The 55160-nt window shown below is 55.2% G+C and carries 61 protein-coding genes, 2 tRNA genes and 2 pseudogenes (2 of these 65 only partly in view); 38 read left to right on the forward strand and 27 right to left on the reverse strand.

Annotated features, from left to right (window positions below; all coding sequences use genetic code 11):
• Positions 1-378, forward strand: the end of a protein-coding gene (locus tag FXO12_RS13630) for a TatD family hydrolase (RefSeq protein ID WP_057976814.1). Its footprint begins 399 nt before the window's first position; the window shows 378 of its 777 coding nt (coding positions 400-777); its start codon lies beyond the left edge, outside the window; it ends in the stop codon at positions 376-378.
• On the opposite strand, the gene FXO12_RS13635 is transcribed toward FXO12_RS13630, so the two are convergent.
• The 6 genes and pseudogenes from FXO12_RS13635 to FXO12_RS13655 all read right to left on the reverse strand — a co-directional run bounded on the left by FXO12_RS13635 (position 325) and on the right by FXO12_RS13655 (position 6779).
• Complete coding sequence (locus tag FXO12_RS13635) at positions 325-753, reverse strand: hypothetical protein (protein ID WP_054896896.1); 429 nt, start codon at positions 751-753, stop codon at positions 325-327. The genes FXO12_RS13630 and FXO12_RS13635 overlap by 54 nt on opposite strands.
• A 125-nt stretch (positions 754-878) precedes the next feature.
• Positions 879-1451: pseudogene (locus FXO12_RS29400) on the reverse strand (methyl-accepting chemotaxis protein); the annotation flags it as partial.
• Positions 1452-1784: 333 nt separating this feature from the next.
• A pseudogene (locus FXO12_RS29405) lies at positions 1785-2876 on the reverse strand (methyl-accepting chemotaxis protein); the annotation flags it as partial.
• A 297-nt stretch (positions 2877-3173) separates the two neighbouring features.
• Positions 3174-4010 carry a regulatory signaling modulator protein AmpE gene (gene ampE, locus FXO12_RS13645; RefSeq protein WP_054919386.1) on the reverse strand — a complete coding sequence of 279 codons (837 nt, stop codon included), beginning with the start codon at positions 4008-4010 and terminating at the stop codon, positions 3174-3176.
• A complete protein-coding gene (ampD, locus tag FXO12_RS13650) occupies positions 4007-4570 on the reverse strand; it encodes a 1,6-anhydro-N-acetylmuramyl-L-alanine amidase AmpD (RefSeq protein ID WP_057976810.1) in 564 nt (187 codons plus the stop codon). The genes ampE and ampD overlap by 4 nt, the downstream gene beginning before the upstream one ends.
• 61 nt (positions 4571-4631) lie before the next feature.
• A complete protein-coding gene (locus FXO12_RS13655; RefSeq protein ID WP_057976807.1) occupies positions 4632-6779 on the reverse strand; it encodes a DUF1631 domain-containing protein in 2148 nt (715 codons plus the stop codon).
• 245 nt (positions 6780-7024) lie between these two features.
• Here FXO12_RS13655 and nadC point away from each other — a divergent pair, with 245 nt between their 5' ends.
• Positions 7025-7873, forward strand: a complete 849-nt coding sequence (gene nadC, locus FXO12_RS13660) for a carboxylating nicotinate-nucleotide diphosphorylase (RefSeq protein ID WP_034126256.1) — start codon at positions 7025-7027, stop codon at positions 7871-7873.
• Between the two features lie 170 nt (positions 7874-8043).
• On the opposite strand, the gene FXO12_RS13665 is transcribed toward nadC, so the two are convergent.
• Positions 8044-8349: a DUF6388 family protein gene (locus FXO12_RS13665; RefSeq protein ID WP_034126255.1), complete on the reverse strand. Its 306-nt coding sequence runs from the start codon at positions 8347-8349 to the stop codon at positions 8044-8046.
• 528 nt (positions 8350-8877) lie between these two features.
• Between FXO12_RS13665 and FXO12_RS13670 the strand changes: the two genes are divergently transcribed.
• The 3 genes from FXO12_RS13670 (at position 8878) to FXO12_RS13680 (ending at position 11306) form a co-directional block, all read left to right on the forward strand.
• A complete protein-coding gene (locus FXO12_RS13670) occupies positions 8878-9255 on the forward strand; it encodes a DUF2513 domain-containing protein (protein ID WP_160049687.1) in 378 nt (125 codons plus the stop codon).
• A 253-nt stretch (positions 9256-9508) separates the two neighbouring features.
• Positions 9509-10429, forward strand: coding sequence for a hypothetical protein (locus tag FXO12_RS13675; protein WP_160049688.1), 921 nt, complete (start codon positions 9509-9511; stop codon positions 10427-10429).
• Positions 10430-10442: 13 nt separating this feature from the next.
• Positions 10443-11306, forward strand: coding sequence for a hypothetical protein (locus tag FXO12_RS13680; RefSeq protein WP_160049689.1), 864 nt, complete (start codon positions 10443-10445; stop codon positions 11304-11306).
• A 270-nt stretch (positions 11307-11576) separates the two neighbouring features.
• On the opposite strand, the gene FXO12_RS13685 is transcribed toward FXO12_RS13680, so the two are convergent.
• Positions 11577-12344, reverse strand: coding sequence for a hypothetical protein (locus tag FXO12_RS13685; protein ID WP_160049690.1), 768 nt, complete (start codon positions 12342-12344; stop codon positions 11577-11579).
• Positions 12328-13830, reverse strand: a complete 1503-nt coding sequence (locus tag FXO12_RS13690; RefSeq protein WP_160049691.1) for a deoxyguanosinetriphosphate triphosphohydrolase family protein — start codon at positions 13828-13830, stop codon at positions 12328-12330. The genes FXO12_RS13685 and FXO12_RS13690 overlap by 17 nt, the downstream gene beginning before the upstream one ends.
• A 326-nt stretch (positions 13831-14156) precedes the next feature.
• On the opposite strand from FXO12_RS13690, the gene FXO12_RS13695 reads away from it, so the two are divergent.
• Positions 14157-14723 carry a recombinase family protein gene (locus tag FXO12_RS13695; protein WP_160049692.1) on the forward strand — a complete coding sequence of 189 codons (567 nt, stop codon included), beginning with the start codon at positions 14157-14159 and terminating at the stop codon, positions 14721-14723.
• 72 nt (positions 14724-14795) lie between these two features.
• On the opposite strand, the gene FXO12_RS13700 is transcribed toward FXO12_RS13695, so the two are convergent.
• From FXO12_RS13700 to FXO12_RS13715, 4 genes are all read right to left on the reverse strand, one after another.
• A complete protein-coding gene (locus FXO12_RS13700; protein ID WP_256678960.1) occupies positions 14796-15314 on the reverse strand; it encodes a hypothetical protein in 519 nt (172 codons plus the stop codon).
• A gap of 37 nt (positions 15315-15351) precedes the next feature.
• Positions 15352-15573, reverse strand: coding sequence for a hypothetical protein (locus FXO12_RS13705; RefSeq protein ID WP_160049693.1), 222 nt, complete (start codon positions 15571-15573; stop codon positions 15352-15354).
• Positions 15570-15740 (reverse strand): hypothetical protein, encoded by a 171-nt coding sequence (locus FXO12_RS13710; RefSeq protein WP_160049694.1) that lies wholly within the window; start codon positions 15738-15740, stop codon positions 15570-15572. Before FXO12_RS13710 ends, FXO12_RS13705 begins: the two co-directional genes overlap by 4 nt.
• Before the next feature lie 487 nt (positions 15741-16227).
• Positions 16228-18084 (reverse strand): hypothetical protein, encoded by a 1857-nt coding sequence (locus FXO12_RS13715; RefSeq protein ID WP_160049695.1) that lies wholly within the window; start codon positions 18082-18084, stop codon positions 16228-16230.
• A 954-nt stretch (positions 18085-19038) separates the two neighbouring features.
• On the opposite strand from FXO12_RS13715, the gene FXO12_RS13720 reads away from it, so the two are divergent.
• The 3 genes from FXO12_RS13720 to FXO12_RS13730 are packed head-to-tail and all read left to right on the forward strand — an operon-like array spanning position 19039 to position 20673.
• The gene (locus FXO12_RS13720; RefSeq protein ID WP_160049696.1) at positions 19039-19281 is read left to right on the forward strand and encodes a hypothetical protein; all 243 of its coding nucleotides are present in this window, start codon (positions 19039-19041) and stop codon (positions 19279-19281) included.
• Positions 19274-20200: a site-specific integrase gene (locus tag FXO12_RS13725; RefSeq protein WP_178119862.1), complete on the forward strand. Its 927-nt coding sequence runs from the start codon at positions 19274-19276 to the stop codon at positions 20198-20200. Before FXO12_RS13720 ends, FXO12_RS13725 begins: the two co-directional genes overlap by 8 nt.
• A gap of 35 nt (positions 20201-20235) precedes the next feature.
• A complete protein-coding gene (locus tag FXO12_RS13730; RefSeq protein ID WP_160049697.1) occupies positions 20236-20673 on the forward strand; it encodes a hypothetical protein in 438 nt (145 codons plus the stop codon).
• A 14-nt stretch (positions 20674-20687) separates the two neighbouring features.
• Here the strand turns inward: FXO12_RS13730 and FXO12_RS13735 are convergent, their stop codons facing one another.
• The 7 genes from FXO12_RS13735 to FXO12_RS13765 all read right to left on the reverse strand — a co-directional run bounded on the left by FXO12_RS13735 (position 20688) and on the right by FXO12_RS13765 (position 25335).
• Positions 20688-21176, reverse strand: a complete 489-nt coding sequence (locus FXO12_RS13735) for a hypothetical protein (RefSeq protein ID WP_160049698.1) — start codon at positions 21174-21176, stop codon at positions 20688-20690.
• A gap of 261 nt (positions 21177-21437) precedes the next feature.
• Positions 21438-22370, reverse strand: coding sequence for a plasmid replication initiator TrfA (gene trfA / locus FXO12_RS13740; protein ID WP_244251342.1), 933 nt, complete (start codon positions 22368-22370; stop codon positions 21438-21440).
• Positions 22328-22537 carry an AlpA family transcriptional regulator gene (locus FXO12_RS13745; RefSeq protein ID WP_160049699.1) on the reverse strand — a complete coding sequence of 70 codons (210 nt, stop codon included), beginning with the start codon at positions 22535-22537 and terminating at the stop codon, positions 22328-22330. The genes trfA and FXO12_RS13745 overlap by 43 nt, the downstream gene beginning before the upstream one ends.
• Positions 22538-22652: 115 nt before the next feature.
• Positions 22653-23402: a hypothetical protein gene (locus FXO12_RS13750; protein ID WP_160049700.1), complete on the reverse strand. Its 750-nt coding sequence runs from the start codon at positions 23400-23402 to the stop codon at positions 22653-22655.
• Entirely contained in the window at positions 23399-24616 is a 1218-nt protein-coding gene (locus FXO12_RS13755; RefSeq protein WP_160049701.1) for a tyrosine-type recombinase/integrase, read from the reverse strand. The genes FXO12_RS13750 and FXO12_RS13755 overlap by 4 nt, the downstream gene beginning before the upstream one ends.
• A gap of 165 nt (positions 24617-24781) precedes the next feature.
• Positions 24782-24857: transfer RNA gene (locus tag FXO12_RS13760), tRNA-Thr, on the reverse strand.
• Positions 24858-24921: 64 nt separating this feature from the next.
• Complete coding sequence (locus tag FXO12_RS13765; protein ID WP_057976751.1) at positions 24922-25335, reverse strand: pilin; 414 nt, start codon at positions 25333-25335, stop codon at positions 24922-24924.
• A gap of 201 nt (positions 25336-25536) precedes the next feature.
• Between FXO12_RS13765 and FXO12_RS13770 the strand changes: the two genes are divergently transcribed.
• The 4 genes from FXO12_RS13770 to yacG are packed head-to-tail and all read left to right on the forward strand — an operon-like array spanning position 25537 to position 28425.
• Entirely contained in the window at positions 25537-26745 is a 1209-nt protein-coding gene (locus FXO12_RS13770; protein ID WP_057976748.1) for a type II secretion system F family protein, read from the forward strand.
• Positions 26742-27608 carry an A24 family peptidase gene (locus FXO12_RS13775; protein WP_057976746.1) on the forward strand — a complete coding sequence of 289 codons (867 nt, stop codon included), beginning with the start codon at positions 26742-26744 and terminating at the stop codon, positions 27606-27608. The genes FXO12_RS13770 and FXO12_RS13775 overlap by 4 nt, the downstream gene beginning before the upstream one ends.
• Positions 27605-28228, forward strand: a complete 624-nt coding sequence (coaE, locus tag FXO12_RS13780) for a dephospho-CoA kinase (protein ID WP_057976744.1) — start codon at positions 27605-27607, stop codon at positions 28226-28228. Before FXO12_RS13775 ends, coaE begins: the two co-directional genes overlap by 4 nt.
• The gene (yacG, locus tag FXO12_RS13785; protein WP_003188437.1) at positions 28225-28425 is read left to right on the forward strand and encodes a DNA gyrase inhibitor YacG; all 201 of its coding nucleotides are present in this window, start codon (positions 28225-28227) and stop codon (positions 28423-28425) included. Before coaE ends, yacG begins: the two co-directional genes overlap by 4 nt.
• On the opposite strand, the gene FXO12_RS13790 is transcribed toward yacG, so the two are convergent.
• Together FXO12_RS13790 and FXO12_RS13795 are read right to left on the reverse strand one after the other, a co-directional pair.
• The gene (locus tag FXO12_RS13790; protein WP_003171680.1) at positions 28422-28637 is read right to left on the reverse strand and encodes a hypothetical protein; all 216 of its coding nucleotides are present in this window, start codon (positions 28635-28637) and stop codon (positions 28422-28424) included. The two genes, yacG and FXO12_RS13790, sit on opposite strands and share 4 nt — an antisense overlap.
• A gap of 64 nt (positions 28638-28701) precedes the next feature.
• The gene (locus tag FXO12_RS13795; protein WP_054919398.1) at positions 28702-29391 is read right to left on the reverse strand and encodes an energy-coupling factor ABC transporter permease; all 690 of its coding nucleotides are present in this window, start codon (positions 29389-29391) and stop codon (positions 28702-28704) included.
• 128 nt (positions 29392-29519) lie between these two features.
• On the opposite strand from FXO12_RS13795, the gene FXO12_RS13800 reads away from it, so the two are divergent.
• From FXO12_RS13800 to FXO12_RS13810, 3 genes are read left to right on the forward strand one after another with little or no spacing between them, the layout of a single operon-like run.
• A complete protein-coding gene (locus tag FXO12_RS13800) occupies positions 29520-30149 on the forward strand; it encodes a DUF1780 domain-containing protein (protein WP_003188431.1) in 630 nt (209 codons plus the stop codon).
• A gap of 54 nt (positions 30150-30203) precedes the next feature.
• A complete protein-coding gene (locus tag FXO12_RS13805; RefSeq protein ID WP_034126248.1) occupies positions 30204-30377 on the forward strand; it encodes a DUF3094 family protein in 174 nt (57 codons plus the stop codon).
• A 60-nt stretch (positions 30378-30437) separates the two neighbouring features.
• Entirely contained in the window at positions 30438-31736 is a 1299-nt protein-coding gene (locus FXO12_RS13810; RefSeq protein WP_032903990.1) for an NAD(P)/FAD-dependent oxidoreductase, read from the forward strand.
• A gap of 128 nt (positions 31737-31864) precedes the next feature.
• Here the strand turns inward: FXO12_RS13810 and FXO12_RS13815 are convergent.
• A tRNA-Pro gene (locus FXO12_RS13815) sits at positions 31865-31941 on the reverse strand.
• A 242-nt stretch (positions 31942-32183) separates the two neighbouring features.
• Here FXO12_RS13815 and FXO12_RS13820 point away from each other — a divergent pair.
• The 22 genes from FXO12_RS13820 to FXO12_RS13925 all read left to right on the forward strand — a co-directional run bounded on the left by FXO12_RS13820 (position 32184) and on the right by FXO12_RS13925 (position 52232).
• Complete coding sequence (locus tag FXO12_RS13820) at positions 32184-33044, forward strand: ParA family protein (protein ID WP_008437313.1); 861 nt, start codon at positions 32184-32186, stop codon at positions 33042-33044.
• Position 33045: 1 nt separating this feature from the next.
• The gene (locus FXO12_RS13825) at positions 33046-33804 is read left to right on the forward strand and encodes a hypothetical protein (RefSeq protein WP_008437314.1); all 759 of its coding nucleotides are present in this window, start codon (positions 33046-33048) and stop codon (positions 33802-33804) included.
• Positions 33801-34502 (forward strand): DUF2786 domain-containing protein, encoded by a 702-nt coding sequence (locus FXO12_RS13830; protein WP_008437315.1) that lies wholly within the window; start codon positions 33801-33803, stop codon positions 34500-34502. Before FXO12_RS13825 ends, FXO12_RS13830 begins: the two co-directional genes overlap by 4 nt.
• On the forward strand, positions 34499-35218 hold the full coding sequence (locus tag FXO12_RS13835) for an HNH endonuclease signature motif containing protein (protein WP_020301295.1): 720 nt from the start codon (positions 34499-34501) through the stop codon (positions 35216-35218). The genes FXO12_RS13830 and FXO12_RS13835 overlap by 4 nt, the downstream gene beginning before the upstream one ends.
• Complete coding sequence (locus FXO12_RS13840) at positions 35202-35420, forward strand: hypothetical protein (protein WP_008437317.1); 219 nt, start codon at positions 35202-35204, stop codon at positions 35418-35420. Before FXO12_RS13835 ends, FXO12_RS13840 begins: the two co-directional genes overlap by 17 nt.
• Positions 35417-36766 carry a replicative DNA helicase gene (gene dnaB, locus FXO12_RS13845; protein WP_008437319.1) on the forward strand — a complete coding sequence of 450 codons (1350 nt, stop codon included), beginning with the start codon at positions 35417-35419 and terminating at the stop codon, positions 36764-36766. The genes FXO12_RS13840 and dnaB overlap by 4 nt, the downstream gene beginning before the upstream one ends.
• A 180-nt stretch (positions 36767-36946) precedes the next feature.
• Positions 36947-37468 (forward strand): hypothetical protein, encoded by a 522-nt coding sequence (locus tag FXO12_RS13850; protein WP_160049702.1) that lies wholly within the window; start codon positions 36947-36949, stop codon positions 37466-37468.
• Positions 37465-37704: a type II toxin-antitoxin system HicA family toxin gene (locus FXO12_RS29000; protein WP_008437325.1), complete on the forward strand. Its 240-nt coding sequence runs from the start codon at positions 37465-37467 to the stop codon at positions 37702-37704. Before FXO12_RS13850 ends, FXO12_RS29000 begins: the two co-directional genes overlap by 4 nt.
• Positions 37704-38705 (forward strand): nucleoid-associated protein YejK, encoded by a 1002-nt coding sequence (yejK, locus tag FXO12_RS13860; RefSeq protein WP_008437326.1) that lies wholly within the window; start codon positions 37704-37706, stop codon positions 38703-38705. The genes FXO12_RS29000 and yejK overlap by 1 nt, the downstream gene beginning before the upstream one ends.
• Positions 38706-38738: 33 nt before the next feature.
• The gene (locus tag FXO12_RS29305) at positions 38739-38975 is read left to right on the forward strand and encodes an Arc family DNA-binding protein (protein ID WP_008437327.1); all 237 of its coding nucleotides are present in this window, start codon (positions 38739-38741) and stop codon (positions 38973-38975) included.
• Positions 38972-40738 (forward strand): ParB family protein, encoded by a 1767-nt coding sequence (locus FXO12_RS13870; RefSeq protein ID WP_008437328.1) that lies wholly within the window; start codon positions 38972-38974, stop codon positions 40736-40738. Before FXO12_RS29305 ends, FXO12_RS13870 begins: the two co-directional genes overlap by 4 nt.
• A gap of 28 nt (positions 40739-40766) precedes the next feature.
• Positions 40767-41462, forward strand: a complete 696-nt coding sequence (locus FXO12_RS13875) for a DUF2857 domain-containing protein (RefSeq protein WP_008437329.1) — start codon at positions 40767-40769, stop codon at positions 41460-41462.
• Positions 41459-42760, forward strand: coding sequence for an STY4528 family pathogenicity island replication protein (locus tag FXO12_RS13880; protein ID WP_019816979.1), 1302 nt, complete (start codon positions 41459-41461; stop codon positions 42758-42760). Before FXO12_RS13875 ends, FXO12_RS13880 begins: the two co-directional genes overlap by 4 nt.
• Before the next feature lie 203 nt (positions 42761-42963).
• Positions 42964-43554, forward strand: coding sequence for a hypothetical protein (locus tag FXO12_RS13885; protein WP_160049703.1), 591 nt, complete (start codon positions 42964-42966; stop codon positions 43552-43554).
• Between the two features lie 68 nt (positions 43555-43622).
• Positions 43623-44348: a PFL_4669 family integrating conjugative element protein gene (locus FXO12_RS13890; RefSeq protein WP_008437331.1), complete on the forward strand. Its 726-nt coding sequence runs from the start codon at positions 43623-43625 to the stop codon at positions 44346-44348.
• A gap of 5 nt (positions 44349-44353) precedes the next feature.
• The gene (locus FXO12_RS13895) at positions 44354-44893 is read left to right on the forward strand and encodes a DUF3158 family protein (protein ID WP_008437334.1); all 540 of its coding nucleotides are present in this window, start codon (positions 44354-44356) and stop codon (positions 44891-44893) included.
• A 15-nt stretch (positions 44894-44908) separates the two neighbouring features.
• The gene (locus FXO12_RS13900) at positions 44909-45373 is read left to right on the forward strand and encodes a single-stranded DNA-binding protein (RefSeq protein WP_008437336.1); all 465 of its coding nucleotides are present in this window, start codon (positions 44909-44911) and stop codon (positions 45371-45373) included.
• A 110-nt stretch (positions 45374-45483) separates the two neighbouring features.
• Positions 45484-45909 (forward strand): hypothetical protein, encoded by a 426-nt coding sequence (locus tag FXO12_RS13905; protein ID WP_008437339.1) that lies wholly within the window; start codon positions 45484-45486, stop codon positions 45907-45909.
• Positions 45910-46087: 178 nt separating this feature from the next.
• Positions 46088-46285, forward strand: a complete 198-nt coding sequence (locus FXO12_RS13910) for a CrpP family ICE-associated protein (RefSeq protein ID WP_073845721.1) — start codon at positions 46088-46090, stop codon at positions 46283-46285.
• Positions 46286-46384: 99 nt separating this feature from the next.
• On the forward strand, positions 46385-48289 hold the full coding sequence (gene topA, locus FXO12_RS13915) for a type I DNA topoisomerase (RefSeq protein WP_008437341.1): 1905 nt from the start codon (positions 46385-46387) through the stop codon (positions 48287-48289).
• A 110-nt stretch (positions 48290-48399) separates the two neighbouring features.
• Positions 48400-50280, forward strand: coding sequence for a hypothetical protein (locus tag FXO12_RS13920; protein ID WP_008437343.1), 1881 nt, complete (start codon positions 48400-48402; stop codon positions 50278-50280).
• Complete coding sequence (locus tag FXO12_RS13925) at positions 50277-52232, forward strand: DEAD/DEAH box helicase (RefSeq protein ID WP_024073377.1); 1956 nt, start codon at positions 50277-50279, stop codon at positions 52230-52232. Before FXO12_RS13920 ends, FXO12_RS13925 begins: the two co-directional genes overlap by 4 nt.
• A gap of 255 nt (positions 52233-52487) precedes the next feature.
• Here the strand turns inward: FXO12_RS13925 and FXO12_RS13930 are convergent, their stop codons facing one another.
• The 4 genes in view from FXO12_RS13930 to FXO12_RS13945 are tightly spaced (at most 19 nt apart) and all read right to left on the reverse strand, a layout consistent with a single transcriptional unit that may run on beyond the window.
• Positions 52488-53036, reverse strand: coding sequence for an arsinothricin resistance N-acetyltransferase ArsN1 family B (locus FXO12_RS13930; protein WP_008437347.1), 549 nt, complete (start codon positions 53034-53036; stop codon positions 52488-52490).
• A 19-nt stretch (positions 53037-53055) separates the two neighbouring features.
• A complete protein-coding gene (gene arsH, locus FXO12_RS13935) occupies positions 53056-53790 on the reverse strand; it encodes an arsenical resistance protein ArsH (RefSeq protein ID WP_008437348.1) in 735 nt (244 codons plus the stop codon).
• A complete protein-coding gene (locus FXO12_RS13940; protein WP_008437349.1) occupies positions 53790-54260 on the reverse strand; it encodes an arsenate reductase ArsC in 471 nt (156 codons plus the stop codon). The genes arsH and FXO12_RS13940 overlap by 1 nt, the downstream gene beginning before the upstream one ends.
• Positions 54261-54269: 9 nt before the next feature.
• Positions 54270-55160 carry the 3' portion of an arsenic transporter gene (locus tag FXO12_RS13945; RefSeq protein WP_008437350.1) on the reverse strand. The gene runs 399 nt beyond the window's last position, so the window shows 891 of its 1290 coding nt (coding positions 400-1290); the start codon falls outside the window, past its right edge; its stop codon occupies positions 54270-54272.

Consider the following 55160-nt stretch of genomic DNA (forward strand, 5'->3'; position numbering starts at 1 on the left):
GTTCGCCGCAGCCACGCCGCGGTAATTGCCACCTTAAAGCGTATCCGCCTGCCCAGAGGCGGCATCATCCATGCGTTCGCCGGCAGCGTTGAAGAGGCACGCGAGTACATCAAGCTCGGGTTCAAACTGGGCCTGGGTGGCGCTGCCACCTGGCCCCAGGCCCTGCGCATGCACCGGGTACTGGCCCAATTGCCCCTCGACGCAGTGGTGCTGGAAACCGACTCGCCGGATATGGCCCCGGCCATGTACCCCAACCAGCGCAATAGCCCGCAGCACCTGCCAGACATCTGCACGGCCCTGGCCGAGCGCATGGGTATCAGCCCTCTATTGCTGGCTGAGGCGAGCACACGCAATGCGTGCGAGCTGTTCAACTGGTAGCGCACTGATGGCCTGCAAGTTCAAGGTCATTGTCTGGCGATGACGGGCGTAGCGCACCACCAGCAAATGGATCAACACCGCGACCAGTGAAATGTTGAACTGCGCGATGACACTGAGCAGCCCCAGCCACTCGGCGACCAAGGCCACCAGCAAGGTCGCGCACGTCAGCATGATCATGCTCGGCCGCACCAGCGCCCATTGGTCCAGGGCCCTGAATTGGCGCAACTGCTTGACGCAGCCCAACTGCAACCCGCAGTGGCAATACATACAGTCAAACGGCACATCGATGGCGATGGCGTTCAGTTGCCAAGGCTTGAGTTCAAACGTCATGTTGCACTGGGCGCAGTGCCCCCTGATACCGATTGCGGCGGCCATCGTTTTGTCCCCTCGTGACCGTGACGGATGAAATAAATTTTCACCTATTCACGCCCCGATAAAAGACGCATCGGTAAATCAAGACATGGGCCACAGGCCCCGTGGTTCAGCCCTTCAGAACCGCCCTACACCCGAAACGCACCAATCAATTGCTTCAACTCAACCACCTGGGTTGCCAGTTGTCGACTGGCCGCTTCCGTGTGCTGGGCGCCTTGCGCTGCATGCTCGCCAGCAAGGTTGATTTCGACAATGTTCTGGTCGATGTCGTGGGCGACCGCCGTTTGCTGCTCCACGGCGGCGGCGATTTGCTGGTTCTGATCGACGATCATCCCAACTGCCCCCAAGATATTTTCCAAGGCTTGCTGGACTTTTTCCGACTGCCCCACCGTGCCATTCGCCATTTCATGGCTGCTGCCCATGGCCTTCACCGCCGCGCCCACGCCGCTGTGCAAGCGGCTGATCATCTGCTCGATTTCCTCGGTGGAGTGCTGGGTGCGCCGAGCCAGGGTGCGCACCTCGTCGGCCACCACCGCAAAACCACGCCCTTGGTCACCGGCGCGCGCGGCTTCGATGGCCGCGTTGAGCGCCAGCAGGTTGGTCTGCTCGGCAATGCTCTTGATCACTTCCAGGACGCTGCTGATGGACTGGCTGTCGGCAGCCAGTTGGTTGATCACCCGCACCGATTCGTCAATCTCCGCCGCCAGGCGGGCGATGCCGCCTTGCTGGGATTGCACCAGCGCACGCCCGGTGACCGTTTCATCATTGACGCTCTGGGCACTACTGACCGCCGCCGCCGCGCTGCGCGCGACCTCTTGGGCAGTGGCGGACATCTGGTTCATCGCGGTCGCCACTTGTTCGATCTGGCTGCGCTGGCCGGACACCGCCTGGTTACTCTGTGCCGACACCGCCTGCACCTGGCCGGCCTGCAGCTCCACCTGGCTGACCGTATGCCCAACACGTTCGATCAGGTCATGAATCTTGGCCACGGTGCCATTGAACACCTGGCCCAAGTCGCCCAGCTCGTCGCGGCTTTGAGCAACGAAGGTGACCGTCATGTCACCAGCCGCCACTTTGTCCATCATCGCCCCCAGGCGGCGCAAGGTGGTACGAGTGGAGACAAAAAAACCGGCATAGAGATAGAAAATCAACGCAAACACCGCCGCCAGGGCCGTGACCAGCAACACCATGTGCAGGCGGTTTTGCGCCAGGCGTTGCTGCAACTGCTGCCCGAGGAACGCCAGGGTGGCGTCATCCAATTGATAGGTCTTGGCCATCAACTGGCTGACGCCGTCATAAAAACCCTGCCAAGACGTATCGAGGGTCTCGGCCATCACCACCTGCTCTTCAAAAAACTCGCTGCCTTGCTTGAGGCTGACCTGGCTGGCTTGCGCCGAAACGTCGAGGGCTGCATGCGCGGCCTGGCTGGCGCCCAACGCGTCCTGCAGCTTCAAGCCATATTCCCCGTGGAGTTTTTCCAGCTGCTGCAGCAGTTCGTCAAAACGGGTGCTGGAGGATGAATTGATGAAGCCCTGCCCCAGGGAGTACGCGCCCATCGCACGGCCTTCGCCCAAGGCCTGGGTGACTTGAGGGGTGACGGTGGTGACCAGGTCGCTGAGCTGGCGCAGATCACTTTGCGGATCACGGCTCAAGCCGGCTTGGCTGGCAATGATCTGGCTGAACATCTGGGCCTGGTTGAGTAACTTGCCGATCAACGCCGCTTTGTTGAGCAACGAGGTTTCCTGTTGCTGGGCCTTGAACGCAGCGATCAGCTCATCGCGCTTACTGTCGAAGACGGCAACTTGCTCGGGCTGGGTCGCGATGGCGCGCAAGCCTTGCAAGCGCTCCACCACACTGGCTTCCAAGGCGCTGATCCTGGTCTCCAGGTCTGCTGCTTTGCCGGACTGGCCGAGGGTGGCATTGATCTCTACCTGGTTGTTGAGGGTTTCCAGATCGCGGCGCAACGCCAGGCTGCTGCCGAGCAGGTCGAGACTCTGCAGTTCGACCCGGGTGCCCTGGTATTCGCGCCACGAATCGCGCACCAGGTAATAGTTGGTCGCCAGCATCGGCAGCAGGAACAGCACGCTGATCAGGCTGAACTTCATGCCGAAGCTCAGGCGGTTCATCAGCGCGACGGCGGGATAGAGCAAGCTCTTCACAGGTGACCTCCCCTTCTTTTATTTTTATTGAGGCGCAGGGCGGCGGCAGATAGCCACTATTTGGCGCGCTATCTGTATAGCTCAATTCGAAAGGGAGTTTTGTAACGTAAGGTTAACGGCGTGTCTGGAGGCCAAATGTGGCAAGGGGAAAGCCCTAACGCCATGTAGGAGCGAGCTTGCTCGCGAAAGACTCACAGACGCCGCGTTTATTCAGGACGCACGCGTTATCGTTGACGTTTTTCGCGAGCAAGCTCGCTCCTACCATCAGGGCAACACCGTCCAGATGGCAAACCCGGCATACCACAGCACCGCCGCACGCAGCAGCAGCTCCCACAGGCGATCCAGGCTGTTGATGCCATCGGCCCCCACCACTGGCGCAGGAATTTCCGCGGCGGCCAGGCCGACTTTTTCCACCAACTGTGCCGCGCTGATGTCCCAGCTCAACAGTTCGTGAAGCATCACACGGCTGACCCCGACGAAATTGCCCACCAAGGCAAAGCTGGCCGCCAGCAGGCGTACCGGCAACCAGTCAAATGCGTGGCGCAATTGCGTGGCGCGCTCGGCCACCAACGGGTTCTGGCTGTTTTCACTGGCCAGCGCCAACAGGCGGTAGGCCAGGGCGGCCACCGGGCCCAGCAGGAAATACCAGAAAATCACCGCGAAAAAGCTTTGATACGCCTGCCACAGCAGGTAGCCCTGGACGCGCTCCAGCAATTGCTCGCCACTGTCGGCGCCAAGTTTGAGGTCGCGTTCGGCCACATGCTCGGCCGCTTGCAGGTCACCGCGCCGCCAGGCGTCGCGAAACGGCCCCAGCCCCGCCAATAGATCGCCACGGCCCAGGCTGTAGATCACCACCAGCAAGTGCACCGGCAATGCCAACAGGCCATAGGCCACCGGTTCCAGGACCAGCAACAACAATGCCAGCAATGCCACCGGCAGCAGCACCAATATCAGCAGGATCAACCAAGGGCGCTTGCCCATGCGCGGGCTCGATTCCAGCTTGGCCAGCTCACGCAGCCATCCACCGTCGCGCTGCAACCGCAGGCGCAGGGCCGAGAACTTCTCGATCCACACGGCCAGCACCAACACCAGGAAACTCATCGTTCGTGTCCTCCATCCTGCAGGGCGCTGCGAAAGCGCGCCCAATCAAAAGCGGGGCCCGGGTCGGTCTTGCGCCCCGGAGCGATGTCGCTGTGACCACAAATACGTTGGCGGGTGATATCTGGGTATGCGGCCAGCAGTTGGCGTGTCAGGTCGATCAGCGCCGCATACTGGGCATTGGTAAACGGTAGGTCATCCGTGCCTTCCAGCTCGATTCCCAGAGAAAAATCGTTGCAGACCTCGCGCCCTTCAAAGACGGAAACACCGGCATGCCAGGCACGGTCGCGGCACGAAACAAATTGCGTCACAGTGCCGTCACGTTCAATCAGAAAATGCGCAGACACTCGTAGGCTCGCGATCCCTTCAAAATAGGGATGCTCTGAGATATCCAGGCGGTTCTGGAAAAATTCCTGCACCTTGCCGGTGTTGAACTGCGCCGGGGGCAAACTGATGTTATGCACCACCAACAGCGAGATTTCGCCTTCAGGGCGCTCGTTGAAGTTGGGCGAAGGGCAATGACGAATGCCCTGGCACCAACCGCTGGCGGGGTCCAACTGCATACAGGCTCCTTGAATGATAAGAGGTGTGACCAGTATGCCGCGTTCCACCCTGCGGTTGCGATCACTTGCCGCGATTGAGTTGCCGCAGGTTGTCCACCACCGCTGCCAGCGCACGCTCGAACAGCGGGCCATCATCCAAGGCGTGCAGGACGCCCTGCTTGAACGCCAGCGCTAACTGGCCCGCGCTTTTCTCCAACACTTTGAGGCCCGCGCGGCTGACAAAAACATAGGTATCGGCGGGCGGCATGATGGCGGTCAATTTGCAGCGCAGGGTACCGGCTTCATTTTGCTGCAGCGCTACCCAGGTACCGGCTCGCAACTGCTTGGCTTTGAGCAGGTCGGGGTCATCATGGGGCAGTGGTTCGTCGGCACCCGGCGGGCCAGCCCCCAGGATAAAAGGCTCACGGACTTCAACCAGCACCTCGTCGTCGAGCGGCTGAACATGCATGGCCTGCAACCGCAGGAAGAACTCGCGGGTACTGAAAGGATCGAAGGCCGCACCGGCCAACCCGTCACGCAAGGCCTTGAGCAGCCCGGGTAATTGCTCGAGCAAACGCCGGCCCGCTTCGGTGTCTTCACGCAGGCCGACGCTCCAGATCAATTCATCCACGGTGCGCAGCGCCGCCTGCCACTGCAGCGATTGTTCACCGTGCTTGAGAACGGCCACTAACAACACCTGGCTCCAGGCCTGCTGCACAAATTGCAGCACCGATGGCGGCAAGGTTTTGCCCACGAGCCGCCGATTGAGCACGTGCGCCACACGCTGGCGCGCCACCTCGACCTGCAGGCGCTCTTGCTCGGCGTCACGGGTGTGTCGCTCAAGTCGCTCGCTGCGCTTGCGCTCCTGGGCTATGAATGCGCTGAACGTGGTGAGCAACTGGGAGAAAATCGCCGGGTCTTCGACGAACTCATTCAGCACACGCTGTACGAGTTGCTCGATACACAGATAGAGGTTGTCCCGTGGGTGGTCATGGGGCGGGCTCCAGCCGATGACGGCACTCGCGATGTCATTGAGCAAGCGCCGCGCCGGATGCTCTGCGCAACTGAACAGGCTCTTGTCCAGCACCGCCACTTTCAGCAGCGGGATCTGCAAGCGAGCGATCAGCGCCTTGAAAGCGTCCGGCACACCGCTGTCATCGAACATGAACTCAAACAGCATGGCGACCAGATTGGTCACATCTTCGTCTGCCTCTTCTAACACCCTCGACTTGCCGCTTTTGACGCTGCCCCGGGTCAGCAACTGTTCCAGCTGGTTGCGCAGGTCGAAATCGTCCTCGCCACCGGGCTCCGGGACATATTGCTGCAAATGCGACAACAGCCGTAGCAGATCGCGGGTGGCAATCGGCTGCGGCTCGGCACTGGCTTCAAGGGTCGGGGCCACGCTGCCACGCACGGCTACCAGTAACTTTTGCAAGGCACTGAACGCTTGCTGGCCGCTTTTGTCCAGCGGCCGATCGGCCACCGCTTGGCTGGTGTAATGCTGGTGCTCCCGGGCCTCGCGCCCCCCAGCTCGACGGGACGGGACCGTCTTGAGTTGCGGCAATACGCCGGTGGCGATCAGCAATTGGTTGGCCTCGCCATACAACAGGTCGGCATCACTGAGCACGTATTTCTCAAACAGCTTGAGCATGACCAGCTTGACGCGAATCTCCACCCCCAGGCTGCGCCCTGCTTGCAGGAAAAACTCACAAAGCCGCGCAGGGCCCAAGGGGTTTTCAGGGTCCTCCAGGCGCCTGCCGAGCAGTTCACTCAAGCGTGCGTCCAACTGCCCCAGGGCCAAGCCATCACGATGCCGCACCCGACCGAGCATCGCCTCCAGAGCCACGGCTTTTTCCACGTCATCCGCGCTGGTGCCGGGTGCCGCCTCATAAGACACCAGCGGCACCAGGTGTGCACCGCTGCACCGGGCCTGGCCCAGGTTGGCGAACGCCACAAACAGCTGCTCCATGAACACGCGCTCGAAGTTCTTGCGCTTGAGGCGCAGGTCGCGCATGGCCTCGAAAAAAATATGATGGTCGACGGTGCTACGGGCCTTTTCGGCCATTTCGAACAGGGTGTCGTCGGCGTTATCGAACAGTTCCTGCAAGCCTTGCTGCAGCTGTTGCGCAGCCTTGTCACGCACCTGCAGCAACACCACCGGCAGGCGCGCGAGCGGCGATGGCGTGGCCTGTGCCCTGTTGATAGGCACCACCTTCCCGTCATTGTGCATCCTGGCCTCCTGAAACGGCGGTTTTGAGCGGTGGAGAGACGGAGCGCAGGCCCGGCAGGCACTGCAAACACCCGATCACCACCAGGACGTCAAAGCTATGACGCCAATTGCAAGGCGCGAGATTATCTTGCAAACGAGGGCAGTTGCGCCAGCACACTCTGACTTTGTGCGGTAAATGAGTGGCTAGCCTGGGTTAGAACGCACGCTGGCCCTATAATCGAGGCACTTTGTTTGTGGAGCCTGTTATGCCGAACCTCCGTCTTGCCGACCTCACCGCCGAAATCGAAGCCAACGTGCGCCGCGCACTGCTGGAAGACATCGGCAGTGGCGACATCACCGCGCAGTTGATCCCGGCCGAACGGCTGGCCAAGGCCACGATCATTACCCGTGAGGCGGCTGTTATCGCCGGCACGGCGTGGGTGGATGCGGTGTTTCGTCAACTGGACCCACGGGTTGCTGTGCACTGGCAGGTGGCTGATGGTGAACGGGTGAGCCCCAACCAGGCGTTGTTCCACCTTGAGGGCCCGGCCCGCTCGCTGCTCAGTGGTGAACGTAGCGCGTTGAATTTTCTGCAATTGCTGTCAGGGGTTGCCACCCGTGCGCAATTTTTGGCGGACTTTGTCGCCAGCACCCAGGTCAAGCTGCTGGACACCCGCAAGACATTGCCCGGCCTGCGTTTAGCGCAGAAATATGCGGTGACCTGCGGCGGTTGCCACAACCACCGTATCGGGCTGTATGACGCGTTCCTGATCAAGGAAAACCACATCGCCGCCTGCGGTGGTATTGCCCAAGCGATCACCGCCGCCCACAAGATTGCCCCGGGCAAGCCGGTGGAAATCGAAGTGGAAAGCCTGGAGGAATTACGCGAGGCCCTGGCGGCGGGTGCCGACATCATCATGCTGGATGAACTGAGCCTGGAAGACATGCGCGAAGCCGTGCGCCTGAACGCAGGCAAGGCCAAGCTGGAAGCCAGCGGCGGGATCAATGAAACCACCTTGCTGCCTATCGCTGAAACCGGCGTGGACTACATCTCCATCGGCGCGATGACCAAGGATGTGAAGGCGGTGGATCTGTCGATGCGCCTGAGCATCTGAGAAACCATGCAGGGCCGGGCGATTGTGGCGAGGGAGCTTGCTCCCGCTGGAGTGCGCAGCGCTCCCAAACCGTTCATCGACGTACACCTGATGTATTTCGATTATCCAATTTGGGGCTGCTTCGCAGCCCAGCGGGAGCAAGCTCCCTCGCCACAACAAGCCCGCCGTGCCTAGACCACCAGATTATTCATCTCGCAGTACTCGTCCCAATCGACACCCAGCACCTCGGCCGCCTCTTTGTGCAAGGCCAACCGCGCGGCTTCGAACTCTTCCGGCGTCGAGGTGTACTTGAGGGTCAACTCCCAAGGCTGGTAGCCCTGACTCTCGGCCTCATCTTCGAATGCCCACTGAATCTGGTCGCGCTGATCGTCGGCACTCAGGTCCTTGATCTCTTCTTTAAGCTGCGGCGTCGCTTCAAGGTAATGCTTGAGCGCTTGTTCGTGCCGTGCTTCCTGGGTCATCTCAGTCGTGGTCATGTCGTTCTCTTAGATCGAGGAATGGGAATGCATCTGGGTCTTCAAGGTTGCGCAGATACAAAAGAGCGGGGGCAAATGCCCGGCTCACCTGGCCTTCAGAACCATTCTGGGATCATCTGAAAACATTGCCGTTGAAACAGTGGTGCCTGTGGTGCCGAGACAGGAATCGAACCAATCGAGCCCGACTCAGTAAAAACGGTAAGACTTGTAGCTAAAAAAGAAAAATAGGTACTCATTTAGGAACTCAGTAAAAACTGAGACGTGCCGTCAGCCTTTACTGCCATGCCAAACCAGCTTAGCCCAGCTGCTGCGCTTGGGCCACTGTTCCATCATCACGGTCAGAATGAACATGCATTCGTCCTAGGGAAGATTCCTAGCCCTCCCGGCATGACCTGGATTGGGCTGAACTTTTTCTCCCCCCTTGAGCAGGTTTATGGCGGTCTGCTGGCCGCCGCTGTTGCAAGGTAAAGTATCCATAATCATTCATGTGATAATGTCCTTTATCAAATACAGGAATGGACGTCCTCGATGAAGTTAGATAAAGATTTGGTACGCGAAATTTTGTTGGCCATTGAAGCCAGCGACAAAACCCCTGACTCTTGGATTGACCTCGCTCTCGAAAGTCACAGCAATGATGAGGTTTCCTATCACGTGATGCTCCTGCACGAAGCGGGATTCATCGTGGCGCAAGATCTTTGCTCAATAAGTGACTTTGATTGGCGGCCAAAACGACTCACGATCAGAGGCCATGAGTTCCTCGATACCATTCGAGATCGGGAGGTTTGGCGTCTGACCAAAGCTGGCGCGGAGAAAGCCGGTGGAGTAAGCCTGGCGGTGATGCTGGAAATAGGCAAAGCATACGGCAAGCAAGTGCTCAAGGATCGCTTGGGGATCGATCTTCCATGAACAGTCCCTTCCTACGAACTGGTCATAGCGCGTCCCGACGCTATTCAGCTAAGCCTGCGGGCGGGCCCATAGGCGAGAGCTATTATTATCGAACACGCCAAAATCAATCATAAAAACTGGCAAAACCAGATAGTAGGCTAGTGATTTTAAACATAGGCGCCCCCATGATATTCGGCACAACTTATATTTATGCAACGAATTTAAATCATAACGGGTTCGCTAGACCTTCGGACTCTATGTTTTTTGACAGATCATGAAAAAATCCAGCACCTATAGAGGTGACCAAATCTGTAGATCACTACTGCAAAAAGCTGTCCGGCGAGGAGCTGTAGATGTTGCGGAGAGCGCAACAATTCACCTTATCCAAAAGGGAGAGACAGTATGGCTCAAAAACAGATTAGGCGTTATCACGTTTGAAGAAACCTGGACACTCACAAAAAAACTTCACTTCACAACAAATGAAGAGCTTCTCATAAAGCAATATAAGGAGCTCGCAAGTTCATCAAAAAATAAAAATGCAGCGGGCTTAGGAAGCCTAGGATATGAGCTTTCTAAAGGAACCGGGTCAATACTAGCAAAAAATGAACCCACAAATAAGCACATTAAAATTATCGCGGAGGCAGTTAGACGCCCTGATGATTTCTGGCGCTGGGCAAGACAGTTAAAATCAGACGAAGAGGGATTTGAATTCTTAGAAAAAGCCGAATCCGGATTCAAGCTGGCTGGATGGCCATGGGATAAAGCATTTGCTATTGCAAGTGCCTACTTGTTTGTAACGGATGATGTACCAGTACTAACAACGTTCAATTCATTACCCCCTGTTAACTTTCCCTTTTGGGTGGCCATAGACAAGCATACATCTATAGGAAAAAGGGCACTAGCAAAATGCGCAGAAAAATTCAATCTCGATAGAACCACTCTTGGATGGATTCAGTTTTATTTTGAAAGTGCGAAATGCGCAAACCTTCAACCTTCTCCATGGTGGGAAAGAGAAAAGTCCTGGCGATTAGAAACAGAAGGCGTAGGTCGCGGCAAAGCCGAAACTATCTGGCGTGACAGTTCAAGCTTTTTACATGAACTACTAGCACCCCAAGAGACCGCATTAAAAAACGAGTTAGAAAACTCCTCAAACCTGTATCAATCAACTCTTAAAAACCAAGGCAATCTCATCTAGCAGGGAGCAAACCATGACCATAAAAGACAAAGCAGAAATTGAAAAAATTGTAAAATCACTAGAAGATCGAAATGCTCTTCTATACCACGCCTGCCAACTTAAGGACTTCAGATCATACATCCGTCTAGGAGGAATCCCTTCCAGAAACAAACTTCTGAATAGCAAATTAGATTTTACGGTATTCGATACTGATAATATTGATAAAAAAAATGACGTTTGGAATAAAGTTTTCGGGAATTTTTCAGATTTCGGTCGCGAGTTCACAAAAGAAACGTCCAACTCTCAGCCTAATCCGTACGGACCTATTCAGATTGTGTTCAAGCCTAACGCTTTGCGATCCACGTCCGACTTATCTATCTCATTGAGATCAGCAGGCGCTCGTGATTTTGACAGAGAAAAAGAATCCATCAAGAATTCTCAAGAATTTAATATGATATTCCAACACATAGACCCCGAACAGGCACCAAGCGCAAGCCAAAAGAAAAACATTGCTTTTTCAAATGAGTTGAATACCCGCTTCAAAAGAACCAACTGCTTTTCACCGGAGTTCAATTGTGCAACCGCCAACGAAATATTAAGCTTTGACGACGCGGTTTATATCGTAGTGGATGCATGCCAGTATAAAGGTCAAGACTTATTTAATGAGGTTAATGCTCTGACTAACAAAAAGGTATTCACCAGAGACTACCTTTGCCTAAAAAAGAAAGCAATAATTACAGAACTATCGACGCTTTCCGCGACCAGGAACTGCACAAAACAAGCGCTTTTATCTGGAGATTTTGCAAGTGAAGAACTCAAAGTATGGGTTAGCGCTCGCAATGACTTCCACTATGATAGATTCATCACCTATCTGACAAATGGAACAACGCGTGCGTAGCGATAACAGCTTAGAGATTAACAGCTGTTAGCGTTCTCTCACCGAGAGATCAGGGTACATACTAAGCTGGTGCGGCCTCACGATTCATGGTCTGGCCCTGATCGCTCTGCACGCATAACCACTGTGGCCGAAAGCGGCGATCATTAACAGTTGCTTGCCACCAGAAGGAACATATAAAAATAGAAATAAAAGTCTACAATTTAACGGGACTTCTTTAAAATCGATAAGTGGTGCTAGGCATGAGTTAAACCTATTAAAACAGTAGCAATCTTAAATTGAGCCTTGATGCTTTATCTGAAAAAGATCAAGCTGAAGATCTTCAGACTCCCTCTCATGAAAAAGGTAGCACTTAGCCTCCTCAACAGTTTTCCAGCGAGCTGAAACACAATAAGAAAACAGCTCTTCTTCTTTCTTCTGCAAATAGTGAAGAGCGTCCTCATCTAAATACTCATCAATAAAGCACATTAATCGTTCACCTGGAACTAACTGCCACAATACTAGCCTTCGAATGGCTCGAACAAGATTCCCCATGGGAGATGGGTTAGGCCGCAAGTTGATTTCAAGCGTTTTAGTTCTTAAGCGCTCAAGGTAGTCATCGTGACATATCAACTTTCTCTCCCACAAGTCATACGCAACCGCATCCCAATCAAAGAATGTACCAAGCAAAACATCTTCCAGCGTGTGCATTGGGACATGCTTTTTTGCCCATGTAGTTTCTAGAGCCCAAAAGTCAATTTTCCAAGGCCCACTCTTATATCCATAGCCTCCAAATCGATTAGGCGTAGCACTAAGCTTTTCAGCCAAAAGCGCTACTTCCTCTTTAGAATCGTGAATCACTAAATCTACGTCAGATCTAAAACCTGTTCGCCCCTCGCGAGCAAAGTCACGAACAAGCCCCCCTATGACCGCGACTCGATCAAAGGATCGAAAGTTAGACTTCAAAACGGCCTGCAAAGCTTCCATCTCTCCAGACTTGTTGGCCCAAAGATATCGATCCAATCGGCGCTTTAAAGCTGACTTATTAGGCGCAATTGCCATCAGGCATAACCTCAATATCTTTCCAGAGACGCATGGCAAAAGTATCAGTCATTCCTGATACCATATCTGTAAGCAAGCGAAGTTCACGATAGCGCAACACCGAAGCGACCGTTGATGAAGTTATACATTTGTCAGCTTGTTCAATATAGTTTGGACTTATCAAGGAGAATACATACTTCGCACGAGCACCCATTCGCTTTGATCGAATCTCATCAAACTTTTCACGACAGGAAATAGCCTCCCATAGCACAGTCATCAAACCGTCGATGGCCTGTGAACCTAAGGCCTCCATACGCAGTACAGATGAATGATTGAAAGCATTTTGCCGCGCAATTTTCTTCAGCTCGTCGCAAAGCCGACTGTCATCCATCAAAGGTTTTATTGATTTGAAACCAAAAATTGCAGGCACATTTTCTACAAATGTTTTGCTCGCGTGTTCAATTAGACTTTCTATAAGGTAAGCTCGTAGATATTCAATCTTAATATCGCGTTGAATTTCGGGAGAAAACAGACGAGACTCAATTTCTCCAAATTTTTCTTGAGTTTTACCAATCACGCCATCTGCTCTAAAGTTTTGGCGAAGTATAACGAGCACATCATCTGGAGACATAATCCCTTTTTTGAGGACATCATCAACATCCAGAACGGAGTAAGCTATATCGTCACACGCCTCCATAATCCAAGTCAGTGGATGACGCTGCCCTTCCCCCAATCCGGTCTGTTTTCTAATCCAGTCAACCAAGTCCTTTTCCGACTCGAAATAACCACCTTTTTTTCTAACTGGATCATCTTTATCTCTGTTTAAGTAACTTACAGGATATTTCAGTCCTGCGGCCAAGGTAGCAGCAGACAAGTCAAGACCAAGCCCGTCAATATGTGTCTGCAGTCTGGTTAAAAGACGAAGGCTCTGTGGATTTCCATCAAACTCAACAAACTCAGGCCAGTACTCCTCTGGAACTGGAGCTTCCAGGAGGTCCTCATCCTTCTTGATGTTAGTAAAAATCCAGTCTTTGCGTTGCTCAAACCAGCGGCCAATAGCAACCTCACCTTGGTGCCCAAACGGAGGGTTACCTAAATCGTGTCCGAGACCTATCGACAGAAGCAGAGGGTTAATCATCTCAGCGAGACTATCGTCACCACAGCCATTCTGCCTGAAAGCGTCACGAGCGCCCTTGTACGCGCGAGCGCCAATCGAGCGTGCCAGGTTGGAAACCTCATGGGAATGCGTCAAACGAGTACGCACTCCATCATTCTCTTCCATGGGCCAAACCTGAGTTTTATCAGCCAAGCGACGAACCGGAGTCGAGAAAAGCAAACGATCATAGTCTTGCTGAAACACCGAACGATGTGTGAATGCGCTAAGGCTGGATGAATCTCCCATAAGCCCTTGCTCAGTGGTCCGTTTAGCCATTCCGTCCCCCGTGGTATGTGTGCGAGGACGGCGAGATTCGGACCAAATGCTTGGGGTTACTGGTTTTTCTTCCATGGATACTTTTTCCAGAAGGCTACGGTCAGGATTGCGGCGAACATTACCATACTGAGCACCACAGCCAAGCGCGCAGCCCCCCCTAACCGACAAGCTGAAGCGCGAGCGCGAGCGCCCTTCCTATTTCGCGTAAATTTAATGTAGATTTTTCTAGCATATCTTCCCATTTGTTGGTCGATAGCAGCTCTTCGCTCCAAAATGGTTCGTCGCTCTATTCCTAAATTATGCGACACACGTATTGGACCTTGGTCTACTGTCTGCGCGCTGTCGCATAAGTATGTCGCAAGTGATAATTTACCTGCGATAACTTATGCGACAGGTGCGCGATGCAGACCTCAGGACAGCTAATTGGATACGCCAGGGTTTCGACGCAAGCTCAAGATCTAGAGCAGCAGCGACTTACCCTAGGGCAAATTGGATGCAAGCGGATCTTTGAAGAAAAAGTCAGTGGGGCCAACCGAGACCGTCCGGAACTGAGCCGACTGCTTGATCATCTGCGGCCAGGCGATGTGCTGATCGTAACCAGATTGGATCGATTGGCTCGCTCAACAACTGACTTGCTCCATATTGCAGAGCGGCTCAAAAACGTAGATGCAGGCCTACGCTCTATTGCAGAGCCTTGGGCGGATACCACCTCACCAGCAGGTCGCATGGTGTTAACGATCTTCGCAGGGATTGCTGACTTTGAACGGTCACTGATTGGCGAGCGCACCAGCGCCGGGAGAGCAGCGGCCAAAGCTCGCGGCGTTCGGTTTGGTCCTAAACCGGTACTCACACCGGAACAGATCAGTCATGCGCGGCAATTGATTGCCGAAGAGCAACGGCCTGTTGCAGAGGCAGCCCGTCTATTGGGGGTTCATAGAGCGACGCTGTATAGAGCACTGTCCAAGTAGTGCGCGCCGCCCGTGCTTTAGATTGATTTGACAAAAGACGGCAAACGGCGAGCGCTCTTGGACATTCGACGATCACATAGCTGGTGTAGCTTTTTTTAGACAAGCTCCCGCCGTTCCAATGTAGATAGCTTTTCTCAGATTTTCCAAGAGATCAGCCTCGCTAACCTTCCCGCCCCGAACACTTGTGAGCTCCGCGTTCGTTAGCCAGAGATGCCCTTGCTTGCTTTTGTTCGGAACCACGGTGATTACAATATCCACCGCTGGACTTCCCGTGAACACGCCAGGCACCTCCGATTTAGTGAAATTGAAGGTCAGCTTATGCTCGTCCGTTGCAGATGCGCTTTGGGCACTCGTGATAGGGGCTCCGGCCCTTGAAGCGATTGGAAATTTAGCGGTATACGAAGCGACACCGTTGTGAACCTGCTTGGTAATCTCCAAAAAGTATTGTTCTCGATCTATGACGCTGGACGGCGTAGTGCATTCCTCGCCCTCAGTGGCGAAATACCTTCCCTCGAACGCGTAATCGTCCTGCCAGCATCCAGTTACGGACGCTGATACCATCGCCAGTAAAGCCAATTTCCATTTCTTCACCCTGCACGCTCCTTACCACAATATGCCATTGTTCTATTTAATCCTCGCCAATGCCCCGGCCCGAACCAAATGCATTGAGCTGCTGCACAAATAGTTGGCTGCGGAATTCGTCCAGGCATAAGAGCGCCGGCATCCAGTACAGGCGGATCACAGAACCCTCCGACGCCACAATGACCCGACGCGCTGTCGCCTGCTTCCACGACCAGGAGGGAAACATTGCGGAGAGCACAACGAGCTCTTGAAGATCGGCGCACATCATGGGTTGCGCTCGCTTTTAGAGTCCAGCCGCTCAAGCCACTCGGCCAAGCCCCACAACCCTGCACCGAGCACCGCCAGGACGATGATCAGCCATAGGGGAACCAAACGGTGCGCCCCCAGATAAAACCCCGCCCCAGCGCACACAACAGTGACCAGCATCTGCTTCATACCCACCTCCACGCTCATGTGAACCTGAAGTTACCTTTCCTCAGGGCGTGTCATGGCACTCCGGTAAAAAATGCTCAGTTCCCCTGCTGGGAACTGGGGATGCCGTGATGATTTTTTTTGGAGCCCCATGGTGCGCAGGCGATACTACGAGGCGCCGCAGGATATAAGGATGAACCTCAACGGTTCGTCTGTGATCGCAAATGATCTGTCACTGGTGCGGCAGTGACTCCGTTAGTTGGCCGGCGGACACATCGAAGGTAGCGCTAGGCTTCGTGGGACTTTTTAAAGGCGATCTGAAGTGGCTCACTTGCATGCCAATGGTAAAGCTGTGCGGCTAGATACCGAGGCGATGCGAAAGCGGAGATTTGCGAGGGTATGCAGGCTGCGCTTGTTGCCTGAGGAATGGGGGCTTGTGCAGATGAGCCCCACTGACTGTGACGTCATCATCTGCACCAGGGCGGTCAACGCCGCCCCTCCTGCCCAAACTCTATTTTTTAGGTTTCGGAGGGTTTAGCGACCGCCGCGCCCCCTGACTGGGGCGAGGCGGTGGAATCGAGCTAGGCCCTACCGGATTAGCAGGCCGAGGGACTGATGGAGATTCTCCAGAACCTTTCTGAAGATTTGAACCACTTCCACGTCCAGACGAGGCAGCTGTTCCCATCCCCGCCAACCTTGAACCCAACATGGCGACGCCAACCGCTTTCATGGCGAAGCGACCAGCATCGCTAGCTGTAGCCACAGCGCCTGAAAGGCTGCCTGCTAGCCCTCCCAACGAAACACCAAGCATACTCGAAGTAACCCAAGTGGAGAGGCCAAGCGATACAGCAGCTACGGCTGACATCAAACCACGAAGCCCATCGTAATCAGCCCCTACTCCAGTCCACCCACTGGCAGCTCCCGCCTGCGCTACAGCTACAGCGGCCATGGTTTGCGAGATCGCAACAGTGATCATCTGCGCGGTCATCACCGCGATGACCGGCAAAAGAAGCAGGGAAAACCAATTAACAAGTATCTTACCTCCCCGCAGAGGTGCTAGCAGCAGGAAAAGCGGGGCGAGGATTAAGACAATCCAAAATAACCAAGCCGACATGATGACATATCCAGGCAGGAGCGTTTGCAGATCCAGCCATCCACTGAAATTTTTGAACATTTGAGCGGCGGCCAAGATCCCTCCGGCGACCTCGCTGCCCTCATGCGATGCGCCTGTCGTTCTCTCTAGAGAACGAGCCATGAATCGTTGCCACGCCACTGCGGTACTTACGGCTCCCACCTCAGCGCTGACTCGCTGCCCACCCGCGATGACCTCACCTGATTCGCGCAATGCTTGATAGGCCTGCTCCGCCCCCATCTGCGCAATCTGGTAAGCCTCGACACAGCTGGATGGTCGAAACATGATTCCTTGATCATCTCCGACAATTGACGATTTCTGACTTGGTAATTTGCTGATCGGCAAATAGGATGGAGTTGCCTCCGATTGACCCGCGAGTCTTGCAGCCCAGTGTGCTTGCGTCGGCAATGCATAATTGCTCCCCATGAACGGGCCAGCAGACTCCAAAGCACGGATACCGGCTTCCCGGCGTGACTGGATGGCTCTCTGGTCGAGCATGTGCTCCAAACCAGTTCGAGCAGCTCCGCCGCCCAGCAGGTAGGCGCCCCAACCGCCATTTTCCTCAGCCGAACCAAACACGTAAGTCCACGTACCACCAAGAGTGGTACGTGCCTGCGCAATGAGACCGACTTCTTTATCCGGAATCCCGAGGCCGCCACCGCCCATCAAGCCAATGGCATGTAATGCCTCCACTTTGGCTGCATGCTCGGGCCCTGCTAGCTCAGCCGGTGCTGGGGCACAACTTGCGTTGTAATCCCTGATAAGCCTGGCCAGATCGCTACCCGCGAACACATCCGCTGAGCGCCCAACCATATTGTCGATTGCCGCCTGCGCCGGGACGATTGTGCCGGCCACTGTCTGGTCGCTCAAAACCTGATCGAATGCCTGCCGATACATCACGTGTATCGCCATGACAATTTTAAGCGGAACCGCTTGGACCTCGACCATTTGCACTGATGCACTACTCGGAAGCGTGACAGTCGCCGGCCGCATGCCGTACCCCAGAACCAGGAAAATTAAGATACCTGCAAAGAATGTACGGCTCGCACTCTCACCGAGACGCAGCACAACCAGCAGCAACCAGCCAAATCCCACGACTCCGATTAGCTCAGTGCTCGTCTCATTGAGTGCTACAAATAATGGTTCGGTAGCGGTCATGATCGTCAGTGCCACGTTTTCCCACAGTCCGAACACCCAGTTGAACCCAGCAAAGTCCTCTGCCGTCGCTACACTCATTAGGCTGCCCGCCGCCGAATTATCCAGTTACGCAGGGCCAGACCAATTCTGGCGGCCCACAAGCCCAACCAGAGCAAACACAGTGCGAAACCTAGCAGGATGAAATATTGGGCCGCCGGCGCTGCCAACAGATCGCCTGTGCGCTGAACGGCATCGTACTGCTCCACCACGTGCTGACCGTATGGCGGCATAACTGCCGCAGCGACCAAGTGCAGTAGGCCAAGGATTGGTCCGAGGACAACGCCTGCCCTGCCTACGCACTTTGTGACAAGAGGCATCCGTAGGTGCATTGAATCCAGAAAATTCCTCAGTTTCATGCTCACATCTCTCCGGTAATAGGGCTGAATAACCTCCAGCCTATCGATCCCCCTTTTGCATCTCCACTCAACCCGATGTAGTTACTATCGCCGCACTTTTTGGCGCCTCTGCGCCCGCTATGTAACGCGCCTAAAAGGCGCTTTACATAGCGGGCGCGCTCGACCATTTAGATTTGACGCAACAAAAACAACGCAGCGACATTGCGTTGTTTGCCAATCCCCATTTTCGTAAGCTGATCAGGCACCAAACCGTACTGCCCGGCAGTCCCGTTACCCGTGTGATTCATGGGTTGGGACAGTGGCAGTGGGCTCGGCCTGCGTCATCGCGGACAGTTGCCCATCGGCCACACCTGCGTCATCGCGTGTGTGACCGGCCTGACGCCGACTACGTGTCGGAACCATCAACGCACAATCACCTAAGGAGAAAAAACAACCCAGCATGGTCAGCCAGACCTAATGGCAACCGAACCTGAGCGGACATTCAGGAACTCACTCGGAGACTCCGAGTAGGCGCGAACAGTCCCCGCCGGCATCTGATGCAAAGGGGGGCGAACAGGCACACAACGAACCATCTACGGATGGTGTGTCGCTGAACCGGCAACGGTCAGGAGTTCTTACATCTGATAGAGAGAATCCCATGAGCGAATTCGATGCGCAGAGCATTACTGCACGCCTCAAGGCCGAATCTAGGATTCGGAGAAAACCCCGAACCTATGCCCAACGTCGCTCATTGCTGGATAACTACAAGTACGAGCTGTTGCAGCTTGATTCAGCAGGTTGCAATGGCAGCGAACTGCAACGCTGGATAGCGGAGAAAGGCATCAAGATCCAACGCTCGACAGTGCACCGATGGCTACATCGGAATCGCCAGAATGGCTAAGTTTGCCAAGCCTGCGAAACAAGCCGCGTCCGTGATGAAAAGCCTCCAAGGCACCCACATCCGCTCAGTCGGCACCGTTCGCAACTATGAGCAACGTTTGGTGCGCATTACCAGTTACCTTCAAGAGCATCGACTAGGCAGCCTCCGTGAAATGACACCTGCTCGTGCTCTTGAATACCTCCAGCAACGTGCAACCGTCGTTGGTCAGAAAACCTTGGACATGGAGCGCCAAGCCCTCCAAGCCATGATGCAGCATGTCACTCATCAGCTACCACCAGGACAAACTTTGGAGGTAATCAGGAGCACCGCTACAAGTCGCATGGGAACGACAAACCATCCCACTTTGGGTCGCAGGCTTGCTGATCAGGCAAGAGCATACAACCGCGAGCAAATGACATTGATTGCAGCTCGCCAAGCTCCGCATAACGCACTGGCGACAGAGATTGCGCACGCCGCCGGCCTTCGTGCTCATGAGTTACTCGGCCTTCGCAGAACGCACCAACGTGTGCCGGATCAACGTCCGGCGCATGGAATGAAGTTTTCAGGGATTCGCGAGACGACTATCAGCTATACCGTCCACGGCAAGGGCGGGCTAATCCGCGAAGTACGTATTCCGATTCCCCTAGCCCAACGGTTGGAAAGAACACGGTTGGCAGAGCCACGAATCGTTAAAGATCGAGGAATCAACTACCAACAGTTTTACGGGATTGGCGGCGGTCAGCCCTGGAGCAAAAGTGTTAGTGCAGCCTCCAAAGGAGCGCTCGGCTGGTCGAACGGCGCACATGGACTGCGGCATACCTACGCCCAAGAGCGCATGGCGACATTGCAACGCCACTTAACGCGAAAACAGGCTCTGGCGGTGGTTTCACAGGAAATGGGCCACTTCCGGCCGGAAATTACAGAGGTCTATCTGCGTTGAGAATAAACATCGACCCTACGTGGATCAGCAGCAGCTTGCTCTTCGTGATCGGCGTATCAGTGATTGTGATTGGTGTCTTGGCAGTGATGCTCTTGGAAAGCAAAAAATCTAGAGCGCGGCTCAAAGCCACCCTCAACGCCAGTGTCGAGCGGCATAAAGCTCTGCTGAAGGAACACAGCGACGCGCTCAAAGAGGCAGAGCTGCACCACCGTGGCCATATCTCTGAAATCACAAAGCGGCACGATGAAGAAGTCGAAAGCCTGCGTGACGTCCTTGCCATTTCTGACCAAGACCGCGACGTGGCATTGAGAGCCGCCTACAGAGACCAAGAACAGGTCCGATTGATGCAGGACCGGCTGGATCAAGTCACCGCATTGATGGACTCCTGGGCTCTTGGGGGCGACGAAACAGCTTCTGCCGTCAGACATGCCCTTAAAGCCGAGCGCACTCGCAGTTTTCATACCCTGTTATAGGCCCAATTCAGGGCTCACCGCGTCATCTCCGACAGCACGCAATCTAAATGCGGAGCAAGCTTCAGCACCTCCAAATCCACGCCTTGGACGGAGTTCGCTTCGTACGGATATCGAGTTCCGACGAATAGCTTCGAGGCTGTTTTAATCCATTTTTCTAGGGGGAAATCTGGCGCTATACGCTCTGATACTTCGCATAGTCGATTGGTCAGCTCAGGCGAAATGACGTTGTACAGATCGGCCAGGCCATGACCATTTCCAGGCATCCGCACAGCGAGCCGCAAATGCCCTTCGGGGTCATGCTCAGTTCTCGGATGTCGGGGGTCAGCCTCCACCAAGCACGATTTCAGAAATAGCTCACAGGCGAGCGCCGAATTCATAACGGCTGGCCAGAACAGATTCAGATCGCGGTCATCAGTAGCCCTTTGCTCCAGTATCTGAGCAGCTCTCATAAACGTTCGCGCCTCCTCGATAACCCAAGTGCTAGGCAATGGTTCGTGGTTCATCCTTGAAAACCTCATGGATTCAACCGAAACGGCAGTGATTAGAATTGATTAATAACAGATTAGTGTACTCAGTAAAAATCGCTGCATCCCTTACCCTTGCTGGGCTAGAGAGCGATTTCACAGTCGAACTCAAGGAGTGCTAGAACGGTACATCATGGGTGCTGGAACGGTAACGCCGGGGGCTTGGAACGGTAGCCTAGGGTGTTAGAACGGTAAGGTCGGGGGCGCTGGAACGGCAAAAAATAGGGGGCTGGAACGGTATTAGCGCTTTTTCGCCAGATGGCGCTGCTGAGAAGCGCTTGGAGTAGTTTTAACTTGCACCAGATTTCCCTCCAGAAGATAGCTAAATGGCTGCCCCTCTGCGGTGCTTGCATGCGCGACAGCTTCAAGAGACCGCCGCAAATCCTTTTTGAAATCAGATAAAGAGCTCGCACGGCTTCCACATAGTTGGTGCAACGTCTCGACCTTATAATCGAAGGGTCTTGCATGCGTTGAATAAAAACCATGCACCCATTGCGCAAGCGGCTTTCCATTTAGCGCTTGACGAATAGACCAATTCACATCGGTGTATTGGTCCCCTTTAAATAGTACATGAAGCTTAGGATTCAATCGAATTACATATATACGCTCACTGCGCTCATCTTGAGCACGGTAAACCTCATGAATCAAACTACCCTCATATGAATGCTTCCCCACTTTAACCTGCAAGGCAGTAGCCTTGAGCCTACTAATATATTTATCTAAAATCTTTCGATTTTTCCCTGTATCCGTTTTACCGAGAATTTTCAAAAGGCGATATGCAGTGACCCGACACTCAGAACCCAGCTCCTGCATACGCGCTAGGTGCAACACGGTTTCCCACACATTCAGATCACCTTGATCAAGTAGCGCACCTGTATAAAAGATGCTGATTCCACCTAAGGCGTTAATTTCCATTTGCTCAACGTAGGGCCTGTGTCCTTTCCCAATTGCACCGAATAACGCTGAGCGGAGAGCGGCGTTAGGAACACGACGAACTGACTCGGACCAGTTAGGTAGTAAATTAGCAGCGTCAACATCATCTACCTTGACCTCTTTCGGCTTCGCTAGAGAACGTTTTCGGTTTTCCTCCAGCAGAGATAACATACGGCTAGGGAGTGACATATTTGTAGTCATCGCTGAGAAGTAGATGCGCTGATTTTTTCTGCCACCCACGCGTAAACTTGCTCGGCAGGCCAAGCCACTGAGTTCGCGCCAAGGGAAACACCAGAAGGAAATTCGCCGGCCCGGATCAGCCGATAGATCTGAGACTTACTAAGCCCGACCAAGGCACAGACACCAGGCAGGCGAAGTAGTAGAGGTGAGACAGATTGATTAGCCATCTGGACGGGTCTCCTTAGGACCGGATTGGATGGCTAGGGATTTAATGGCACCTCAAATTAGGAGTCATGGGAATCCCCAAGTTCTCAAGGAGAATCCCAAATTTCGCTATAAGGATTAATTGGCGCTATTTGACTTAGACTGGGCGAGCATATACTTCCTCAACGTTTTATGGTCTTTTGGCATGTCCACTCCAGCATCTTCAGCGAGAGATATTAGGGCGGAGTACAAGTCAAAGTTCTTACGCGACGGATTGCTGAGTCTGGATGCACCACGCTTGATAGCATCCGCACGCCTCCTGCCTGCATCATCAAGTGACTGCACAGAGTGAGCCTTATCAACCTCCTTAACGAGCTCAACTAATCCACTGAAAATCTTACTAATGTATCCTAGCTCTATCGTCTTAAACTCTTTCGCCCCTTCAGTTACTTTCGTCTCTTGATCTGCATTACTGCCTGATATGAATTCTGGAGGCTCGATACCCGCATTAAGAACCCATGCACTAAGGGATGTCCTAGACAAATAAAAAATTCCTGCCGGGATATCTTTAGCCTCACTATCGCTTACGCAGTAGCAGCGGACGAGACCATCATCAATCTCGGGCAGGGGATTGAATAGATTATTAAAATACTCAATTAGCCCATTAAAGAACAGCTTATAACTCTTGACTGCAAGTTTTGAGCTCCCTGCACTACCTACCCATAATATGTGACTGGGAATCACCGTTTCTTCACGCTTCACATGGTATTCGGTATACAAATTTAAAAACAGTTCATGAAGAGCAAATGCAGCTTCTTTAGGTCCAGTTTTATATTGGCGAGCGTATTCCGGCACCAAATCAGTCAGGCGTATCACGTCAGCATTCATACGACCTCCTCCATGCTTTTAATGGAGGACTGCGTATTGCTGCGTCGCAAAATATCCAGATGGTTGGCATACCACTGAAGCATATCTCGTCGCCCCTCCAGATACTGAGCATGGTTGTAGGTGCCGCGTATGCTGTTCTTATCCACATGCGCTAACTGAGTTTCGACCCACTCGCTGGAGTACCCCTGCTCATGCAAAGTGGTGGACATCGTGTGACGAAACCCATGGCCTGTGGCACGACCGTCGTAGCCTGAGCGCTTCAGTAACTGGTTAATTGCAGCTTCGCTCATAGGTTTCGCCGGGTCATTGCGCCCAGGGAACGCGAGCGTGTAACCGCCTGTAATACTCTCCAGTTCACGTAATGCAGCCACAGCCTGTTTGGAGAGCGGAACTAGATGAGCGCGACGCATCTTCATGCGCACAGCAGGGATGAGCCAGAGCGAGTTTTTGAGGTCAAACTCCGACCAAGGAGCACCTCTCAACTCAGCCGTTCTAACACCCGTGAGAATCAACAGACGAGTGGCGATCTTGACTACGTCATGCCCCGGACACGCCTGAATACTGTTTATGAGCTCCGGAATTTCTTCAATAGGCAAGAAGGGATAGTGCCGGGAGGTAGGGGTCTGGAGTGCCCCTCCGATGTCTGCGATTGGGTTGTACTCAGCACGCCCAGTGGCGATCGCGAAACGGTAGACCTCTTGGCAGCGCTGGCGAACTTTGCGCAGCTTCTCCAAGGCACCTCGCGACTCTATGTGGCGAAAAACCTGTAACCATTGCATGGGTTTAATTTCGGTCAACGGCAAACTTCCCACCTTGGGGAAAATGTCCAACCCGAAAGCCTCGATAACATCACTGGCATAACCTATCGACCACCGTGACGACTTATGTCGGTGCCACTCCAGCGCAAGGCTCTTGAACGTATTAGCGCGGGAGATTGCCGCCTGGGCACGCACAACCTTCCGCTCAAGCCCAGGATGCCGTCCTTGCGCCACAAGTTGGCGAGCTTCAGAAGCAAGCTGCCGCGCTTGAGCGAGGGTCACCTTGTCGATGGTGCCAAGGGAAATATGAGACTGCTTGCCATCCAGACGGAATCGGAAACGCCAAGACTTGCCGCCTGCCGCCCGCACCCAAAGGAACAAGCCACCGCCATCGGCAAGGCCATAGTCCCTCTCACGAGGCGCAGCATTCTTCACCTGCAGAGCCGTCAAAGCCATGCTGAGTACCCATAGATTATTGAATTAGGGAATGGTACTCAGGGAGGTACTCACAAGACAAGCGCTTGGATGAAACCGGATGGCACCGCATGAGAGAGAAAGCCCGCGCTAGGCGGGCTTAATGAGATCTCATGAAACTGCTTGGCACTACATGAGACCGGTCAATGGTGCCCGAGACAGGAATCGAACCTGCGACCTTCGCGTTACGAGTGCGCTGCTCTACCGGCTGAGCTACACGGGCGGTGGGCTAAAGCTAGCACTGCATTGGGCATGCAGCAACCAACTCGCTCACCGCCCGGCGACTGTCACGCGCCGTTGGCGCCGCAGCCCTTGGCAGCGTACTGCGGCTCTACCGTGGTGGCACAGCTCCAGCCGGTGGTGGCGCTGCGGGTCAAGGTGATGGTCTTGCCGAGCACGGGCGCGGGCGCGTCCAAGATTTCACAACGGATGGAGCCTGCGCCCGAGGCCACATCGCCTGTCACTTCGATGGTGCAGTTGGCGGTAGGGCTTGTGCCCCCGATGAGGGCCAGGGTTGGCACGGTGCCCTGGTTGATGGCGTCCTCGTAGCCGGCCTTTAGCGCGCTGATTTCAGCCAACCCCGCCGTGAACTTGGCCTTGGCCTGGTGCTTGGTGTACATGGGCAGACCGATGGTGGCCAAAATGCCGATGATTGCCACGACGATCAATAATTCGATCAAGGTAAAACCTTTTTGACGCATCTCTTTCACTCTCCAGAATAGAACCATGACAAGGCGCATCCTGCGCCCCGTAGTGTGCAACGGCGCCAGTGTACTCATCCCCACGCAGCCGTTCGCCTGCAAGACGCACAATCTGACATTTTATCGCCAAGCGCCAGCCTGCCCGAATTCGCCACCTGACTAAGCTATAAATTCTTCACGACCTGGGTGCGCCAACCTCACATGAACGACACTCCAACAATCTATGCCTGGGAAGGCATCAACCGCAAAGGCCGCCGGGTTTCCGGGCAAATCGCCGGGCATAACCTTGCGCTGATCAAGGTACAACTGCGCCAGCAAGGGATCTGCCCTGAGCGTGTGCGCAAGAAATCTTGCGGTTTACACATCTTCAAGACGCGAATAACGCCCGCAGATATTGCCCTGTTCACTCGCCAGTTAGCCACCTTGCTCAAAGCCGGCATCCCGCTGCTGCAAGCCTTCGACATCATCAGCGAAGGCGTCGAAAACCTACAGCTGCGCGAACTGGTGAAGGCGTTGAAACAGCACATTGCCAGCGGCCACCCCTTGGCCGCTGCCCTGCGTCAATATCCCCGCTACTTCGATGAGTTGTATTGCAATCTGGTAGCAGCTGGCGAAATAGCCGGCGCCCTGGAAACCTTGCTCGAGCGCGTGGCGATTCATCTGGAAAAAAGCCAACGGCTCAAAACCAGGATCAAGAAAGCCATGACCTACCCTGTCGCGGTACTGGTAATTGCCACAGGGGTGAGCACAGTCCTGTTGATTCACGTTGTGCCGCAGTTCCAGAACTTGTTCGCCGGGGTCAACGGCCAATTGCCGGGGTTTACCCTGGCGGTCATTGCGCTGTCGGAACTGTTGCAACACGCGTGGTGGATGCTGGCGCTGGCCGTGGGCGCCATAATGGTCGCTGGGCATCACGCTTATCGAACTTACTCGGGCTTTCGCCATTGGTTGGCGGCAGGTTTGTTGAAAGTACCCGTGGCAGGCAAACTGCTGCACAGATCTGCGGTTGCTCGCTACGCTCGCACACTTTCCACCACCTTTGCGGCGGGCGTCCCTCTGGTACAGGCATTGGGTTCGGTGGCCGGCGCCGTCGGCAATGGCCCCTTCAAACAGGCAATCGAACGTATGCGCCACGATGTATCCACAGGCATGCAGCTGAATCAATCGATGCATAACAGCGGCCTGTTCCCAGGCATGGCGATCCAGATGACCGCAATCGGGGAGGAGTCCGGCACCCTGGACCGCATGCTGGAAAAAGTCGCGAACCACTACGAGTCAGACGTGGATACCTTGGTCGACAACCTCACCAGCCTGATGGAGCCGCTGATCATGGTCGTATTGGGGGGGATTGTCGGCGCGCTGGTAGTCGCCATGTACCTGCCGGTGTTTCAATTGGGGACGGCGTTTTGAGCCTGCTGCTGAGCGAACATCCCTGGGCGTTTGTTGGCCTGGCGCTGGTGTTGGGCCTGATCGTCGGCAGCTTCCTCAATGTGCTGGCGTGGCGCCTGCCCAAAATGCTCGAGCGGGAATGGCGTGCCCAGGCCCATGAGATTCTCGACTTGCCAGCCGAGCCCGGTGGGCCGGCCTATAACCTGATGCACCCGAACTCCTGCTGCCCGCACTGCAATCAACCGATTCGGCCTTGGGAAAATATCCCGGTGCTCAGCTACCTGCTGCTCCGCGGGCGTTGTGCCCACTGCCGCGACCCTATCGGCCTGCGTTACCCCCTCACCGAACTCGCGTGCGCGCTGATCTCAACCGCTGTCGCCTGGCACTTCGGCTTCGGCTGGCAAGCCGGCGCGGTGATGCTGTTGAGTTGGGGCTTGCTGGGCATGAGCCTGATTGATCTGGACCACCAACTGCTGCCGGATGTGCTGGTGCTGCCGCTGCTATGGCTGGGGCTGATCCTCAACAGTGCTGACCTGCTGACGCCACTGCCCGATGCAGTGTGGGGCGCGGTCATCGGCTACATGAGCTTGTGGTGCCTGTTCTGGCTGTTCAAGCTGGCCACCGGCAAAGACGGCATGGGCCATGGCGACTTCAAGTTATTGGCCTTGCTGGGAGCCTGGGGCGGCTGGCAGATTCTGCCGATGACCCTGCTGATGGCCTCGCTGCTGGGCGTATTTGCCGGGCTGATCCTGCTGCGTTTGCGTAAGGCCCAGGTGTCAGCGCCAATGCCGTTTGGCCCCTGCCTGGCAATTGCCGGCTGGATTGCATTGCTCTGGGGTGGTCAAATAACCGACTTCTATTTGCAGTCTGTCGGTTTCAGATGACCACTTCTGTTGCAACACCCTGGATTCTTGGACTCACGGGCGGCATTGGCAGCGGCAAAAGCGCTGCGGCCGAGCACTTTATCAAGCTGGGCATCGACCTGGTGGATGCCGATCATGCCGCGCGCTGGGTGGTCGAGCCTGGCCGCCCTGCCCTGGCACGCATCGCCGAACATTTCGGCGCCAGCGTGCTGCAACCCGACGGCCAGCTGGACCGTGCCGCGCTGCGCAAACTGATCTTTGAGATCCCACAAGAGCGCCTGTGGCTGGAAGCCTTGCTGCACCCGCTGATCGCCGAGGAAATTCGCAGCCACCTGGCACGCGCCCAATCGCCCTACGCGATCCTGGTGTCGCCGCTGCTGATCGAGTCCGGACAGTACAGCATGACCCAGCGCATCCTGGTGATCGACGTGCCGCAATCGCTGCAGATTCAGCGTACCCTGCAGCGCGACGGCATCAGCGAACAACAGGTGCAGGCGATTCTCAAGGCCCAGTCCAGCCGCGAAGACCGCCTGAACCATGCCGATGACGTGCTGGTCAACGATAAGGACCTCGCCTGGCTGCACGGCGAGGTCGAGCGACTGCACCACTTTTACCTTACTTTACGTGGAGGCCGATCATGAGCCAACCCTTGACCGTCGACTGCCCAACCTGCGGTGCACCCGTGGAATGGAAAGCGACCAACCTCAACCGACCGTTCTGCTCGGACCGTTGCAAGCTTATCGACCTGGGCGCCTGGGCCGCTGAAGAACACAAGATTCCCGTGGCCCCTGACGCCGAAGATGAACTGTTTTCCGAAGACCTGCCGCCGCGCCACTAAGGCCGCATAAAGGCATATTCCTGCTGGTCGTCGAGGTTTTCTGCAAGGTATTGCAACTCGTCGGCCAGGTCTTCAAAACTGCGTACCCCCTTGCTTTGCTGCACCACCGCACTGAGCATGGCGCGCAAGGTCAAGCCGGGGTCAAAACCGATTTCCTGCGCTGCATCCTGGCTTCTGCGCAACTCCTGCCGTGCCCACTCGTACACACTCATGATCCGTGCTCCTGAAAATTTTGCAGAGCATGGACCCGCGCCGCTGCCTGGCGTTTGACCTGGATCAACGCCGCGAGTCGTCGTCCTTCCACGGCGCCGAGAGGTAGCGGGTACGGTTGAACGTCTCCAGCCATTCCGGGCAAAACACCACCAGCGCGCTGATGACCATGCCGTTGATGAAGGCTTCGGGAAAGATGATCAGCCATAGGTAACCGACAAAATCTTCCAACCACTCAGGCATCGCAAAAAGACCGTCCAACCACAACAGGCCCAGGCCGGCCAACAGGCACAGCAATGCCGACAGTGCGGCAGCAAAAAAGCCCGAACAGAAGATATACACAAAGGGGTTTCTCGGCTGCGCCCGTTCTACCAGCAGCGCGCACCCTTCGGTGACCAGCACTGGCAGCACGATCAGCAGCAGGCCATTGATGCCAAGCGCGGCCAAGTCCTGGCGCCCCAGCAACATCAAGCCAAGCTGGGCGGCAAAGCCTCCGACGATTGCCAGCGGCCAATCCAGCAGCAAGGTCACGGCGGTCATGCCGATAAAGTGGTAGGACACGCCGGTATCGAAATCCCGTCGCACCAGCCACAGCATGAACAGCGCGAACACCGTACCGAACAGCAAATGCTGGCGCCGACGGTCGGCAAACAGCTCCACCCATGGCGAGCGCAGAGTCGCCCACATCACCACGGGCGCATATACCAGCCAGCCGAAGCCGAGAGTCTGGGGTGCCAGAACCGCTGCACTGATCACGGATGCTCTGCCTTTACCAAAAACCTCATCACACACCTCGTCCCTGGGCCTGTTTCACGCAAGCATTCTACACCCGGGTTTTAAGGCAAGACTTCCTGTGGTCATCATTTGAACGCTAAGCTGCGACTATGGATGACTCAGATTATTTGCGCCTGCTCACCGTAGCAGCCGAACAAGCCAATGCGTTTCTGTCCAATGCCCGCAAGTGGGAGCGTGAGCGTTGGGTCTGCCAGCGCCTGTTACAAGGCTTGAATGTGCCCTACCGTGTCGAAGAATTCCACGCAGCGGGCCAGGAGCCGCCCGACGTGCTGTTTCGCGACGCCAGCTTCGAGGTCTTTTTTGTGTTGGATGAGGGCCGCCGCCTGAACGACGAGTGGCGCGATGAGTTGCTGCGCAGGCGCAGTGCTTTCTCCTTGAGCCAACTGGTACGGCGCGAAGCCAAGCCACGGCGAATCCCCGCCCATGAATTCCTCCTGCGCCTGGCCCCCACACTGCGTAAAAAAGCCCACAACTATAAAGAGCGCGGGATGGACTTGGGGGAGCTGGACCTCATTGCGTTTACCAGCCTCAAGCGCGAAGTACTGGACCTCAACAGCCATTTTCCGCCGCCGACCGAATACCTGCGCCAGGGCTGGCGCTCGCTGTCACTGGTGGGTCCAACCTTCGCCCGCGTGTTGTTCGCGCACCCGGACGCACCGGATTTCTTGCGCAACAACCTGGGCCGCAGCATAGTGTTTGATGTCGGCATCAGCCTTTGATGCCCCTGGCTGTAACGTGGCGCCCCTTTGCAACGTCTACCTGACGAGGCCTTTATGACCAGCCGCCTGAAACCCGATGACCAAGAGCGTGTCGAAGAGTACCTGCGACTTTCCCAGCACAGAGTCGAGCGCAAGCCTTTCCGGCCGTGGCTGCTCCTCTGCGTGGTGCTGGTCGTGGTAATCGGGCTCGGTGCGCTGAGCCGCCTATTGAGTTACCTGACGCTATGAGCCGCCTGGCGCTCGCGAGGGTAACTGCTCCGATTTCTTTTAGCCTTGCGAGATATCCCCATGACCCATCGTATTATTATCGTCGGCGGCGGTGCCGGCGGCCTGGAGTTGGCTACCCGCCTGGGTAAGACTCTGGGCAAGCGTGGCAAGGCCAGCATCACGCTGGTCGACACCAACCTGACCCACATCTGGAAGCCGTTACTGCACGAAGTCGCGGCCGGCTCACTGAACTCATCTGAAGACGAACTCAACTATGTTGCCCAGGCGAAATGGAACCACTTCGAGTTCCAGCTAGGGCGCATGAGCGGGCTTGACCGTGAGCAGAAGAAAATCCAGCTGGCCGCCACCCTCGACGAAGAAGGCCGCGAACTGGTGCCTGCCCGCGTGCTGGGCTATGACAGCCTGGTGATTGCGGTAGGCAGCACTACCAACGACTTCGGCACTGAGGGCGCAGCGCAACACTGCCTGTTCCTCGATACCCGCAAGCAGGCCGAGCGCTTCCATCAGCAACTGCTCAACCACTACCTGCGCGCCCATGCCGGGCAAACCGACGCCGTTGAACAGATCAGCGTCGCCATCGTGGGTGCCGGTGCCACCGGGGTCGAGCTGGCCGCCGAGCTGCATAACGCCGCCCATGAACTGGCCGCCTATGGCCTGGATCGTATCAAGCCGGAAAACATGCACATCACTCTGATCGAAGCCGGCCCGCGGGTATTGCCTGCACTGCCGGAGCGGATCGGTGGGCCAGTGCACAAGACCCTGGAAAAACTAGGGGTGACGGTACTGACCAACTCGGCGGTCAGTGAAGTAACTGCCGATGCCTTGATCACCAGCAGCGGCCAGGTGATTCCGGCCAGCCTCAAGGTCTGGGCGGCCGGTATCCGCGCACCCGGTTTCCTCAAGGACATCGACGGTCTGGAAACCAACCGCATCAACCAGCTGCAAGTCCTGCAAACTCTGCAAACCACCCGCGACGAAAATATCTTCGCCTTTGGTGATTGCGCCGCGTGCCCGCAACCGGGCACCGACCGCAATGTGCCGCCACGGGCCCAAGCGGCTCACCAACAGGCGTCGTTGCTGGCCAAATCGCTCAAGCTGAGGATTGAAGGCAAGGAGCTGCCGACCTACACGTACACCGACTACGGCTCGCTGATCTCGCTGTCGCGCTTTTCCGCGGTGGGTAACCTGATGGGCAATTTGACGGGCAGTGTGATGCTGGAAGGCTGGCTGGCGCGGATGTTCTACGTGTCGCTGTACCGCATGCACCAGATGGCGCTGTATGGGTTCTTCCGCACGGCGATGCTGATGCTGGGCAGCAAGATCGGCCGCGGCACCGAGCCACGCCTTAAATTGCATTAACAACCTGGTCTCGAAGGAGGCCTGGCAAATGTGGGAGCGGGCTTGCTCCCACATTTGTTTTGCGGAGAATTCAGGATTCGCGCGCACAAAAAAAATCCCCGTATCTTTCGATACGAGGATTTTTAATATGGTCGGGGTAGGGGGATTCGAACTCCCGACATCCTGCTCCCAAAGCAGGCGCGCTACCGGACTGCGCTATACCCCGGTAATAAAAAGGCGACCTTTCAGTCGCCTTCTTCGATCAGCGCTTTTGGCCTCTGATCTTAAGATTCGATTCCAGCGTTAACTGGTCTCAAAAATGGTGGGTCGTGTGGGATTCGAACCTACGACCAATTGGTTAAAAGACAATTGGTTTTAGTGCTTCATAGCCCAGGATCGTGTTCGCTACACATAGCTGTTTCCGTGGCCTCGCAGCCTCTAATGAACCCACATTAGAGGCTCCAAACCATGAAAATCTCTGCGGTCGTTTCGACCAAAGGCGGCGTAGGCAAAACTACCATCGAGGCCAACCTCGGCGCTTTTTGTGCGGATGCAGGCCTGCGCGTGCTCATGATCGACCTAGATCCTGCACAGCCTTCGCTCTCCTCGTATTACCAATTGGTCGATGAAGCTCAAGGAGGCATCTACGACCTGCTGGCATTCAATATCACCGAATCAGCCAAGATCATATCCAGCACCACGATACCAAACCTGTCGCTTGTCATTTCCAACGACATCAACAACCAACTGAACAGCCTGATCCTGCAAGCACCTGACGGACGGTTGCGACTCGCCAACCTGATGCCGGGCTTCAAAGATCATTTCGACCTGGTACTGATTGACACCCAAGGCGCCAGGTCGGCAATGCTCGAAATGGTGGTCCTAGCCTCTGATTTGGTCATATCCCCACTTCCGCCCAATATGCTCGCTGCACGGGAGTTCAGCCGGGGATCCATGCAGATGCTGGACGGCCTGCGCGCCTATGGGCGCCTGGGCATGAAAATCCCTCCTGTGCGGATCGTCGTCAACAATCTCGACCAAACCACCGACGCGCAAATGATCGAGCAGTCGGTACGGGAAATTTTCCAGGACAATGACGAAATCAACGTTCTGGAATGCGTCGTCCCCTCCGCAGTGGTGTTTCGTAACAGTTCATCCCTGGGCGTCCCAGTACACCGCTTGGAATACAGACAGCCTTCCAACCGCATATCCCCTGCAGCCCTTGTCGTGATCCGCCAATTGGCCATTGAGCTTTTTCCAGAATGGCGTGACCGCTTCGAGGCCATGACCGAGGAAAAGGTAGCTAACTTGGTGAGGGAGGGTCGTTGAAATGGCGAAGCCCTCCATTACCGACGCCCGCAGTATTACTGCAAACCTCATCCTAGAGGTTGGCAAGTACTACAGCGCTCAGCAATTGCGCAGCTTGCAAGCCAAGCTCAGTGGAACCGCACGAGAAATCCGAGCCCTGACAAGCGGTTACCAATTACCCGGTCGGATTGGCGCTCAGTTGAGCGTTGACCAGCTTCAGCTTTTGCAGGACGCCGCGAAGCTTATCGAGTCAGTGAACTCGAACATTAAGCACGCGAAGGAAAAGCGCGGCCGCGACGAAAACCAAGCCAAACGCCGTCAGCAAAGTCGATATGCCGAAGCCAAACGCCTGGTAGCTGAAACATATTTAGAACCCTTTGCTCCTGAGCCAACGGCTTTGGACCCTCTTCTAGATATTCTTAAAACAGCGCTGACGCTTAATCGAGCAGACGTTTTCAGGAATGGTTATTCCCCTAGGGAGTTCAATCTCAGGCTCCGTGATTACCTGTCGCCTGCCAGAACTCGAAAGCTCATTGGCTGGACCAGCCCAAGTGCTTTTTGGATAAGCACGGTTCTCTCTCTTCGTAATGACGTTGTGCAAGCTGTTGAGCAAGAGATTGCTTACGACGATGGGTCAAGTGTTCAAGACCGCCTTGATGCCCTGAAACAGAAGGTTGCGGACTGCCTTGCCCGGACTCACCTCTCTGCTGATGAGGAAGAAACACTTCGCCTGTGGTCAGAGGCGCTCTCCCCCCGCCTCCAACAGGAAGGGGGTGAATGATGGACAAGCAAAAAGTCCTCAGCAAGGTCGCCAAACTCATGGCGCTGGCCAAGTCACAAGGCGCTGCCCCAAACGAAGTGGAAATTGCACTTCGTCAAGCTCGCCATTTGATGAATCAGTACAACTTGGAACACACCGAAGTCGCTGCCCATACAATCGAAGAATCCATTGTGGGTACCAAAACCCGTCGGGCACCGCAGGATTGGCTGCACAACCTGGCCTCAATCTGTTCCCAAGCCTTCGATTGCAGCCACTTGGCGTATTTCAATCCGCTACTTGGCTGGTCCTTCAAGTTCTTGGGGAAAGGTATTTCACCCGATCTGGCAGCTCACACCTATTCAACGCTGCATCACCAGCTTGTCGCAGCCCGACGAGCTCATGTTGCCCAGCAGAAGCGCTGCCAACTGAAAACCAAACGTCACCGCGGCCAACTGTTTGCCGAGGGCTGGCTCAATGCCGTCGCCTCTAAGGTGAACCAGTTTGCAGGTGGGATAGACGAAAACACTGCGCTGGAGATCCAAGCCTACCTGGAATGGCATCATCCAAAACTAACGCTAGCCATTATCAAGCCCATCGAAGCCAAAGGTCATGACACCCGCTCTTTGCAAGCGGGATGGGACCAGGGCAAGCATGCCAGGCTGCATCGTGGTGTCGGACAGCAGTCACAAGGAGCCCTTGGGCATGGAGGGAGCCAATGAGAACTCATTCGCTTTCACCTTTGGCCATGGCGGCGCTGGAACAAGCCAGATCCCAACTTGGGCTTGCCCCGGTTCACAAACACCATGTTTGGAGTGAGGCAGAAGAGCGCTCGCTCATTGCCCGCTATCCCAATGAACCGACTCAGGTCCTAGCCGCCGAATTGGGGCTCAGCGTCTATCAGGTCTATGCCAAAGCCAAACGGCTGGGCTTGAGCAAAAGCGCCGAGTTTCTTCGCAGTAGTCTCTGTGGCCGGCTTGACGGCAAGTTGGGCGCAGAATTCCGCTTTCCCAAGGGATCCGTCCCATGGAATAAGGGCCTTAAGGGGCTCCCCTCCTCTGGCCGTATGACTCAGACGCAGTTTAAGGCCGGCAATAAACCGGGGAACTGGCTGCCTATTGGCAGCCTGCGCACAACTCCTGACGGTTATCAGCAGAAGAAAATCACCGATACCGGTTACCCACCCGTTGACTGGAAAGCCGTGCATGTACTGCTTTGGGAGGAGCATCACGGACCAGTCCCTATAAACATGTGCGTGTGCTTCAAGGACGGCAACAAGGCCCATATAGCCCTGAATAACCTGGAGTTGCTGACGAGAGCAGAACGTATGCGTCGGAACACCATTCATCGGTATCCGGAAGAGCTGAAATCCGCAATACGCGCTATCGGCAAACTCAAACGCACCATCCGGGAGGTTGAACATGAAGAACAAGATTGAAGATCTACGTAATCACCTGTTCGTCGCGATCGAGAGCCTCCTGGACCCAGAAAGACCAATGGAAATCGAACGGGCCAAAGCGGTTGCCGAGGTTGCTCAGGTCATGATCAATTCAGCGAAGGTTGAAGTCGACATGGTCAAAGCCCTGGGGGCACGCAACGGGAGTGGTTTTCTTCAGATAGGCCAGGAGTCTGGGAAATGAATCACCTTGACCTCTCACCTCCCTACTCCGTAGAGGCTGAACAAGGTGTGTTAGGTGGGCTACTGCTCGACAACAACACCTGGGATCTCGTCGCAGACAAACTGGATGCCTCTGATTTTTTCCGACACGACCATCGGTTGCTGTTCCGGACAATGGCAAGCCTTGCTGACAAGTCCATTCCGTTCGACATCGTCACCGTCCACAACGCGTTGGAGGAGCCAGACGAAGCCGGAGGGCTGAGCTATCTGGGCGAGCTGGCCAAAAACACGCCGTCTGTAGCCAACATCGAGCATTACGCATCCATCGTGCGTAATCGCTCTCGGCTCAGACAGCTCATGTCCCTTGGATACCAATGCTCTCGCGAGGCGACAGACCCGTTGGCAAGTGCGGAGGATGTTCAAGAATCAATTGAACAGCAACTGTTCGCTCTGGGTGAAGGCAAGAGCGCAACGGAATTCGTCAATATCAACCAATGCCTGACGAACGTCGTCGAACAAATAGACGAACATTTCAACGGCAATATCACCGTGACCGGCCTGCCTTCAGGCCTGGAGGACCTGGACGAGCTGACGTCGGGTTTTCAAGAAGCCGACCTGATCATCCTCGGCGCGCGCCCGTCTATGGGGAAGACCTCTCTGGCCTTGAACTTCATAGATACGGCTCTGCAGGCAAAGCTTGATCGTACAGTTCAGGTTTTCAGCATGGAAATGCCGGCCAAAGCACTGATGTATCGATTGATGGGCATCCTAGGCCATATCGATCTGGGCAGGCTATTGAAGGGCAAGCTCGATGATGATGATTGGCCGAAGCTGACTGCAGCGGTTTCTCGTATTAATGGCTATGGAGAGCGGCTGGTCATCGACGACTCATCAGCGCTCACGCCTGCAGTAATCAGAGCTAAATCTCGTCGAGCAGCTCGTCGCTTCGGACACCCGAGCTTGATCCTGATCGATTACCTGCAGCTCATGCGCTGCCCAGGTCAGGAAAACAGGGCCAACGAGATCAGCGCTATATCCCAGTCCCTCAAGGCCCTAGCGAAAGAGATGAATTGCCCGGTGGTTGCGCTTTCCCAGCTCAACCGAGAACTGGAGCGACGGCCAAATAAGCGTCCGATCAACGCAGACCTGCGTGATAGCGGTGCGATTGAACAGGACGCGGACCTGATTATGTTCGTCTACCGGGACGAGGTGTACCACCCTCAGAGCGAACACAAAGGCATTGCAGAAATCATTCTCGGCAAGGCGCGTAACGGCCCAACTGGGACCGTACGAACAGCCTTCATCGCCAATCAGACCCGGTTTGCCAACCTCAGTCCCAACGCCGGCTGGCAAGGGGCTCAACTATGAAAAAGCACACCTCAGCGATGAATACTCTCGTACGCATCACTCACTGGTGCCTTCAATGCGATAGCCACCACCCGAAACATCAAGTGAGTGGCGCTCCAGCCTTACCCGGCGGTGAAGTGGACGAGCTTATTTGCCCTACTTGCAATAGCTATGACATCGAGGAGCTTCAGGAGGTGTCGGATGCACAGTAGCGCCGAGCTATTTCCTAGTATCCATGCCGGTGCCGTGTTCGAAGCCTCTGCTGTGGCTCATGCCCATAAATCTGGGATCAACCCGGTGGAGCTCGACGCATTAGCTCAAGCGATCGGCCGCCTTGCTCGTGACCACAGCACCGTGGTCCCAATGAGCATGCGTGAGGATCTGTTGGAGTTTGAGAAGCTCGGCTACGTCGAGCTGACCAACACGCCCAGCGCAACAATTACCGTTGAACTGCTCTGTGCGGGCGCCTTGCTATCCAGCTACTTCTGGTCGGTTTGGGTGCCCCGCTACCTCCAGTGCTGCTCGCTGAAAGTGGCCGTCATGTCTCACCTGCAACACACCGCGGAAGTTCAGCACTGCAGCGTGGTGTTCCGCGTGCCTGGAGCACGTGAGGCTACGCGTCACTTTTTGCATGAGCTCGGTACCAAGTTTCCTGGCGATCAGGCTGAAATCATCGCGATCCAGACCGGTAACGTTCTGGCAGACAGGGATGCAGAGCTATGACCACCAATCTCCTACGCGGAAAAAGCGAGAGCCTTCGTGTACTCGTGAAGTTTGCTGAAGCGAATGGCTGGACGGTGTCTCGCACTCAAGGTGGCCATATCAAGTTCACGAAATCTGGCCTTGGATCGATTTACACCTCATCAACCGCAAGCGATTACCGCTCAGGCCTCAACGCCAAAGCCCGTATTCGTCGTGCTGATCGAGCTCAAACCCTACACTCGCAGGAGGCAATCTAATGCCTATCCGTCATTGCATCGTCCACCTGATCGACAAAAAACCCGATGGCACACCTGCTGTTCTCCAGGCACGCGATTCGGAGCTATCCGAATCGGTCGCCATCGAGAACATGCTTGCCGACCTCAACGAGAGCTATAACGCCAAACAAGGCAAGGCCTGGGGTTTCTTCCATGCCGAGTCCGGCGCGCACCCGTTTAGCGGCTGGTTAAAGCAGTACTTTGAAGGTGACCAGGACTTCACCGCCTTCAGCCACACGGCGGTCGAGCATCTGCAAAAGCTGATGGAAGAGTCCAACCTCTCCACCGGTGGCCACGTACTGTTTGCCCATTACCAGCAAGGCATGACCGACTACCTAACTGTCGCCCTGCTCCACCACAGTGAAGGCGTGGTGGTTACTGACGATCTGGACGTCACTCCTTCACGCCACCTGGACGTTGGCCAGTTGCACCTGGCAGCGCGTATCAACTTGTCCGAGTGGCAGAACAACAAGCAATCCAAGCAGTACATCTCGTACATCAAAGGCAAAAACGGTAAGAAGATCTCGGGGTATTTCAGCGACTTCATTGGCTGCATGGAAGGCGTCGACGGCCCGGGCGAAACCCGCGCCCTCCTCAAGGCGTTCAGCGACTTCGTTGAAAACGAAGACCTGCCAGACGAATCGGCCCGCGAGAAAACCAAGGCCCTGGTGGACTACGCCACCAGCCAGGCCAAGCTCGGTGAACCCATGGGCCTGGAGGAACTGTCAGGCTTGATCGATGAAGATCGCCCCAAGGCGTTCTACGACCATATCCGCAATAAGGACTACGGCCTGTCGCCGGAAATCCCCCTGGATAAACGCACTCTCAACCAATTCCGTCGGTTCACCGGCCGTGCCGAAGGCTTGTCCATCAGTTTTGAAGCGCATCTGCTAGGGGACAAGATCGAGTACGACGAGGCGTCCAATTCATTAGTCATCAAGGGGTTACCTACCCAACTCACTGATCAGTTGAAACGTCGCTGAACACACTTTCTACCCTAGGCATCGGAGCCCACCATGAGTAACAAACCACAGCGTCTGCATGAAGAAAAATTCGTTATTCGCCTGCCCGACGGGATGCGCGAACGCATCGCGTTGGAAGCACGTGAAAACGCCAGGTCGATGAACTCAGAAATTGTTTATCGGCTGGAGACAACTGCCGAACTTGAAGCTGCTCTGGATCGTGCTTTGAAAATCATTGACCAGCTTTTGGCGGCAAGCCCGGCTTATGAGCAGCCAGGAGCCAGAGTATGAAAGCGTCTTTGGCCCAAACCATGAAAGATAAGCTGTTGCTGCCGGCGTTTGAATCGAAGTCGCCGGTGGCAGCGCGAATGAGCGACCCCATCGTCGATACCCCCATGCTGTTGACTCTCGACGAAACGCTGCCGTATGACGAAAACCCAAGGACGACTCGTAACCCGAAGTACGATGAAATTAAAGAGTCGATACGAAATCGGGGACTCGATACGCCACCTCCCGTCACTCGTAAACCTGGGGAAGATAAGTACCGGATCCGCAACGGCGGCAACACTCGCCTGGCAATTTTAAACGAGTTGTATCGTGAGACCGGCGACGAGAAGTACTTCAAGTTTCACTGCCTATTTCGACCCTGGGACGCCGTTCGGGGCGAAATCATCTCGCTCACCGGCCACTTGGCTGAAAACGACCTCCAAGGCCAGCTCCTGTTCATTGAGCGGGCTATTGGGGTCGACAAAGCGAGAGCGCTGTATGAAACAGAGGCAGGGGAGTCTATCTCATTACGTGAGCTTTCACGGCGGCTGTCAGCGGATGGCTACCCGGTCTCCGCGTCTCACTTGAGTCGTATGCACGACACCATTCGGTACTTACTGCCAGCAATTCCAGGCGCGCTGTACTCTGGACTGGGAGTAGACAGAATCATAAAGCTTCTGTCTTTGCGCAAAACAGCTCTTCAGTGCTGGGATCGCAATTATCAAGAGCAGGAGCAGCACCTTGATTTCGATACGCTTTTCCAAGATGTACTGTCCCAGTTTGAGGGCGACGCTGAAGAATTTCTATTCCAGCGATTTCAGGACGAACTGATAGATCACCTTAAAAAGCCGCTGAACCTCGGCTACGAGCAAATACTGTTGGAAATCACTCAGAACCAGGACCAATTGCGCCGGTCTACGCCGGTTCTTGAGCTGCCACAGTACCCTGCATCGCAATTTGAGGGGGGGACTCAACTTAACGTTTCGAACAATGGCATTGAGGCTAATCAGAACCCTCTACAACTACCCCCTACTACTTCGGGGGGCAGCACACATAAGACGACGCCCTCCAAAGAGAGTCCTTCACCTCAAGGGGTGCAACAGCAACTGGCCCCAACTCCGCAGGAGCAAATGAGCCCACAAGAGCGCCAAGCACGTATCGATGGGCACGTTGCGAGCCCTGTGAAGACTTCTCCCAGAGTCGACAAGATGAAACGGGAGCTCGCTGCGCTTGACGGTGAGGTCTTGCCCGACTTCGCCTCCAATGCCTTGGTGGCCATCCCTGTTCAAGCTGGCGGACTCAATCCCATTTCTGACCTTTGGTACATCGAACGCGAAATAGACAATACCGCGACCCTGCGTCAGCACATCGCTCAATTGGCTCGCGAAATAGCCAGCTCGGTCAAAGCCCCAGGTCAATTTATCGATATCGATGGTGGCGTCGGGTTCAGCTACCGACACCCCGAAGCGGAAGTCGAAATTACTGCCACAGCCCAACATACCTTGACGCTGCTCCAGTCTTTGAGCGGCTCGATGGCCATCGTACTGAAAATGATTCAGCAGCAACCCAAGCTTCAAATCGACGCGTTGGCTGACTTTGAGTTCGCAGCCGGACTGGGCCAGATCTTACTGGGCCAGCCTCACACAAAAGATCAGCCCCCTGAAAGTGAATGCCGTCTCAGCGACGGCGCTCTAGTGAAGCTGTTCCGCATTATTCGTCTCGCAAGACGTTTGATTGACCTGGAAATCCAGTCAGTCGCCAACAACGGTCCGAATTCAGCCAGTTAACACACGGACTCTACAAGGGGGAGTCGTCATGTCCAAGACACCAATAAATGAAGCAATCCTGTCACAGGTGCTTCATCACATGCGTAATGGCCAACTTCGGCGCTGCATCGAAATGGGCCTGGAGCCAGAGATATTGGCTCAGCTCCAACAACCTTCAGTACTGAGCTTGCTGCTTAACACTCCCGTGTCTTGGTGCAACGTCACCATTGATGGGGACATGGTAAAAAAACTACTGTCAGGCGCGCAGCGTTCTGATGAAGAAGTGCGCATGATTGAACGTGCGCTGCGACTTGGCGCGACCACTCAAATGCTGCAACAGTTCTTCGGGCTGTCTCCGCAGGATGTGGCCCTTCAACGCCTAATGATCGGCGTGACGGCACGTCGTGGCCGTTGGCGCGAATTCAGTGAGGAGATGGACGCTCAGCTTTGGTACCGATGGACGCACCTAATGCAAGAGCATCAGGTAGAGCTTGGCGACAGTCTCGCGTTGCTGGACATCGCCATGTTGGTCGCCGAGGAACTCAATGCTCCACAGGATACTAGCCCAGATGAGACCCACGAAAACCTCAGCCTGGCCATCATCTGGCATCGCATTCAGTCCTGGATAAAGGAAGGGCTTTACCCTCCTGCAAACCCTGGCCTTCCGAGAAGGCTACAGCTTGTGTCTTCTCAACGACTTGCACAGCCTGCAGCGACATCGGTGGAAGGTGACTCTGTATTATGAGGTTGTCTCGGCTTCCCTTGTCGACGCTTTTAGACTCGGCCTCGGGTCACCTTGAAGCTCATTTGCTTCAGAAAAAAGAGTCGGCGCCTCCGGGGATTGAAGGGTCTTCCCCCTACTCCGGAATTATTTTCAGCGGGAACCCACACGAAACGGTTCCTCGCCGATTGCTTTTGGATGATCGCTTAACCCCGCTTGAAAGAAACACCTGGCAGGTATTTCGCCTACTGATCAATGACGACGGCCTTACGGCGTTCCCTACCTATGACCAACTGCGGCCATATTTGGGTATGCAACCCGGTAGGCCTGCCTCGCGTGAAACTGTATCAAAAGCATTAGTGACCTTACGTCTCACCCGTTGGCTTAGCCTGGGGCGACGGGTGCGCAATGATCTGAGTGGACAAGTGCAAGGCAACGTCTACCTGCTTCACGACGAACCGGTCACACCGGCCGAAGCTATAGAGTTCGACAAGGACTACTTGCAGCTACTCGCGCAGTCAATGCAGCACCAGACCAAGGTGATTCGCGAAGTGGCAGAAATTGCCTGGAAGGAATTTGCAGCTGATCCTGATGTTGGCCAACGCTTACCTAGCAGGCTGGACATCATCGAATCCCGCATGAATAGCCAGGCCTGGACCAAAGCGCAGGCTCCAGTCGTTCTTAAAGCGACTGAGTTCGGAATCCGAACTCAGCAAAATATAGCTCTATCTCCACTGAGTTCGGATACCGAACTCAGTGAAAAAGGCGAAGAGCGAATCGCTTTGGAGCAGAGTTCGGATGCCGAACTCAGCCGTAAATCACTGAGTTCGGACTTAGTTCGGCATCCGAACTCATATAGTACGTATACAGATACACACAAAGATGTTTGTAAAAGCTCTGTACATGTACCGCCCACACCAAACGACATCGCTGCCGATTTGCTCGGTGCACTGCATCGACTACCGGTCGAGCAAAAACAGAACGCGGTCCTGGCGCTGCAAAAGGTTCCAGCAGAGTTGAAAACCGCGCTCATCAAACAATGGGTCCACCGCTGTGACTCGGGAGGGGTCCGAAACCCGCTTGGATACTTAATGACGCTCGTCGGCATGGCCGTTCGCGGCGATTTCAACAGCCAATGGAACCCTGACGACAAGGCAAAAGCGAGCCCCGAGCGTCAAGACGCTTCAGCCCCGCCAGAGGGCGCAGAGCAGCCGACGAAGACGCTAACGCAGACGCGTAGCCCTGAGTCGATACAAACCGCAAAACACACACTCAGCGGAATGCTGCATCTGCTGAAGCCTAATCGGGGTACACATCCATGATGTCAGGTGGACAACCAGAATATCGTGGTAACGCGGCCCAGAGCGAAGCGGTCGTGACCGGAATCTGTGCCAGCTACACAGCAAGTGTTGCGGCCCGCAACACCCTGACAGGAACCGAAATACGCCGCGGCCGCCACGCAAGTGACTCGGCCCAAATCACTTGCCCAGGATCCGGCATTCGTGCCAGCGACACGGCAAGTGTTGTGGCCCACAACACCCTGACAGCATCCGGCACCGGAGGTGGCCGCCATATAAGTGGTGCGGCCCGCACCACCTTGGCAGGATCCGGCATCCGTGCCGGCGACATGGCAAGTGTTGTGGCCCACAACACCCTGACAGCATCCGGCACCGGAGGTGGCCGCCATATAAGTGGTGCGGCCCGCACCACCTTGGCAGGATCCGGCATCCGTGCCGGCGACACGGCAAGTGTTGTGGCCCACAACACCCTGACAGCATCCGGCACCGGAGGTGGCAGCCATATAAGTGGTGCGGCCCGCACCACCTTGGCAGGATCCGGCATCCGTGCCGGCGACATGGCAAGTGTTGTGGCCCACAACACCCTGACAGCATCCGGCACCGGAGGTGGCAGCCATATAAGTGGTGCGGCCCGCACCACCTTGGCAGGATCCGGCATCCGTGCCGGCGACATGGCAAGTGTTGTGGCCCACAACACCCTGACAGCATCCGGCACCGGAGGTGGCCGCCACGCAGGGGATTCGGTCCGCACCGGCGAGTTTCAGCTCTTCCTATATAGAAGCCTCAACAAATCCCCTTCCATCGGGCTACGTATTTAATGCTGCGTCTCCTATAGCCAAATTGCAGCATGGGTACGTCAATCCTCTTCCCAAGGAAACACTGCACCATGGCTGATAACTTCCGGCTCAACATCGGTTCACTGCGCAGCGATGTGAAGCTCACCCTTCACACTCACCACGCCGCTCGTATATGGATGGGGCGCCCTAAAAATGACCTCAAAGCCGGCATCATTGGTCTGTCAGGGTTCTGCACTGTCGTCAATCGAATGTCTCGAGGCGCCCAACAGGATGATCCCTACTCTGACTGGTGGATGATCCTCCTCGAGGAAAAGATCAACGATTCCAAGGAAGCGTTAAAGACCATCGAAGATCGCCTGGACACAGCCATGGCCTCTCTTCCACCGGCCATCAGCATTAGCGAAAACCTCTCGATCCAGCCTGTCAGCCTCCCGCTGTACATCTCCAATCCCCTGGGATTTCAGGCTGTGTACCTGCTGACGAACTACGACGAAATTGTCAGACGCATTCTGTTGGCCCAGCACGTTGGCCTTGTCGGGCGCCACGATATGGAAACCTGGATCGACGAAGGCGCAGCGGTACTGCGGAGACTGTTTGGTCTGGCCCAGATCTATAAGTACTCAGGCGCTGCCCGCGACGACTTCGCTGCAAACAATGCCAAGGCTGAAGCAGCCCGCAAAATGTACGAGCGGTACGGTGAGCTGCCACAAGACATCCTGGAAGGCACCCGCCGTTCGAATTTCGCGCCACCGATCATCCGCGGTCAGCAGCAAACCGAGACGGATGATCATCTCGATGACCCCGTTGAGGGTTAAAGAGCATGGGCCAGATTCCCTCCAATGATGGGTCGCTGCAACAGACCGCCTTCCGGCCACTGCAACAGGAAGCCTTTCAGCGACTGCAACAGGCTGCCTCACTAAAGGGCCTTTTAAAGCCTTTTAAAGGTAAGGGGGAGCTGACCCAATTTGCCGATCTTTGCCGAGCTCAAGAATCGGACTTAAAAGCTCTTGCCCAGGAAGTGCTGAGCCAGGCCCGCCGATATCCATTCACCCTAGTTCCAGTGCGGTTGACTGAGCAGAACACCCAAGCCGGCACCCAGTTTTTGAGATGGCAGCAGGTGACAGATCGGCGGATGGGCGTAGGGGTTTGGGCAGAAATGATGGGCTCACCCAGAACACCGGAATCCATGCTGCAGGATCTTTACGTGATGGAGCTGCAGCGCATCACCTTGAATATGCAAATGAGTTTGCTGCACTCGATCACCAAACAGGCCGCCGAGTGCGCAGAAAAAATGGGCCAGGCAGAGGCCGTGTATACCGCTCGCCTGCAGCAGCTCAACAACCCAACGCAACACCAATAACCTCGGAGAATACTCATGGGCACGCCCGTACAAGGCTGGGAAGGCAATATCGGTTCTGCACCGGAATTCAAAGAATTCCCCAACGGCAATAAAGACCCACGTCGACTCATGCGAGCCAACGTTTACTTCGACAATTCGATTCCGGATGGCAAAGGCGGCTACGAAGATCGTGGCGGTTTTTGGGCGAATGTGGAGTGGTGGCACAAGGACGCCGAGCATTATTCGCAACTGTTCCAGAAAGGTATGCGAGTGCTGGTTTCCGGTCGCGCCGTTATGGACCGTTGGAAGAACGACGATGGCGAATTCGAAGCTTTGAAAATCCAGGCCAGCCGGGTCGGCATGCTGCCACACCGCGTGACCATGGTGAATCTGGCGCCTTCGCAAAACCAGAATTCGCAACAGTCCAACAGACCCGAATCGCGGCCGCAGCCAGCTCCAGGCCCGGATGAATATCCAGATACCGATCCACCGCAATTCTGAAAACAGGGGCTTAATTTTTCGGCCCATTCGTGTAGCTGTCGGTGTTGGGGGAAACAGCTCATCGTTTCCCCCGACCTCATTAGAGAACCACTACAAATTAGGACGTGCCGATGGATGAAGTTTTGAGGGACCCAACAGGGTACGTTGTCATTGGCGCAGAGCACCCAGCTTTAGGCCGTGTTTACTGGGCTTACTTTGATGAAAGCGAGGTGAATGCTCCGGACTACTACGGGCTCACCCTGGACATAAACCGAGCATCATGGGCTCCAGTTGGGTGGCGAACGGGAGAGTATCTGATGGGGGGCCGTGGAGAGACAGACCTTGATACCTGGCAAGCCCGCCGATTTATCAACACCTTGCTCGATGAATACCGCTTAGATACTGAATACCGCGTCGACTTTGACGACGACGACGAAATGACTGAACACTTATACGGCAAGCTGGAACAACTACGTGTTCAAAGCGGACAATCCACTCAGGACTTCATCGCGTGGATCAGAGTTGCGAACTGGACGGACGAGCCAGCTTCGAATTGACATCAAACCGCCAATTGGTTGGCAAAAAATCGCGCCATTCGTTAACTTTCAGGTTGAGTCACACTTCCATTCGGCTATCTCAAGCACAGAAGTTTAAAACTTCCGTTTTTGATGCAAAAAAATGCGCTATTCGTGATGTTACTGTCTGATAGATCTGTTCTTCGGGGACCGATAGCCAATGGCGCAATCTCGAACTTCTTTGAAACCAGCAGATAGGCGGCAATTCAATAACCCCCATACTGCCGTTCAAATAGCCGGTGCTGACGCCGCCCGAAAAGGGCTACGGGTGTATGACTGCCCTTACCACCATCCTGCGATGCGCGCGTCGTGGCTAAAGGGCTTTGCCCAGGAACAGCAGCTGACGCTGGACCTCTAGCCGCTAAAAGCCTCCCGTTGTGCATTGACCATTTCCCATTGAAGCCTTACCTGCCATGACGTGACAGTCCCGCTCTGCATAATTGAGAAGGGGCACACCGTGAAGCTATTGATCATCGAGGCACCTGGGAAGCTGAAAAAGCTTCAGCCAATGATGAAGAAACTGCGCCCAGGCGAACACTGGTTGGTTGTCGCCAGTGGTGGGCACATACGTGACTTGCCCGCCAGAGGGCAGGACGACAGCATGATCACCACAGGCGTCCGCAAAAATTACACACCGGTGTACGAGATCCTGGATAAGAGCGCCAAGGCCGTGCGGACCATCAAGGCCGCAGCTAAACAGGCCGATGAAATCTACCTCGCAACCGATCCGGATCGCGAAGGTGAAAGCATCAGCTGGCACATCCAGCAGGTACTGGCGGTCAAATCCTACAAACGCATCACCTTCAATGAAATCACCCTGAAGCGTGTCGCAGAGGCTCTAGCCAATCCTCGCCAAATCGATTTGAACAGAGTCGCGTCACAAGAATGCCGGCGTGTACTTGATCGTTTGGTGGGTTACCTGGTGACTCAGGAGCTACGCCGACTGATGGGCAAGCCCACCTCTGCAGGCCGCGTGCAATCGCCTGCCGTATACCTGGTGGTTTTGCGCGAGCGCGAGATCCGCAACTTTCAGGTAATCAACCACTTCGGTGTGCGTCTGAACTTTGTGGATATGAATCAGGGCACCACCTGGTATGCAGACTGGCAACCGGTACCGGATTTCGCGAGCAAAGACTTTCCTTACGTTCAAGATGCCAACCTGGCCCGACTCGTCGCCGGCACACGTAATGTCGTCGTCGAGTCCTGTGAAGACCGCAAGGCCGAGCGCCACCCACCCGCGCCCTTCATCTCTTCCACCCTTCAACAAGCAGCCAGCAACGCCTTGAAATGGGACCCGGACAAGACCATGCAAGTCGCCCAGCGATTGTATGAACAAGGCGTGATCACCTACCACAGGACGGATAATCCCAACGTACCAGACGAGGCCATGGAGGATATTAGAACCGTAGCTAGATCTATCGGATTGAAGACCGTCGACGAGCGACGTACATTCAAGGCCGCCGAAGGCGCGCAGGAAGGCCACCCCGCTATTACCCCGACGCATTGGGCTGATACAAAAGCTGGTGAGAACGACGAGGAACTCGCCCTGTACAAGTTGATTTGGGTCCGGGCGCTGGCCAGCCAGATCGAAGCGGCGGTATTCGACGTGCGTGCTGTAAAACTGCTCGCGGTTGGCCCAAATGGTAAGGCTTTGCGATTCAATGCAACTGGTGAAACCCTTTTTCATCCTGGGTGGCGGAAACTGCTCAAGGGCGATGACACAGACGATGAGGAAGATGGAGCAGCGAGCAACCCAGTTCCTGCACTCACACCAAAACAGATCATCTCTGTGCACAACGGAGAACTGCTGAAGAAGAAAACTCAGCCGCCATCCCGCTACACCAAGGCCAGTCTAATCAAAGAAATGGAGCGCCGCGGTATTGGTCGTCCCAGCACGTTCGCCTCGATCTTGAAGAACATCACCAGCAAAGGAATGATTGAGGAAAAAAGCCGCAAGCTGGTACCGGCGCCGCTGGGGGAGGAAACAATCGCGAAGCTGGAAGGGTTCTACAGTTTCGTGGAGCTCGATTTTACGAGGGAGCTGGAGCGGGATTTGGACAAAGTCGCCCAGGGCCAAGACACCTATGGAGCTGTCGTTGCGCGTCTGCATAGACGCCTGGAAGAGGAACTGTCTCAGCAACGTGGAATGCCGAGTGTGCCGATGGCGTCCGCTCCACGCCCAGCCACAGCAGGTGGCGCTTTCAACTGTCCCAAGTGCAATCAACCCCTCGCAAGGCGACAAAAAAAAGGGGGCGGTGGCTATGACTTTTGGGGTTGCACAGGCTTCAAATCGAATGGATGCAAGGTGAGTTTTCCAAACTTGAATGGCAAACCAGATCTCAATAAACCCAGAGGGGTGTGACTTCTGCCATTGCCGATATAAATCACCGACAACGCCGTTACGCATTAACCCTAGAAGCCCACCATTCCTATACCTGACAGTCCTCTGCGAAATTGCAGAGGAGGTCATGGGTGAGCGTACAGAAGAGACAATCGGTGGTGGGGCTGCGCATCTTAGCGCCGAAGCTGGAGAAGTTCTCACATCGGCAAATTGAAGTCGCCCAGACCTGGGCTTTACAATTTAACGTACCGCCCTCCCAGCTGACCTCCTTCATCGATACCTATCTGAGTTCCACTGTCCATACTCGTTGCTGGTGCGTAGCCCTGCCCTCTACAGATGATCAAACACGGCGGCTCCTGGCCAGAATCGGCGATCACCTCCAGTACTTCGATGGTCATCAGGTTAAGGCCTGCAAAATCTTCAGCAAGGACCGCGTGCATAAGAGAAAACCCACCGCAATGGTGGCCCAGCAGCTACTGCTCAGGTTTGAAAAACGCTGGTATGCAGACGTCCTACTGACCTCCTTCTGCAAGTCTGCTGGAGAGAGGGCGAAAGCCCTTTCGATTGAAGATCTAGGAAGCTTTAATCGCCGCGGCTTCGATTGGACGGCGAGCAACAATCGGTACTTCAATCCCCGCACCCGATTTTACCTGAAGCAGATTGGCAGCACGCTGAAGCAGTTTTGCCAGTGTCTGGACCAAGAGCTTTTATTCGCCATTCGTTCAGCGCAATGTCCCTCACCCAAGCTCTATAACTGGCTGGCTCAAGGTGACCGAAAACGCCGCCTTCAGGCCCTAAAAGCCCAGCCAGTACTGATTCCACTTCTGGTACTAGCAGATCAATGGCCGTGGCCGTGGGATGGGCAGCAGCAGGTATACATGAACTGCCCATGGGATGAACTTCAGGCGTGGCGCCCATACTGGAGTGAGGACCGTTATTTGATTTCCGCTGAAGAGTGCCTGGTAGGTCGCATAGCCGACGCGGGCCTCCCCCTTTCCGACACACTGGCTTGGCTGCTACAGGCGCCGCGCGCTGCAGTGCGCTACCTGGGTCAACAGCGGGTATTCGATACCGGCAGTGCATTGACCCGTATCAGCCGCGAGGGGCCACAAGGACCCTGGCATCGACTGCTGCTGGGAGCCTCACTGGGCAATCGCCGTCCTCTTAAAAAAGCGCACTGGATCACTCTCTTCGCGCTGCTGGATAAAATCCCGTATCAACTGCTGGATCAAACGCAGGACTGGAACAGGCTGCTGTCAGGGTGTCCAACTGATTGGTCGGACGACAATTGGTCCAAAATCGCCGACGACTTTCGAGACCTGAACGAGCTCTTTAACAACGTTGATGAGAGCGACGGACCAGCTTCTGGTGAAGCACTGCAGAAACTCAAAAGCTTCATTGCTACTGCTTCCTATCACCAGATCGCCAGCTTGGTGAATGGCTTTCACCTCGCGTTGATAGACATCCGTGAGGCTTTAGATGCAGTAGATCCACAAACAAGAACAGACTCTTTAACGCCCTGGAAGCCGCTGCTTTATTCAACCAGCACACCCCTCGTGAGTCCAAATGGGCTGCAAATTATCGAACTGAAGTGCCCCGCCGATCTTGATGCGGAACATCGAGCGCTGGGCCATTGCATTGATGGTTACGACTACAGTGCTTATCGGGGCATCTGCCGTCTTTTTTCGGTTCGCGAAAACGGGAAATCGTTGGCCTCTGCAGAAATCCAAATGGATGAAAGTGCCTGGGGCGAAACGTTAGCAAAATTGACTCCCAAACACCTGGTGACGATACAACTGAGAGGGCTCCGCAATCGCACACCTAAGTCGGGCTCCAGGGTTGACCGGGCCTATCAATGGTTTTGGGCAAAGATCAAATCGGGTGAGCTCGCCATTAACCTGGAATGGCCCGACCAAACACTATCCATGTCGCGCTATACAAATCGAAACCGGAAAAAAATGCATGCCCAGGCCTGTGCGGAATGGATCAACCAACGATTGAGCAGGACATGAGTCGTCCACGTCTGATGAACCGCCGGCAGGACCTGGTCGAAAAAGTCATTTTTGACGGCTATGACTTCGGGGTCTTAATGCAATACGTTGAGGGTGCGAACCGGCTGTTTCTCGAACGTAATGGTTTCTATATTCGGCGTGCCGAGCATCCTCAACATCGCTATTGGCGATTACCAAAAGGCAAGTTGCTGGATGACCTGGATGTGCTCTTCCACCGTTTGATGGAGTTGTCCGAGGACCGTTTCAATGAAAGTTGGGAGACGTTTTCACATAAAATCACAGCCGCACAAAACGACCCAGATCGGCAGGCATTCACGTGGGGGCTGACCTTTCGGATAGCTCCACTCGTTCAGGGCGGGATCCTGCTGTCAGGTGACTACCATCCTGGCGCGGTCGCCGTTTCAAGGCGCATGCACGGCGTGTTTCTCGGGCATTCCAAGTCCTGGCGCATTGACGCTGGTGCGGAAGTGGTGCGAAGCAACTTGATCCTGGAGCTTGGATTGTCGGAGGATCAGTTCGAAATCCTCGACACCGTGCAAGAGCTGCTGACCGACGGATCCGTTGTTCCAGCTGATGAAATCACCCGCATCAGTCTTGGTGGACCGCCACAAGAGCGCGCAGCAAAAGCGGCTGACGATAGCACCTCAACCGATGTGTATTTAGCCGCGGTGCCCTCAATCGAGCGCACCGGGTCCACTACCGAACAGATTAACCAGGCATTGGCTGGTTATTCTTTACTGGACCATCAACCGGCAGGCATCCGGCACTTGCTACAGCGCACAAGCGCCTTGCTTGCGGATGACATGGGGCTTGGTAAAACTCGCCAAGCAATCATTGCCGCTGCAATCCGAGCAGCTAATAGACCCATCTTGGTTATCACCCTGTCGACGTTGATCATCAACTGGCAACGCGAAATCCAGATGGTGTATCCCAAGGCCACTATCGGCCAACAGGTCTTTGATCCCTCTTCGCAATGGATTATCACCAACTACGAACGCCTTGGCGATTTTGTTCTGCATGCAGGACACTTTGAAGTGATGATCATCGACGAGGCGCACCGCCTGAAAGAGCCGACCGCCGCGTGGACACGTCACGGCTTCGACATTGCCGCCAAGATACCCAACCGTTACCTGCTGACGGGTACGCCAGTCCTCAACCGAGAATCTGAGCTGCACACGCTGCTACGGCTATCCGGCCACCCCGTTGGGAAACTGCCCTTGAAAGAATTCTGCGAACAGTTCGCCGGCAGTCAGGATTTCCGCATGAATCTGCGGGGCGCAATCGGCGATTGGATGCTCCGTCGACGCAAGGATGTCTTGCCCGGTCTCAAGGGCAAACAGCGCCAAACTTTACCCATCGAACTCACTGCTGAAGAGCGCAAGCAATACGATCAAATTCGGCTCGAAGACAGGCCTAGCCTCGCCAGGTTGGGATCACTGCGTCAGTTGCTTGAGCAGGTAAAGATTCGTGTCGTAATGGATCTGCTGTGCGAACTGGACGCGGAGGACAAAGTAATCTTGTTCTGTGAGTTCAAGGATACGGTAGGAACACTTCGCACTCGGTGCAAGCAAGCTGAGTACGGGTGCGTCACGGTTGTCGGCAGTGACTCTGTAGGCAAACGGCAGAAGGCGATCGATCAATTCCAAAGTGATCCAGAAACCCGCGTCTTTGCCGCCACTACCTCCGCTGCCGGCACCGGCAACAACCTCACTGCGGCCAACTATGTGATGTTCCTGGGCCTCCCCTGGACGCCTGGACTGCAGGACCAGGCTGAGGACAGGGCCTACCGCAATGGGCAATTGCGCATGGTCGTGGTGAAAATCCCGCTGGTGGAAAACACAATCGACCAGATGCTTTGGCAAATGCTGCAGGATAAGCGTCAGTTGGCAAGTGACCTCATTGAGCCCGACGCGGCCGGCAACGCGAGACAAGCATTGGCGACCAATTTGTAGATCTGCGGTATATCACTGCTTCTTAGTGGCTGAGACCTTGTAAACGTACTTGGAACCATTACTTTTGTTTTCTGGAATCTAATAGGCCTCCCCATCGGCAACAATAGTTTCGTTCGATATCTGCAAACTTCCGAAAGTGGCAAATCTATTTCGATTTTACCCACTTTGCTCGTATTCATTTCGAGGAGTCGAACATAATTGACTTTGTTACGTATTAGAATCTTCCCATCGCTCATAATGGCCGTCGAGACCCATTCAGAAGAGACTGATCTCACTGAAAGGCACGGACAGTTTTGGCGGACTCGTTGAATCCAGCGCGATACGCCAATATCCAACATCATGCCAAGCGCCATGCTTGAATCCTACTTCTGGATACGTACCGATGTGAGCGAAGCCTAGTGCTTCATGCAGCCCCACGCTGCCATCGTTTGGCAGCGCGATCCCGGCAAAGGCTGCGTGAAACCCTTGCCTTTTCAATGTCGGCAGCAACACGCCATACAGTGCCCGGCCGACCCCGCTACGGTGCGCTTCTGGCGATATATAAACGGTGACGTCGACCGACCAGCGATAGGCCTCACGAGCCCGGTGCTGACTGGCATATGCATAGCCGATGAGCTGGCCGTCTCGCTCCGCTACCAGATACGGGTAAGTCGGCAAAGTCGACCCAATCCGCTTGGCCATCTCTTCGACTGTGGGCGGCTCAAGCTCAAACGAAATCGCCGTATGCTCAACCATCGGTGCGTAAATTGCCTGGATGGCTTGAGCGTCCGAAATCTGCGCAATCCTTACTGTGGTGTTGCTCATCCTCTATCCCCTTGGTCGCTCAAATCGATCTTTGATTGACTCGTTTCGAGAGTGCTTCGGCGCTTTCCTTGCGCTCCGAATAGCGGTCTACCAAATACGTTTCCCGGCCCCGAACCATCAGCGTGAACTTCATCAGTTCCTCCATCACGTCCACAACACGGTCGTAGTAGGCGGATGGCTTCATACGCCCTGCGTCGTCGAACTCCAGAAAGGCTTTGGGTACTGACGACTGGTTTGGGATGGTGATCATCCGCATCCAGCGCCCGAGGATCCTAAGCTGGTTTACCGTGTTGAAGGACTGTGATCCACCGCAGACCTGCATGACGGCCAACGTCTTGCCCTGGCTGGGGCGGACAGCGCCCAACGTGAGAGGTATCCAGTCTATTTGGGCTTTGAATACAGCAGACATTGCACCGTGACGCTCTGGCGAACACCACACCTGTCCCTCTGACCACAGAACCAGATCCCGCAGCTCTTTAACCTTTGGATGGTCTTCCGGAGCGTCATCAGGGAGAGGCAGACCCGAGGGATCAAAGATGACGGTCTCGGCTCCCATTAGGGTCAGGATGCGCGCGGCCTCTTGGGTCAGCAGCCTGCTGAAAGAGCGCTCACGGGTTGAGCCATACAGCAACAAGATGCGTGGTTTGTGAGTCGGTTGCTCGTTGCCTTGCAGGCGATCCAGTGTGACGAAGTCGATTAGCGACTGATCCAGATTAGGTAGATCCAGGCTGCTTTCCGAGGAAAATTCGTCCATTACAGTTCACCTATTTGATCTAGCTCGCGCTTCAGTTCCTGCGGTGTGAGCGCCGAATGATCCAAGCTGAAGAATGCCTCGAAACGCTTTTTAATCTGGACGACGGTCGCGTCAAATGCGGCTTGGATGTCGCTGTCTGTGCCTTCTACATCGGAAGGGTCGGCGAGGCCCCAGTGGCTTTTGACAGCAGGCCCGAAATAGACCGGGCAGGGTTCGCCTCCAGCCTTATCACACACGGTGATCACCACATCCGGTGGTGAGTCCGAAAACACCTCTGAGCCTTTGCTGTAGAGATCTGTGGTGTCGATACCAAGCGCTTGCAACGTACTCACGGCGCGTGGATTCAGTTGTCCGCTTGGGAAGCTGCCCGAACTGACGGCGTTAAAACCGCTCGGGGCCAGGTGGTTGAACAACCCCTCCGAGAGAACGCTCCGGCAGCTGTTTGCCGTACACATAAATAGCACTTTCATGGGTTTCTCCTAGACAGGGATGCTCAGCCGCGACGCCAGTGCCACCAGCGTTACCAGCAAGATAGGGAGGGTGAGGATGCTGCCGACTTTGAAGTAGTAACCCCAGGTGATGCGGATATTTTTCTGCGCTAGCACATGCAGCCACAGCAACGTGGCCAGGCTTCCGATGGGCGTGATCTTGGGGCCAAGATCGCAACCGATGACGTTGGCGTAGATCATGGCCTCACGTACCAGTCCTGTAGCGTCGCTGCCCTGAATGGACAGAGCGCCGATAAGCACACTCGGCATGTTGTTCATGATCGAGGACAACAGCGCAGCGGTGATACCGGTGCCCAAGGTAGCGGCCCATAGGCCATGCTCGGCAAATATGTTCAGCAGCCCCGAGAGCGAGTCGGTTAGGCCAGCATTACGCAGGCCATAGACCACCAGATACATGCCCAGCGAAAACACGACAATTTGCCAGGGCGCGTCCTTGATGACCCTTCTCGTGGAGATGATTTGGCCTTTACCTGCGATGACCAGCAGGATCATTGCACACGCAGCAGCAACAGCGCTGATGGGGATACCTAACGGCTCCAGTGCGAACAGACCAACCAGCAGCAGGCCAAGTACCCACCAGCCAGCAATGAAGGTCGCCCGATCTCGAATCACCGACTCCGGGGCCTCAAGCTGATCCGCGTCGTACTGGGCGGGAATGTCCTTGCGATAGAACATCCAGAGCATGAACAGTGTCGCGGCCACGGCCACTAGGTTCACTGGCCACATGACAGAAGCGTATTCACCGAAACCCACGCCAAAAAAGTCTGCCGAAACGATGTTCACCAGGTTGGACACCACCATCGGCAGACTGGCGGTATCAGCGATGAAGCCTGCGGCCATCACGAATGCCAAGGTGGATGC

This window comes from Pseudomonas sp. J380 (genome assembly GCF_009827115.1).
Classification (GTDB): domain Bacteria; phylum Pseudomonadota; class Gammaproteobacteria; order Pseudomonadales; family Pseudomonadaceae; genus Aquipseudomonas; species Aquipseudomonas paracarnis.

What these genes read in the sequence shown, in the direction of transcription:
- FXO12_RS13635 (WP_054896896.1), bottom strand. Translation starts at nt 753, where the DNA reads ATGGCCGCCGCAATCGGTATCAGGGGGCACTGCGCCCAGTGCAACATG.
- ampE (WP_054919386.1), bottom strand. Translation starts at nt 4,010, where the DNA reads ATGAGTTTCCTGGTGTTGGTGCTGGCCGTGTGGATCGAGAAGTTCTCG.
- ampD (WP_057976810.1), bottom strand. Translation starts at nt 4,570, where the DNA reads ATGCAGTTGGACCCCGCCAGCGGTTGGTGCCAGGGCATTCGTCATTGC.
- FXO12_RS13655 (WP_057976807.1), bottom strand. Translation starts at nt 6,779, where the DNA reads ATGCACAATGACGGGAAGGTGGTGCCTATCAACAGGGCACAGGCCACG.
- nadC (WP_034126256.1), top strand. Translation starts at nt 7,025, where the DNA reads ATGCCGAACCTCCGTCTTGCCGACCTCACCGCCGAAATCGAAGCCAAC.
- FXO12_RS13665 (WP_034126255.1), bottom strand. Translation starts at nt 8,349, where the DNA reads ATGACCACGACTGAGATGACCCAGGAAGCACGGCACGAACAAGCGCTC.
- FXO12_RS13670 (WP_160049687.1), top strand. Translation starts at nt 8,878, where the DNA reads ATGAAGTTAGATAAAGATTTGGTACGCGAAATTTTGTTGGCCATTGAA.
- FXO12_RS13675 (WP_160049688.1), top strand. Translation starts at nt 9,509, where the DNA reads ATGAAAAAATCCAGCACCTATAGAGGTGACCAAATCTGTAGATCACTA.
- FXO12_RS13680 (WP_160049689.1), top strand. Translation starts at nt 10,443, where the DNA reads ATGACCATAAAAGACAAAGCAGAAATTGAAAAAATTGTAAAATCACTA.
- FXO12_RS13685 (WP_160049690.1), bottom strand. Translation starts at nt 12,344, where the DNA reads ATGGCAATTGCGCCTAATAAGTCAGCTTTAAAGCGCCGATTGGATCGA.
- FXO12_RS13690 (WP_160049691.1), bottom strand. Translation starts at nt 13,830, where the DNA reads ATGGAAGAAAAACCAGTAACCCCAAGCATTTGGTCCGAATCTCGCCGT.
- FXO12_RS13695 (WP_160049692.1), top strand. Translation starts at nt 14,157, where the DNA reads ATGCAGACCTCAGGACAGCTAATTGGATACGCCAGGGTTTCGACGCAA.
- FXO12_RS13705 (WP_160049693.1), bottom strand. Translation starts at nt 15,573, where the DNA reads ATGATGTGCGCCGATCTTCAAGAGCTCGTTGTGCTCTCCGCAATGTTT.
- FXO12_RS13710 (WP_160049694.1), bottom strand. Translation starts at nt 15,740, where the DNA reads ATGAAGCAGATGCTGGTCACTGTTGTGTGCGCTGGGGCGGGGTTTTAT.
- FXO12_RS13715 (WP_160049695.1), bottom strand. Translation starts at nt 18,084, where the DNA reads ATGAGTGTAGCGACGGCAGAGGACTTTGCTGGGTTCAACTGGGTGTTC.
- FXO12_RS13720 (WP_160049696.1), top strand. Translation starts at nt 19,039, where the DNA reads ATGAGCGAATTCGATGCGCAGAGCATTACTGCACGCCTCAAGGCCGAA.
- FXO12_RS13725 (WP_178119862.1), top strand. Translation starts at nt 19,274, where the DNA reads ATGGCTAAGTTTGCCAAGCCTGCGAAACAAGCCGCGTCCGTGATGAAA.
- FXO12_RS13735 (WP_160049698.1), bottom strand. Translation starts at nt 21,176, where the DNA reads ATGAACCACGAACCATTGCCTAGCACTTGGGTTATCGAGGAGGCGCGA.
- FXO12_RS13745 (WP_160049699.1), bottom strand. Translation starts at nt 22,537, where the DNA reads ATGGCTAATCAATCTGTCTCACCTCTACTACTTCGCCTGCCTGGTGTC.
- FXO12_RS13750 (WP_160049700.1), bottom strand. Translation starts at nt 23,402, where the DNA reads ATGAATGCTGACGTGATACGCCTGACTGATTTGGTGCCGGAATACGCT.
- FXO12_RS13755 (WP_160049701.1), bottom strand. Translation starts at nt 24,616, where the DNA reads ATGGCTTTGACGGCTCTGCAGGTGAAGAATGCTGCGCCTCGTGAGAGG.
- FXO12_RS13765 (WP_057976751.1), bottom strand. Translation starts at nt 25,335, where the DNA reads ATGCGTCAAAAAGGTTTTACCTTGATCGAATTATTGATCGTCGTGGCA.
- FXO12_RS13770 (WP_057976748.1), top strand. Translation starts at nt 25,537, where the DNA reads ATGAACGACACTCCAACAATCTATGCCTGGGAAGGCATCAACCGCAAA.
- coaE (WP_057976744.1), top strand. Translation starts at nt 27,605, where the DNA reads ATGACCACTTCTGTTGCAACACCCTGGATTCTTGGACTCACGGGCGGC.
- yacG (WP_003188437.1), top strand. Translation starts at nt 28,225, where the DNA reads ATGAGCCAACCCTTGACCGTCGACTGCCCAACCTGCGGTGCACCCGTG.
- FXO12_RS13790 (WP_003171680.1), bottom strand. Translation starts at nt 28,637, where the DNA reads ATGAGTGTGTACGAGTGGGCACGGCAGGAGTTGCGCAGAAGCCAGGAT.
- FXO12_RS13800 (WP_003188431.1), top strand. Translation starts at nt 29,520, where the DNA reads ATGGATGACTCAGATTATTTGCGCCTGCTCACCGTAGCAGCCGAACAA.
- FXO12_RS13805 (WP_034126248.1), top strand. Translation starts at nt 30,204, where the DNA reads ATGACCAGCCGCCTGAAACCCGATGACCAAGAGCGTGTCGAAGAGTAC.
- FXO12_RS13810 (WP_032903990.1), top strand. Translation starts at nt 30,438, where the DNA reads ATGACCCATCGTATTATTATCGTCGGCGGCGGTGCCGGCGGCCTGGAG.
- FXO12_RS13820 (WP_008437313.1), top strand. Translation starts at nt 32,184, where the DNA reads ATGAAAATCTCTGCGGTCGTTTCGACCAAAGGCGGCGTAGGCAAAACT.
- FXO12_RS13825 (WP_008437314.1), top strand. Translation starts at nt 33,046, where the DNA reads ATGGCGAAGCCCTCCATTACCGACGCCCGCAGTATTACTGCAAACCTC.
- FXO12_RS13830 (WP_008437315.1), top strand. Translation starts at nt 33,801, where the DNA reads ATGATGGACAAGCAAAAAGTCCTCAGCAAGGTCGCCAAACTCATGGCG.
- FXO12_RS13835 (WP_020301295.1), top strand. Translation starts at nt 34,499, where the DNA reads ATGAGAACTCATTCGCTTTCACCTTTGGCCATGGCGGCGCTGGAACAA.
- FXO12_RS13840 (WP_008437317.1), top strand. Translation starts at nt 35,202, where the DNA reads ATGAAGAACAAGATTGAAGATCTACGTAATCACCTGTTCGTCGCGATC.
- dnaB (WP_008437319.1), top strand. Translation starts at nt 35,417, where the DNA reads ATGAATCACCTTGACCTCTCACCTCCCTACTCCGTAGAGGCTGAACAA.
- FXO12_RS13850 (WP_160049702.1), top strand. Translation starts at nt 36,947, where the DNA reads ATGCACAGTAGCGCCGAGCTATTTCCTAGTATCCATGCCGGTGCCGTG.
- FXO12_RS29000 (WP_008437325.1), top strand. Translation starts at nt 37,465, where the DNA reads ATGACCACCAATCTCCTACGCGGAAAAAGCGAGAGCCTTCGTGTACTC.
- yejK (WP_008437326.1), top strand. Translation starts at nt 37,704, where the DNA reads ATGCCTATCCGTCATTGCATCGTCCACCTGATCGACAAAAAACCCGAT.
- FXO12_RS29305 (WP_008437327.1), top strand. Translation starts at nt 38,739, where the DNA reads ATGAGTAACAAACCACAGCGTCTGCATGAAGAAAAATTCGTTATTCGC.
- FXO12_RS13870 (WP_008437328.1), top strand. Translation starts at nt 38,972, where the DNA reads ATGAAAGCGTCTTTGGCCCAAACCATGAAAGATAAGCTGTTGCTGCCG.
- FXO12_RS13875 (WP_008437329.1), top strand. Translation starts at nt 40,767, where the DNA reads ATGTCCAAGACACCAATAAATGAAGCAATCCTGTCACAGGTGCTTCAT.
- FXO12_RS13880 (WP_019816979.1), top strand. Translation starts at nt 41,459, where the DNA reads ATGAGGTTGTCTCGGCTTCCCTTGTCGACGCTTTTAGACTCGGCCTCG.
- FXO12_RS13890 (WP_008437331.1), top strand. Translation starts at nt 43,623, where the DNA reads ATGGCTGATAACTTCCGGCTCAACATCGGTTCACTGCGCAGCGATGTG.
- FXO12_RS13895 (WP_008437334.1), top strand. Translation starts at nt 44,354, where the DNA reads ATGGGCCAGATTCCCTCCAATGATGGGTCGCTGCAACAGACCGCCTTC.
- FXO12_RS13900 (WP_008437336.1), top strand. Translation starts at nt 44,909, where the DNA reads ATGGGCACGCCCGTACAAGGCTGGGAAGGCAATATCGGTTCTGCACCG.
- FXO12_RS13905 (WP_008437339.1), top strand. Translation starts at nt 45,484, where the DNA reads ATGGATGAAGTTTTGAGGGACCCAACAGGGTACGTTGTCATTGGCGCA.
- FXO12_RS13910 (WP_073845721.1), top strand. Translation starts at nt 46,088, where the DNA reads ATGGCGCAATCTCGAACTTCTTTGAAACCAGCAGATAGGCGGCAATTC.
- FXO12_RS13925 (WP_024073377.1), top strand. Translation starts at nt 50,277, where the DNA reads ATGAGTCGTCCACGTCTGATGAACCGCCGGCAGGACCTGGTCGAAAAA.
- FXO12_RS13930 (WP_008437347.1), bottom strand. Translation starts at nt 53,036, where the DNA reads ATGAGCAACACCACAGTAAGGATTGCGCAGATTTCGGACGCTCAAGCC.
- arsH (WP_008437348.1), bottom strand. Translation starts at nt 53,790, where the DNA reads ATGGACGAATTTTCCTCGGAAAGCAGCCTGGATCTACCTAATCTGGAT.
- FXO12_RS13940 (WP_008437349.1), bottom strand. Translation starts at nt 54,260, where the DNA reads ATGAAAGTGCTATTTATGTGTACGGCAAACAGCTGCCGGAGCGTTCTC.